We start from the raw sequence: 57,671 nt of genomic DNA, 5'->3' as shown, positions 1-57,671 counted from the left end.
GCTAGGTGTTATGAAATTAGAAGTTGCCAGTGTACCACTCTTTGTTTTATCAAGTATTGTGATTTCCTTTACGTTCATGACATTTATTCTTATGTTAGTAACAGTATTTGGTCTTGTTGGAAAGTTCTTAGCAGTAACGCTTCTTGTCTTGCAATTAGCGACGAGCGGAGGTACTTTCCCAGGAGAATTAAATATAGCTGTTCTTAGTAAAATTGGACAGTTTCTCCCAATGTCTCATTCTCTTAGAGGATTACAAGATGTTATCTCTTTAGGAGATTGGTCGCAATTAAAAATACAAATTTTAATATTGTTATGTTATCTCGTTGTTGCCGGTGGAATTGCTTGGATCACGAGCCATATACAGCATAGAGAAACGAATGTAGAACAAGTTTCTTAACAGGAAATAAGCTATCCGATTTTTTCGGATAGCTTATTTTTTATTTACGTTCCATTACTGCAAAGTAATTATTTTCATTATCAGCAAAGTTGAATGCTCTACCAGTAGGTAAATCTACAACCTGTCCAACTGTGACATTTTTCTCAGAAAGGTCTTTATATAGACGGTCTAAGTCATTTGAGAAGAACATAAGTGAAGGTGTATTAAGGTTTAGTTCAGGTTGCATCTTCGCGATTAACGCTTTATCGTGAAGGACGATGCTTGTTCCTGCTTCTTTCGCCGGTGCAATTTCAATCCAGCGGAATCCGTTTCCGTTATTTTCTTCCGCAATGATTTGGAACCCTACTTTTTCTGTCCAAAATTGCACTGTTTCGTCTTGGTTATTTACATATAGCATAATTTGTCCAACTTGATTAATCATAGGTGTCTCTCGCTTTCTTTTTATATGCGTATCATTATATCAAATATATGGCTTGAATAGTTTTTTATGTTTTTTTCGGAATACAACCTTCGTCCATTTCATCTTTGTTGTAGGAGAAGGACCTGTAATCCAAGTATGAAATGGTATTGTGCTACAAATGACCATTGTTGAAATAGAGATAATAGCCGTTAACACAAATAGTAATAGGCTATATAATATAGTATTTTCTTGTAGTGTGAATAAAGAAAGAAACTTTGTGCATAGTTGCAAGAAGAATAAGTGAGCTAAATAAGCACCATACGTGTAATTTCCAATGAAACGTAACGTTTTATATAAGAAACCACGACGCTGTACTATCATAATAGATAACACATACAGTATGATAATTTCGCATACGATATATAAAAACATAGATGGTTTTAAATAGGTAGAAACAGTTAAATGAATAGAGTTTGCTCCGTAAAAACTAAACAACTCATAATTGATGAATAAAAATAAGATGAAAAATAATATTGTTATAAGCGGGATATGTTTCATGACGAATAGACGCCAAGTTTTTAGTGCTACAGCGGCAATGCCACCCATAACGAAATAGAATGAGTAGAATAGAAATGATCGATCTGTATAATGTAAAATTGTTGAACTTGTTAATTTTTCTCCATTAAAAATATAGTGAGAAGAGAACCACATTAATAGAAAATATAGGCAAGCGAAAAAGGTCATATATTTATATATGTCTTTTTTATTTTCTGTTCGTTTTTGAAACCAATAAAAAAGTGTGCATAGTAAAGGGAACAATAAGTGAATTTGGAACATCATAATAACGTACCAAAGATGGGGCGCGGCTGTTCCGAGTAATAAAATTTTTATTCCGCCTTGTAATGTAATAAGATCATTTGTTGTTAATAAGTAAAGAATAGACCAAAAGAAATAAGGAATGAGTAAGTGTGTCGCTTTTTCAGAAATATATTCTTTATATACTAATTGCTTCGTATAGTGACGAATTAAGTGAAATCCAACGATAAATATGAATGCTGGTGCTGAGAATTTTGCAAGATTAAATAGCATGCCCATAATGAGGGATTGCTCAAGTAAGACATTTCCTTGATTCATTGTATATAATAAGGAACTTTGCAAAACGACAGCGAGAAATGCAATGCTTTGCAAAACTTTAAATTCAGGTGCGCTTTGTGTCATTATTTCCATCTCCTTTTCCATACATGATTATAGTACGGAGAATGGATAATGGATGTGGAATATTTGTGAAGATTTTAACAAATTTGTGGCGAGAGGAAATATCAACTTATCAACAAATAACGACAAAAAGAGGATGCTCGTTTAGAGCATCCTCTTTCTAGCTATTAAGCAAATTTGTTTTTGATCCAATTCTTACCTTCTACAAGGCGAGCTGTCATTACCGCACAAGCGTTATCTGCTGTTACGTTTAACATCGTTGCAGGTGGATCAATGATTGTACTAATTGCTGCGATAATTGGCAGTGCTTCTGGCGGGAAACCGTATAGAGATACGATTAACATTTCACCAATCATACCACCGCCTGGAATAGCACCCATTACTGTTCCTACTAATAAAGAAACAACAAGTGCGATTGCTAATGTTTTCGGTCCTTCGAATTCCATGTTGAAAATACCGAATAAGAAAGCAATTTTTAATACGCCACCTAAAACAGAGCCGTCTTTATGAAGTGTAGAACCAAGAAGGACAACTGTTTCACGAACGTCTGAAGAAATACCCATTTTCTTCGTTGCTTCTAAGTTCGCTGGAATACTTGCGGCACTACTACAAGTTGCAAGTGATGTAACTGTAGGAGAGACCATGTTCTTCCAAAATACTTGTACACCTTGCTTGCGACCTGCAAGGTATGCATAGAATGTGAAGAATACAAAGAAATAAATTAGAGAAGCTGGATAGTATACCATTGCCGCTCGGAAGTAAGTTCCAAGAAGTTGTGGTCCGAATTCACCAACTAATGCTGCGAAGTAAGCAGCAAGTCCGATTGGAGCGTAGTACATAATGAAAGATACAACCTTCATTGAAATCTCTGCACCAGCTTGTAGGAATGTAGCGAATGGTTTTCCTTTTTCGCCAACTGCTGAAGTTGCAATCCCCATTAAGATAGAGAAGAAAATAAGAGCTAACATATTTTCACGAGATAGTAACTTCGAGAAGTCAGATACTGTTAAAATACCGACGATTTGATCTGCAACACTAACAGCTTTGCCGGCTTTGTCAGGTTGTGTTAGTTCTAGTACAACACCTTGTGCTGGCGGGAATACTTTCACGACAATAATCATAAAAATAGCAGCCAAAATACTTGTAAATAAGAAAGTCCCAGCCATACTAGACATAATTTTACCGAAACGTTTTAATCCATCCATATTAGCAATAGACGATGCGATGCTAAAGAACACTAGAGGTACAACAATCGTAAACATTAAGTTTAAGAAAATGTCACCAAGCGGCTTTAAAGCAACTGCATCGGCACCCATGAAATAACCAATGAAACCACCAATTAGGATAGAAGATAATAAAATAAGCGGAAAGCGATATGCCTTCATAAATATATCCTCCTATCAATTAAAAAAATCATACTGAATCATTATAGCGAGTTAGAGTCCTCTTTACTAGGAGAATACGGATAAATGGAATAGCGTGAAAACCAAGAAATTTTTGTTTTTAAGCTCGGCATACAGCAGGAAATCTAGACATATATATTTGTAACCTAGTGGTGGCAAGGGATGCACCATAACTTAGGTTTAGAAAAAGGGGGAGGGAAGCGGAATGAATATTTTGCTTTGCTGTGCAGCGGGAATGTCTTCCAGTTTGATTGTTACAAAGATGGAGAAAGCAGCAGAGGCAAGAGGGATAGAAGTAAAAATCTGGGCAGTATCAGGTTCTGAAGTGAATAGTCATATTGATAAAGCTGATGTCCTTTTACTTGGACCGCAAGTACGTTATTTATTACCGAAAATGAAAGAATTATGTAAGGATAAAGGGATACCTGTTGATGTCATTCAATCCGTTCATTACGGACTTTGTAATGGAGAAGCTATCTTGCAAGCAGCTTTGTCAATGAAACCATGAGGAGAGTGGGATAGATGATACGGTTTTTAGAGAAGTACGTGATGCCGGTAGCAGGGAAGGTTGCAGAGCAGAGGCATTTGCAAGCAATTCGAGATGGAATTATTTTAACGATGCCTTTCTTAATTATTGGATCGTTTTTCCTCATTATTAGTGCACTGCCGATACCTGGATATAACGAGTTTATGGCAGGTTTGTTTGGTGAGAATTGGCAGAGAGCTTTAGGGTATCCAGTTAGTGCAACTTTTAATATAATGGCTTTAATAGCTGTTTTTGGAATCGCTTACAGGCTTGGAGAGTATTATAAAGTGGATGCTTTAGCATCCGGGGCATTGTCGCTTGTGACGTTTTTACTTGCGACTCCATTTCAAGTTGCATATATTATACCAAGTACAAAAGAGAGTGTACTTGTAGAAGGCGCTATCCCAGCAGCATTAATGGGAAGCCAAGGGTTATTTGTAGCAATGATTATCGCACTTATATCTACTGAACTTTATCGGTTTATTGTACAAAAAAAGATAATTATAAAGATGCCAGAGACAGTTCCACCAGCTGTCACGCGTTCATTTGCCGCACTTGTTCCAGGATTTATTGTTGTAACAGTTATTTGGATTTTACGCTTAATTATAGAAAATACTTCTTTTGGCAGTATCCATAATATCGTAGGACAAATTTTACAGGAACCACTTAGTGTACTTGGTGCTAGTCTTTGGGGCGCAATAATAGCAGTTATTCTTGTTCATGTTCTTTGGTCGTGTGGAATTCATGGTGCTACTATTGTTGGTGGTGTAATGAGCCCCGTTTGGTTGTCTTTAATGGATCAAAACCGAGTTGCTTTTCAAGCTGGGCAAGATGTACCAAATACAATTACGGCACAGTTTTTTGACTTATGGATTTATATGGGCGGTTCTGGTGCAACGCTTGCTCTAGTTGTCGGAATGTTACTATTTGCACGAAGTCAACAATTAAAAAGTTTAGGGAGATTGTCAATTGCACCTGGTATATTTAATATTAATGAGATGGTAACTTTTGGTATGCCGATTGTGATGAACCCACTTTTACTAATTCCATTTATATTAGTTCCAGTTGTGTTAACAATTGTTTCTTACTTTGCAATGGAATGGGGATGGGTCGCACGTCCGAGTGGGGCCGCTGTACCTTGGACGACACCTATTCTTTTTAGTGGATATTTAGGATCGGGCGGGAAAATTTCAGGTGTTATTTTGCAACTTGTTAACTTTGCGCTAGCATTCTTCATTTATTTACCGTTCTTAAAAATATGGGATAAACAAAAACTGGCGGAAGAAAAGGGGGAGTAAAGAACTAAAATGGATACGATAGAGACGAAAGCTTTTCATTTAATCTTGCATGGGGGAAACGCGAGAAGTTGTTCAATGGAAGCAATTGATTGTGCGAAGCGTGGGGAGTTTACAGAAGCTGAAGCTAAATTACAAGAAGCACTAGAGGAATTAAAAGAGGCGCACCGTGTACAAACGGAGCTTATCCAGAAAGAAGCTGGTGGCGAAAAGACCGAAGTTACTCTTTTAATGGTACACGCGCAAGATCATTTAATGAATGCAATTACGGTGAAAGAATTAGCAAGTGAGTTTGTAGAGTTATATAGGAAGATGTCGGTGGATGAATGAACCTTGCTTATGCAAGGTTTTTTTATCTCGAATTAACGGGCAGTAAAACTCTCACTAATTAAAATTTCATTTTATGTATGTGCCTGTACCATCAGTGGAATGTTCATCCCACTGATGGTATTTACAATCCTCCTTTTTTCGGATGAGTAAGAGTTATAATTAATCGGCAGTAACAATTTCTCCTATACCACGAATTAATCTTTTTATATGCATCCGTTCCGGTTTTAATATATTTACGATATAATCAATCGCTATTTGTGGTTCAACGGTTGTACCGCAAGTATAACAGTCAATAGCTGCAAAATTTTGTTCCGGGTAAGTGTGAATGGAAAGATGGCTTTCTGATAATAGCACTAATACAGTAACACCATATGGCTGGAACTCTTTTTTACTTACGTTTAAAACATGGGCACCAGAGCAATCTGCAGCGTTAACTAAATGGTATTCTAAAAAGTGAATATCATCTAATAGGGAAAAATCCACTCCCCATAAATCCACTATTATATGCTTGCCAAAGGTAGAGTATTCCATAGGGCAGCACTCCTTACTATTAATATCGTCAAAATTTCATTTCCTGTTTGTAGCATTGATGTAAGATAAGATTTGATTCTGAATTTAAAAGAGCGAGGTTACGTTGTTCTAGATGTTCTTCTTTAAATTGAAATAAAGGAAAAAGAAGAGCAGGCAATGTTCGAGGAGTTGGTACTACATATAATTGTTCAATTTGATCGAGTACATGTGCAGAATTAGTAGCAAGATGAAATCCCCAGTCAGTTCCGAAAGAAGGAACGATTGTATGATAGCTTTTTACAGTTAATCCAGCGTGTTCAATTGTATTACCGATACTCCAATATACTAGAGGTGCATCAGCAGGTGAATTAGATTGACAGACGAAAGCACCATCTTCTGTTAAGAATGTAGCTATACGAGCAAATAGTTCGCTTGTATATAAAGTACTTAACAACTCTGTCGCTGGGTCTGGAAAATCAATAATGATTACATCGTATAAAGATGAAGGTGAATTTAGAAATTCTTTTGCATCGCATACGTGCACGTTCACGCGATTATCAAAAAAAGCATTTTTGTTTAAAGATACTATTTCTGGAACATTACGTGCCATATTAATCATCGCCTCGTCTAAATCAACAAGGTCTACATGTAGCACAGTTTCATATTTCAAAACTTCTCGTAAGGCAAGACCATCGCCACCACCTAATATGAGAACACGTTTTGGATCGATTACTTTTGACATAATTGGATGTACAAGTGCTTCATGATAGATTTGCTCATCAACGGAACTAAATTGTAGTTGCTTGTCCAAGTATAAGCGAACATCGTTTACTTGGACTAAATTAATATTTTGATAATTACTTTTTTCTTCAAATAGGTTCGTATGTTCACCAGCTTGTATTTCTTTTAAAGAAATTTCATCCCACACATCTAAGCTGTGTGAATCTGTAGGTACTATAATTACATTTTCCGATTGTACTTGCTTATCTTGCTTATTCTGCTCATTCTGTTTGTCCTGTTTATCTTGTTTGTCTTGTGTATCATGCTTGTCCTGCTGTTCTAGTTCAAATTTGTCAGAGTCTAATTCAGAACGCTTGTCCTTTTTATAGCTTGTTATTCTATAAATCTTTATTTTGCTTTGTTTTCTATGTTTTGGCATAGGAATCCCCTTTCGAATTGTGTTATTTTATTCTATTTTATTTTATGTAATTTAGTAGAGTGTGCTTGGACAATAGAATAGATAGAAGACTGAGCTCAAGGAAATGTTGTTTTTTACTAGATTTCTACGATAAAAAATTTTTTTAGTGTTTTTTCATATTAAACATAACTAGACAACTAAACACTAATCTATTTTCATACAGTTATGTGTTAAAAGCGTGTTGTTTTATAACACACTGTGTGTTTTTTGGACGACACACTAATTGAAAGCGTTAACACACAAAGAAAATGCTCGAAAAAGCACTGATTTTAGTGGTTTTAAAAAGTTGGCACGATAATTGCATTAATAAATAGCGTAAAGAAAAATAAATAAACATAAATTTTTTATACTACACAAGGGGGATTTTCAAATGAATATTTTATTATGTTGCTCAGCAGGGATGTCTACAAGTTTACTAGTTACAAAAATGGAAGCGGCTGCAAAAGCTCGCGGTTTAGAAGGCAAGATTTGGGCTGTATCTGGGGATGCAGTAAAAACGAATATCGATCAAGCAGATGTATTATTACTAGGACCACAAGTTCGTTACATGCTCTCTTCAATGAAAACGCTTGCTGACGAGAGAAACGTTGGAATCGACGTTATCAATCCAATGCACTACGGCATGATGAATGGGGAAGCAGTTTTAGATCACGCATTAACACTTAAAAAATAATTAGGGGGGAAGCAAAATGCAAAAGTTTATTGCATTTATGGAGAAATATATTGTTCCTGTCGCTGGTAAAATCGGATCGCAACGTCACTTAGCTGCGATCCGTGACGGATTTATTGCAGTTATGCCACTTATTTTAGTTGGTGCACTGGCATCACTAATTAATGGTTTTCCGTCTGAAGCTTTCCAAGATTTCATGAAAGGTATGTTTGGTGAAACGTGGAAACAAGTCGGCGGTGGAATGTGGACTGGTTCTTTCGCGATTCTAGCACTAATCATAGCATTTACAACAAGTTATAACTTAGCAAAATCTTACGGCGTTGATGGTTTGTCAGCAGGTATTATTTCATTTGGTGCGTTAATTATTCTTACACCAACAACACCGAAAGAAGGCGGATTGAACTTAGCTTGGACAGGTGCACAAGGGTTATTTGTAGCAATTATCGTGGCACTCCTTGTTACTGAAGTATTCCGTTTCTTTGTACAAAGAAACATTACTTTTAAAATGCCTGATGGAGTACCACCAGCAGTTTTAAGATCTTTCGCAGCTATAGTTCCAGCATTTGTTATCTTAACAGTAGTTGCAGGTATTCAATTAGCAGTGAAATTAGCTGGTACAAGTGTTCATGAATTTATCTTTAATACGATTCAATCACCACTACAAAGTTTAGCAGGGACATTACCAAGTGCAATTGTCATTGTACTCCTTGTTCATCTTCTTTGGTTCTTCGGCTTACATGGTCCAAATATCGTTGGTGGTATTATTGAGCCATTATACTTACCGGCATTAGAGAAAAACATGAAGTTATTCCAAGGTGGTACATCTGCATTTGATGTTCCAAACATTATTACAAAACCATTCTTTGATACTTTCGTATATCTTGGTGGTTCTGGTGCAACATTAGCATTCTTGGTAGTGGTATTACTTGTAGCAAAAAGTGCACAGTTACGCGGTGTATCTCGCTTATCGATTGGACCAGGTGCATTCAATATTAATGAACCGGTAATATTTGGTACGCCAATTATTTTAAATCCAGTTTTATTCTTACCGTTTATCATAACGCCAATTGTATTAGTAATCACTTCTTATACAGCTATATCTATTGGCTGGGTACCAAAAACAGTTGCGATGATCCCATGGGCAACACCACCAATTATTAGTGGTTATCTTGTAACAGGTGGACATCTTTCAGGTGCAATTCTACAGTTATTCAACTTTGTAATTGCGATGGTAATCTATTATCCATTCGTTGTATTATGTGACCGTTCAGTTGTTCGTACTGAAAAAGAAGCAGCACAAGGTAATAGTAATTCTTTACCTATGTAACATAGTAATTGTTCTCATAGACAACGATACCTGTGAGAACAATTACCTTTATATCATGTTCAAAAAGATGAAAAACACCTATATGAACACTAAACTATCATTAATAAATTCATACTTTAATAGACATGTTCAAACTGAAGGGGTATTTAAATCGGTTGAACCTTATAGAGAGGGCGGTAATTATGATGACTACAGCAGAACAAATTCCATTCCAATTGATTTTAAATAGTGGTAACGCACGAAGCTTTGCGATGGAGGCACTTCAATTTGCCAAACAGGGGAAAATGGCAGAAGCAGATGAAGCGATGGTAAAGGCGAAAGAAGCGATTAATGAAGCGCATCATTTTCAAACAGAGCTCATACAATCAGAAGCAAGAGGAGAAAAAACAGAGATTAGTGTTCTTTTAATTCACGCACAAGATCATTTAATGAATGCGATTACAGTGAAAGAATTAGCAGCAGAGTTTATCGATCTTTATAAAAAGCTTGAAGCGAAAGGGGAATAAAGCATGACTGGAATTAAAATTGCTACAATCGGCGGTGGATCTAGTTATACACCAGAGTTAATTGAAGGATTTATTAAGCGTTATGATGAACTGCCTGTTCGTGAAATTTGGTTAGTAGATATTGAGGCAGGAAAAGAAAAGTTAGAAATCGTTGGTAACTTAGCGAAACGTATGGTGAAAAAATCAGGTTTACCAATCGAGGTACATTTAACACTTGATCGCCGTGAGGCATTAAAAGATGCTGACTTCGTAACAACACAACTTCGCGTTGGTTTATTAGAAGCACGTGCAAAAGATGAAGCAATCCCGTTAAAATATGATGTAATCGGTCAGGAAACGAATGGTCCTGGTGGTCTATTCAAAGCGTTGAGAACGATTCCTGTTATTTTAGATATTTGTAAAGATATGGAGGAGCTCTGTCCGAATGCATGGTTAATTAACTTTGCAAATCCAGCTGGTATGGTAACAGAAGCTGTCCTTCGTTATACAAATATTCAAAGAGTAGTTGGTCTATGTAACGTTCCAATCGGAATTCGTATGGGTCTTGCAAGATTACTGGAAGTAGATGCGAGTCGTGTTCACGTTGATTTCGCAGGTTTAAATCATATGGTATACGGACTAGACGTATATTTAGATGGCGTGAGTGTAATGGACCGCGTGTTAGAGCTTGTAACAGATCCAGAAAAGCAAATTACGATGGAAAATATCGCAGCGCTTAACTGGGAACCAGACTTTATTCGCGGACTTCGTGCAATTCCATGTCCATACCATCGTTACTACTACAAAACACGTGAAATGTTAGAAGAAGAGAAAGAAGCTTCTGTTGAAAAAGGTACACGTGCAGAAGTAGTAAAACAATTAGAAAATGATTTATTTGAGTTATATAAAGACCCGAACTTAGATATTAAACCACCACAATTAGAAAAACGTGGCGGAGCTTATTATAGTGATGCAGCATGTAGCTTAATTACGTCTATTTACAATAATAAAGGTGATATCCAGCCTGTTAATACACGAAACAACGGAACAATTGCAAGCTTACCACATGATTCTGCTGTTGAAGTGAACTGTATTATTACGAAAGAAGGTCCAAAACCAATTGCAGTGGGAGATCTTCCAGTACCAGTTCGCGGTTTAGTACAACAAATTAAATCATTCGAGCGCACAACAATTGAAGCTGCTGTTACAGGGGATTATCATAAGGCGCTGCTTGCTATGACAATCAATCCACTTGTACCATCAGATAAAGTTGCAAAACAAATTTTAGATGAAATGTTGGAAGCACATAAAGAATATCTTCCACAGTTCTTTAAAAAGGTAGAGAAGTAAAAGCGGCGCTATTTAGCCCGCTTTTTTTATTCTATTAGGAGGTATTAGGATGATTAAGTTAATTGTAAATGCAGATGATTTCGGTCTTACAGAGGGTACAAATTATGGCATTATTGATGGGCATATAAATGGACTTGTAAATTCAACGACAATGATGATGAATATGCCAGGAACAGAGCATGCGGTACGCTTAGCGAAAGAGTACAACCTACTCGGAGTAGGCGTACATCTCGTATTAACAGCAGGGGAACCACTTCTTGGAGACGTACCATCACTTGTAGGTAGCGACGGATCGTTTCATAAACAAAGTGTTGTAAGGGAAGGGAATATAAATCCAGAAGAAGTTGAGAGAGAATGGATTGCTCAAATTGAGAAGTTTTTATCTTACGGATTAACACCAACTCATTTAGATAGTCATCATCATGTGCATGGTTTACCGATTTTACATGATGTTCTAGAGAGATTAGCGGCTAAATATAATGTTCCGATTCGTCGTTGTGAGGAAGATAGAGCGGTGCATCCATTTTCTGATGTGTTTTACAGTGACTTTTATGCGGATGGTGTGACGGAAGATTACTTTGTGAAGTTAAAAGAAAGAGTACAAGGTGAACAAACGGTAGAAATTATGGTTCATCCAGCTTATATTGATCCAGAGCTTGTGAAGCGTTCTTCTTACGTAATGGATCGTGTGAAGGAATTGCGTATTTTAACAGAGAGTGAGTTGCCAGAAGGAATAGAGCTTGTGAGGTTCTAATAGAAAAAACGACGGCTACATCATGCCGTCGTTTTTTCTATTTATAAAATGGACAGAATATATCCGCCAAAGGCTCCGAGTATAACGATAACCCAAGGTGGTGTGTTCCAAAAAGCTAGTAAGCAAAAAAGAAGCGAAGCGAAAACGAAATCTGAAGCATTTATAATTGTACTCGTCCAAATGGGATCGTAAAAAGCGGCAATTAAAATACCGACAACAGCGGCATTGACTCCAAGTAGTGCGCCTTGTATGAATGATATTTTTCTTACACTGTTCCAAAATGGTAAAACACCAATAACGAGTAAGAAAGCAGGAAGGAAAATCGCAATTGTTGCGAGTGTTGCCCCAAGCGTCCCGTTTAACACTGCTCCTATATAAGAGGCGAATGTAAATAGTGGTCCTGGTACTGCTTGTGTTAATCCGTATCCAGCTAGGAACTGTTCTTTCGTCATCATTCCGTTTTGTACGAACTCACCTTCAAGAAGAGGCAGCACGACGTGTCCTCCTCCAAATACAAGTGCGCCAGAGCGATAGAAACTATCAAATAAAGCGATGTAATAAGAGAACGGTCTTAATATCGGTAGCAGTAGTAATAGTCCAAAGAATAAGACGAGACAAGAAACTGCTATCTTTTTTGAAATAGGTACTTTTATATGTTGAGATTGGCTAATTGGTTGGTTGCGATATAAAAACCAGCCGATAAAGCCACATATTATAATGAGGATGACTTGCGTCCAACTACTTGGCCATAATAAGGCGATTGCGGCAGTTACAATCGCAATCGTCGCACGGTTGCGATCTGGAGTTAACTTTTGCGCCATTCCCCATATGGCGTGAGCGACAATAGCGACTGCTACAAGTTTTAGTCCATGAATCCAGCCAGCACTCCCAAGATCGAACTGATTAAGGAATGAGGCGAAGAAAACTAAAACAAGGACAGACGGTAAAGTGAATCCAATCCATGAAATAATAGCTCCTAAAAGCCCGCCCCGTAATAATCCAACCCCCATACCGACTTGACTGCTGGCAGGACCAGGAAGGAATTGACATAACGCTACTAAATCTCCATAGCTTCGTTCATCCATCCATTTTCTTTTTTGCACGTATTCGTGGTGAAAATAGCCGAGATGAGCGACAGGACCGCCGAATGAAGTAAGTCCTAATTTAAATGAGACGAGAAAAATCTCTAATAATGTGTGAAAGGTGTGTTTGTTTTTTTTCAAAATAACCTCCTAGAATGTTTTTGCTATGTGCATTATACAAGAAGTGGTAAAGCAAAAGGAACAAATCTAATGTAAAGATTTTGTGAATCTTTTCTTTGTAATTAAAATTGAAAAAGTCATAAATGATTATGTCTAAACCATAAAGTAGTAGAAGTAGTGCTGGGAAATTTATATAAGGAGAATGCCTTATGACAACACATTTCTTTGCCAGGTTAACAGGTAAGAGGGAAGTGCCTCCTGTAAATACAGAAGCTTTTGGGGTAGCAGAGTTTATTTTTAGTGATGATTTAACGAAATTGCATTACAGAGTAATACTAAAAAATATAGAAAAGGTTACATCGTGTCAAATTCATTTAGGGAAGTCTACTCAAATTGGTCCTGTTGTTTTATATTTGTATGGTCCACTGGAGCAAGGGATTAGCTTGAACGAGGGAAGTATTACTGGTGTAGTGAATGTGGAGGATTTTGAGGGACCTTTACAAGGGAAATCATTTGTACATTTACTTCAAGAAATTATTCAAGCAAATGTATATGTTAATGTTCATACGAAATCACAAAAAAGAGGAGAAATAAGAGGGCGAGTTAGAAAAGTAAAGAAGTAGAGGAAAAGGCTGTCCATATGTTGGAACAGCCTTTTCTCATTATATAAGGTGCTAGTTTTAGCGATTATTGTCGGTAAATCGATATATTTTGAAAATCGCTGATATAATCTGAGTTGCGCCGATATATTTCAATAATCGCTGATATAACTCACGTTACGGTCGATATTTTTAAAAACTGCCTCGATTAATTTTTCACAGGTTGATTTTTAATAAAGAAGTCCATAACGTAAAATACTTCGTCATCTGGTATTTGTATTTCAAATGTATTTTCAATTGGTTGCAATGCTTTTTTTACTTTCATATACATCCAGTATTCATCTTGTCTTCTTTTCTCCTTATCAGGATGAGGGAGAAGGCTTTCTCCTTTTTGGAGACGGTCAACCATACAGCTCATATGCAGAATAACACCCATTAAGCTATCAGGAGTTAGCTGTAAGGAAATTAATTCTTGGATTGTATTTAATGCGTAACGAATTGTTTTGATCAGTAATGCCCCATCGTTACGTTGCATTTGTTGTTCAAGAATATCCGCCATTTTTGCATATGTTTCTTCATACGTAATTAATTCTTGAATGGGCTGAATCGCTGTGTAGTTTACGATGTCTTGGAAATGATATGTTAAGCATGGTACTTGCACATCGAAATTCGTGACGATACAAATGATGTTACGCTCTTTTTTTATGTTCTCGATCATTTTCGTTAAATCTTTTTCATGGACGATACTAATCGGAATAATTTCAATTAAGTCTTTATCAAATCGTAAATAGTTCTCTAACATTTTTTGAATAGCTAAAGCACTTCCTTCACCAGTTAAACAAGCTGTTAAAATAACAGATTTCATTGGAGAGAGAGGTTTTTTCTTTTCTTCTTGTACGTTTAAGTAAAATGGTGTTAAATTTTTTACTGTTTCATACAGCGCATCTAATGAATAACCGAGCTGAGCTTTTCGAGCTGCTTCTAGTGCATGTGGTGTGCTCGTCATCGAGAGAACACGTACAGGAATTTTGAATTCCGTTTCTAATATGTCGCCGATATAAGCAAGTGACCCCATATCAACAAGTAAAAGAAGCCCATTTACATTTTGGAGTGTTTTCATATAAACTTTCACACGCTCTAAGAAATCTTTCGGTGATTCGTGTAACGGCATATCAATACCGGTTACTTCCTCAATGCCGAGAAGTTCGTTTGCAACGTTTGCCATTTCAGTTGCGATGCCATTACCGTGTGCTAATATTAATACTTTTACTTCTGTTTGTGAGGCAGGAATTGGATCAACAACGAAGAACATTGTTAAAAAGCCAGCTTCATCAATAGGCATTGTTATTTGTAATTCTTCCTCCAGTAGTTGAATGCATTGCATGGCTACGGAAAAGGCTTCTTTATATTTCGTACGAATTTGATTTAATTGTGGGTGATGTATTTGTTTTCCGCTTTGTAAACGTTGTAGAGTTGTCTGTACATGTAAACTTAAAGCGAGAAATACTTTTTCATCAAACGTCTTAGATAAATGCTTTTCAGCAAGTTCCGCTATTTTTTCACATACGGAAACGATATTACGATCCACAATTTTAAAAACATTTTCATGGCTTGTTTTTTTTGATATTTGGTTAAAATATTGTACGAAAAAGCTTTGAACATCATTTTCTATTAGTAATTCTAATTCTTCCTCTTCAATACCACGTGCTTGAAGTTCTTCGTATTTATAGTCAATATAATCGTAAATAGAAGAGCGTTTTTCATCTTCTGTTTTATGATTACTCCAACCTTCCTCACCTGTAAATACAAATGTTTCATTTGGTATTTGGTATAAGTGACGGCTCTTCCTTTCAATGAACAACCCTTCTTTCATATACCAAGGTAAATCTGTACTTGAAACATAGACAGAATCACGTTTCTTTGTGACCAAATCAGAATAGGCTTTCGCACAGGCAATTTGAACATCTGTTTTTAATTGACCAATGTTATTGGGACAATTGTAAAAGACGAAAGCACGCATTGCATTTGGGCTAACGTGAATGTCTTTTCGCAGACGAATTGCTTCATTTGTGAAAAATAGCTGTAGTAAAGCAAAGCGCTCTTTATGTGTACGCTCACGAAGTGGTGGCAGCGTAACAGTCATCGGTATACGTCTTGTAAATGTTTTTAATAAAAAGGAATTTGGTTCTTCTGTTGTTGCAGTAATGATTAATACTTGTGCTTTACGTTCGTTCTCTGTTTCTCCAAGGCGGCGGTACACTCCGCGGTCAATAAAGGTGAAAAGCATTTCTTGTCCCTCTGGAGGTAGGCGATGTACTTCATCTAAGAAAAGAATTCCTTCATGTGCTTTTTCAATTAACCCTTTTTGATCACTTGCTCCTGTGTAAGCTCCTTTTTTAATCCCAAATAACTGTCCAAGTAGTAGTTGTGGATTGTTTGCGTAATCAGCACAGTTAAAGACGATAAATGGTGCATTTTTGGGAAGCTGTTCAACTTCAATTGCATATTCGTGCATTAAAGAAGCAAACATAGACTTTCCGACCCCTGTTTCTCCCAGTAGTAAAGTATGCATACCGTTTGGAGGGTAGAGAATAGAAGCTTTCGCTTTTTCAATTGCGATTTTAAGGCTCGTATTTTCAATTGCAAATGTATCTAATGAAGTTATGTCTTTTGAATGCGTTTCCAACGAAGTGTTCGTTTCTATGTAAAAACGAACAGGTCGCGTATTTGTTTTTAATAACCGTTTATCTTTTACAAGTTTGTTTAAGTCGCTACTTACATTGGCGCGATCTAGTTGTAGAAATGTAGCGAGTTCTGATGCGGTTACACCTTCTGTATAATTTCCTTCTTGTATTGCATTAAAAATGAGATCTATTCGTTTCATTTCCATTCACCTCGAAACTTCATCACTATTTAAAATTTTACACAAAAATGGGAAGGGTGGGAAGAGAAAAATAAAACAGCTTTAGTCTAGAAGTACTAAAGCTGTTACAATCTTGTGTCTTTCCAAAAATTTACCTCGAGATGAGAAGATGGATTATAGGGAAGAAGTTTGTATCCTTGTGACTGTAAATAATCAATTACTTTTGGCAGTATTTGTACGGTCACACTCGAATCATGCATTAAAATAACTTCGACTTGTTCATCACTTTGATTACGCACTCTTTCGAGTATGGCAGAAGGATTATCATAGCTTTTCCAGTCATAAGTATCAATCGTCCAATCCCACATTTTATACTGGGCTGATACAAGTGCGTCACGGTAATTCTTTTTTAAGTAAGGCATACTACCATATGGAACGCGAACGAGATGTGTATTTAATTTCGTAACTTGCTGGACAATACTTTGTGTTTGTTCCATTTCTGCAATTAAAGTGGAAGGGTCACCAGTGTAAAGGCGTTTTACATCATGTGACATGCTATGGAGCCCGATATAATGTCCTTCTTTAATTAATCGTTGCATCGTTTTTCTGTAATGCGGCACTTTTCCGCCAATAACAAAGAAAGTTGCTTTTCCGTTCTTTTCTTTTAAGATGTTTAAAATTTGCGTCGTATATTTGTTTGGTCCGTCATCAAATGTTAAGTACGCAATTTTTTGTGTAGGAGAAGTTGTTTCAGTATTTGGATGATGTTCAGCAGGAATAACGGTTGTTGCTTCAGTATTAGATGATGCGTACGTAGTAATTGTTAAGAATAAAATAATACATTGAAATACTCGCTTAATCATAACATTCACCCTCAGTTTGACAATCAAGATGTAAAAAAACTTGATACTTTTCTTATTATGTATATCTTTCTCCAATAGAGGAACTCTCAAACAATCTATATTTTGGAAATATAAAATAAGGAATAAAAAATAGCATCCTAAAGGATGCTATTTGAATATTTCATAATGGTAAAGGCTATACTACAATTAGTCTTCGCGTTTTTTCACTTTTTTATAAAAGGAAATAAGTGGTTTGTAACGTTCATGTACAAGCCCGATTATTTCAGCAATGATTTCTGTGAAGAAAATCAAAGCGAAAAGAAGAATAATGGATAACCATAACGTTGCACTAGTGAAAATAATGGCATTTACACTAAAGAAAATACCGAATGCGTATATAATTAGTACCGTTTTACGATGAGAGAATCCCATTGCAAGTAAGCGGTGATGTAAATGCGATTTATCTGGTGCTGAAATAGGTTTTTTATTTACGATACGACGGATGATTGCAAATATCGTATCAAATATAGGTACACCTAAAATGATAATTGGAACGATAAAACTGAATAACGTTACACTTTTGTATAATCCAAGTAACGATATAACAGAAATACAGTATCCTAAAAATAGTGCTCCTGTATCTCCCATGAAAATTTTTGCTGGATGGAAGTTGAAGAATAAAAATCCAATTGTACTTGCTAATATAATTAATGCGAGTGGCAAGATAATAGCTGTTCCAGTACCCCATGGGCTAGTGAAGGCCATATATGCTAGCGTTGCAAGTACGATAGATGAAATACCAGCAGATAATCCATCTAAGCCGTCAATTAAGTTGATTGCATTCGTAATACCTACAAGCCAAAATACTGTAATTGGATAAGCAAGCCATCCAAGTTCAGTATCCCCAAGGAATGGGATATATAATACTTGCACTAATAATCCACTTTTTACAATCATAATGGCAACTAACAGTTGTCCACCGAATTTTACTTTCGCAGATAACTCGTACATATCATCTAAAATTCCGATGATTACAATGATAATCGCACCTAGTGTTATCGATAACATTCTTTGCTCATATAAGCCGCCGACAACAAATCCTACAGCTACACCAATAAATATTGCTAACCCGCCAAGACGTGGCATAATCTTTTGGTGCACTTTACGTGCGTTTGGCTTATCTGTCGCTCCTATTTTAAAAGCTAATTTAATAACTAAAGGAGTAACGACGAGTACAGTGATGAAAGATGCCAAAATGGCATAAATCACTTGTGAGTCCATTAATACCCCACCCTTTATATTCTAACGTAATTTTTTTTTTTGAAAATATATTTATCTGAAAATTATGATGTTTATTTACAGGCTCATAACATATGGTATCACAAAAAGATTAGAATTCAATCTTTTTTTCTCTTTACGGTTAATGGAAGCGGATAGAATATATGACAATTGTATATAGAATGTTGCATCATATGAGAAGGTTAATCGTACTGGACTTTGGAATATGACATTTCCTTTTTTTCTTCGATAGTGAATACTTTTAGTTCAGTATTATAAGTGTTACACGTAGAAATGAGTAAGTTTCATGTTAAAATGTGGGAATTTATCTCGCGTCAACTAGTAGCCCCATTCCTACTAATTAAAGTTTCACTTTATCCCGCATTAACGGGCAGTAAGACCCCCTCCTCAAAATTCAGCGAAGCAAAGAAGTTAGGTGGGGATCAACTGCCCGTAAAAGCCCGACTGATTAAAGTTTCACTTTATATTATAGTGCATTTAATTTTACAAAAACTTTAAAAAGAATGAGGGAAGTAATTCATATAATGAAGAAGGAAAAGGGTTTTCTCATTTTTAATGTGAGAGGGGGAAGCACAGGGAGAATTCTGTATTTCATATCTTTTCTATTGTAAATTCCTGTGCGAAAAGGAAATGAAAATTACGATAATAGGTACTGGATATGTTGGATTGATTACAGGAGTTGGATTGGCAAAGTTGGGGCATTCAGTTACATGTTTTGATATAGATGATGAAAAAATTGAACGGATAAAACAAGGGGATTTACCTATTTATGAGGTTAGATTACATGAATTAATAAATTATGCATATGAGAATAATGCTTTAACTTTTACATCAAATAAAGAAGAGGCATTTGATGATGTAGAGTTTATATTTATTGCAGTTGGAACACCACCTTTATTAGATGGGACGGCGGATTTAACGTATATTCAGAGTGCTTGTAACGATATTGGATTATATGCGACAAACGATATTATTGTTGTTACGAAAAGTACAGTTCCAGTAGGTACAAATGATGTAATGAAGGAATGGATTGAGGGGAATTTAAAAGGGAGGCATACAGTACATATCGTATCGAATCCAGAGTTTTTGCGTGAAGGTTCAGGTATTTATGATTTCTTTCATGGAGATCGTATTGTAATTGGAGCGGATAGTGAGGAAGTAGCAAGAAGAGTAGAGAGTTTGTATAGCCAATTATGCTTAGAAACGTATGTTACAGATATTAAAAGTGCAGAGATGATTAAATACGCATCGAATGCCTTTTTAGCTACAAAGATTAGTTTCATTAATGAAATTTCAAATATATGTGAGAAGGTAGGCGCAAATGTATTGGATGTTGCCAAAGGGATGGGAATGGATAAGAGAATTGGTGCATCTTTTTTAAATGCGGGCATTGGATATGGGGGATCATGTTTCCCGAAAGATACGAAAGCACTGGTGCAAATTGCGGGAAATGTTGCTCATGATTTTCGTTTGTTAAAAGCGGTCATTGAAGTAAATAATAAGCAACAGCTGCTATTGATTGAAAAAGCGAAAAAAGTTATGAACATGAATAAAAAGCGGATTGCAGTTCTTGGCGCATCCTTTAAACCGAATACGGATGATATTAGAGAAGCATCATCTCTTATTATAATAGAAGCATTACTTAATATAGGTGCAGATATTGTTCTTTACGACCCAAAAGCAATTCAATATGTGAAAAATATATTTGGAGATGCTATACAATATAGTAGATGTATAGATGAATCGATTAGAGATGCGAGTGCGGTTTTTATCGTAACAGAATGGGAAGCTATTCGAGTGTACCCGTTAGAAAAGTACGTACAACTTATGAGAGAGCCTATTTTATTCGATGGGAGAAATTGTTATACTGATGAAGATGTTAAGAAACAAAAGATAGATTATTACTCGGTGGGCAGAAAAAGTATTTGTAATAGAAAAGTTTCTGTTATGCGTTAAAAAGGGATGTACTCATGCATATTTTTATATGTCATAATAGAAGCTGTAATTAGTGAAAGAAAAGAGGCAATCACATGACTGAACGTTTAAAAGTAATGACAATTTTCGGGACACGTCCAGAAGCAATTAAAATGGCACCTCTTGTATTAGAGTTGCAAAAACACCCAGAAAAAATTGAATCGATTGTGACTGTAACAGCACAGCATCGCCAAATGTTAGATCAAGTATTAAATATCTTTGGAATTACGCCAGATTTCGATTTAAATATCATGAAAGACCGCCAAACTTTAATTGATGTTACAACGCGCGGTTTAGAAGGTTTGGATAAAGTAATGAAAGAAGCGAAGCCGGATATTGTACTTGTACATGGTGATACAACAACAACATTTATTGCAAGCTTAGCTGCTTTTTATAATCAAATTCCAGTAGGTCATGTTGAGGCGGGCCTTCGTACGTGGGATAAGTATTCTCCATACCCAGAAGAGATGAATCGTCAATTAACAGGTGTAATGGCGGATCTTCATTTCTCACCAACAGCAAAATCAGCAACGAACTTACAGAAGGAAAATAAAGATGAGTCACGTATTTTCATCACAGGAAATACAGCGATTGACGCGCTGCAAACGACTGTAAAAGAAACATATAGTCATCCTGTACTAGAGAAACTTGGAAATGATCGTCTTGTACTTATGACAGCTCACCGTCGTGAAAACTTAGGTGAACCGATGCGTAATATGTTCCGTGCAATTAAGCGTCTTGTTGATAAGCATGAAGATGTACAAGTTGTGTACCCTGTTCATATGAACCCTGTTGTTCGTGAAATAGCAAATGAAATTTTAGGTGAACATAATCGTATTCATTTAATTGAGCCGCTAGATGTAATTGATTTCCACAATGTTGCAGCTCGTTCATACTTAATGTTAACGGATTCTGGCGGTGTACAAGAAGAAGCTCCATCACTTGGGGTACCAGTTCTTGTTCTTCGTGATACAACAGAGCGCCCTGAAGGTATTGAAGCAGGTACGCTGAAATTAGCAGGAACAGACGAAGAGACAATCTTTGGTCTTGCAGATGAGTTGTTATCAGATAAAGAGGCTCATGATAAGATGGCGAAAGCATCTAACCCTTACGGTGATGGTCGTGCATCAGAGCGCATTGTAGAAGCAATTTTACAACACTTTAATAAGTAAATAAAAAAGGCCCAATCGGATAGATTGGGCCTTTTTGTTACGGCTGATTGCGCATAATCCACTCTGCATGAGCATTTGTAGAAGGTGGCGGATCAGTTGGTGTTTTATTTTGGTTTGTTTCTTTTTTTGCTTGTTCGTTAGAATTAGAACTTGAATTTGAATCAGGATTTGAGTTGTTTTTTGTAGTTGGATTTTTTGCTTTTTCCCCTAATTCTTTTTCAATTTCGTTACGCACCGTTTCTACACTGATTGGATCTGGAAGGAAGTAATAAATACCGCCTATCTTTTTGTCTTCGCCTTCAAGCTTTAACGTTTGCATTGTAGAAGGATCAAATCCAGAAAGTTTATTGTAAAGAGCAAGTCCGTCTGAAATAGGAATGTCGGTTTTTATATATTTTCCAACGACAGCTGTTAAATCTTTAATTTTAAATACAGTAGAGGTGGAGTTTAGTTTATGAGCAACAGCGGCCAGTAATTGTCTTTGTCTAGCAGCTCGACCATAATCGCCATTTGGATCTTGCTTTCGCATACGGACGTAAGCAAGTGCTTCTTCACCGTTTAAGTTTTGCTGTCCTTGCTTAAATTGAATTTTTTTGTAGTAATCTACGTCAGAGCGCTCCCAGAAATCGAAGGGTACGTCAACCGTAACGCCGCCGACAGCATCAACGATACCTTTAAAGCCTTGGAAATCAATTTTAAGATAATGGTCTACAGGAACTTTTAGAAAGCCTTCGACAGTTTTGATTGCCATTTCTTCTCCGCCGTAAGCATGGGCAGCGTTAATTTTGTCTTCCTTATTTTTACCAACAATTTTAACTCGAGAATCACGAGGAATACTCATAAGTGAAATCTTTTGAGTTTTCGGATTGACTGTTGCAAACATTAATGAGTCTGTACGACCATTTTGACCGTCTGTCGCATAATCTTCTATACCCATAATGAGAATTGTAAAAGGTTCCTTTGTAATTTCTACATCTTTGTTTCTTAAATCCGATTTTTCACGAGTAAAACCACTATACATCCCCATAAGAGAAGAGTAAGAATTTAACACATAAACTCCTATGCTGCCAAATAAAAATGCGAAAATAAGGAAGAAGAAAAGTTTCCTTCTTCGCTTCTTTTTTATTCTGCTATTTTGGAGATGATAATAACGTTCTTCCATATATAATCTCCTTAGTTCGTTAGTTCATTTGTAGGGAAGTAATTCACTACATTAATCTTTGAAGGTGATAAAAGAGTTATGCTTAGATAACATCTTGTTCTAAGTACAACATATCTCCTTCTGTAATTGTACATTTCCCGTTTGTTAATTCAATCATCCAATTTGTAAATGCTTGTTTGCCGTCTTCTTCTACATAAGTATCAAATGTGACATTTTCTAGATAATGTATATCTTTAATGGCATATTTTGAATTACGTAATTCATTTTCTACTTTGCCAAGTAATGTGTAATCAATCTCGGTTTGCATCACACGCATTAGTTTTCGCTGGACAACACCGACATGATTAATGCCTTCGCTTGTACACTTTCCATATGCACGAATTAATCCACCTGCGCCAAGTTTAATGCCACCAAAATAGCGTGTTACGACAACGACGGTATCTTTTAGCCCACGTTTTTTTAGTACTTCTAGCATTGGTACGCCAGCTGTACCGCTAGGCTCGCCGTCATCATTTGCTTTTTGAATATGATCTTGTTCGCCAATTAAATAAGCGGAACAATTATGTGTTGCATTCCAATGCTGTTTTTTTATTTTTTGTATAAATTCTTGAGCCTCTTCCTCAGTCGTTGCTCGGCTAATATAACAAATAAATCTTGATTTTTGAATGACGATTTCGTGTTCGCCGTAGTCTTTGATTGTTAAATATTGTAATAGCACTTGTATACGCCCCTATCTATCAAAATGACTAGTACTTTCCATTTTAAAAGCGAGCCTTTTTATATTCAAACATTTTTTCTAAATAGGCTGAAGTTTTTGGTGAGTATTTTATCTTTTTGTTGTAATTTGTCGAGATGGTGAGTATAATTTCAACCGGCATTTCCCTGTATGGATGCACCATTTGTAGTTTTCGTGTAAAATTAGGAAATAAAACTTTTTATAAGGCAGGTACGAAAATGAAAATAGCTATTGTTACTGATAGTACAGCATATATACCGAAGCAAATCCGTGATGAACTCAATATATATATGATTCCATTAAACGTTGTGTTTGGAACAGAATCTTATCAAGAAGAAGCTGAAATTTCAGCAGATGATTTTTATGTGAAAGTACGTGAACAAGAGGAACTTCCAAAAACTTCTCAACCAGCAATCGGAAAGTTTGTTGAGCTATATGAAGAACTAGCTAAAGATTATGATGCAGTTATTAGTATTCACCTATCAAGTGGAATTAGTGGTACATATCAAACATCAACGACAGCTGGACAGATGGTAGAGGGTATTGATGTATACACGTATGACTCTGAAATTAGTTGTGAAGTACAAGGATTTTATGTGCGTGAAGGTGCAAGGTTAGCAAGTGAAGGAAAGAGTCCAAAAGAGATTATTGCTCGTTTTGATGAAATGAAGAAAACGATGGACGCCTATTTTGTAGTTGATGATTTACATCATTTACAACGTGGTGGTCGATTAAATAGCGCGCAAGCTTTCATCGGCAGTCTGTTACAAGTGAAGCCAGTTTTATATTTTAGAGATAAAATCATTATTCCGTTTGAAAAGATTCGTACACGTAAAAAAGCATTAAAACGTATCATTGAAATTTTTGATGAGCAAGCAAGTAAAGGTGTACCTATGGAAGCAGTTATCATTCATGCGCAACGTGAAGAGGAAGCGAATGAATGGAAGAAAGAATTAGAAGCAAAATATCCTCACGTCACAATTCGTACAGGTTATTTTGGAGCTGTAATTGGTACGCACTTAGGTGAAGGTGCATTAGGTCTTGGATGGTATACGAAGTAATAAAGATATAAAAAGCTCTCTTTTTAAGAGGGTTTTTTTACGGGTATGTTACGTTTAGTTGACAAGTTAATATTTGGAAATGGTAAAATGTACGTAAAATAAAATAATGAGGAAAGTTTTATAACTTACTTTTTACAAGAAACTATATTATAATAGAAGAGAGGTGAAACATATGGAGCATAATTCTTGTTTATGTCCAAAGTTTGAGTCAGCTTTTACTCTGCTTAGTAAGAAGTGGACTGGCTTAATTATTAAATCTTTGCTTGAAGAGTCGAAACGTTTTAGAGAAATCGCAGATATTATCCCAAATATGAGCGATCGTATGTTGTCAGAGCGTTTGAAGGAATTGGAAAGCGAGGGCATTGTAGTTCGTAATGTCTATCCAGAAGTACCAGTTCGAATCGAGTATGGCTTAACTGACAAGGGAAAAGCGTTAGAAAGTGTTATGGATGAGGTCCAAAATTGGGCTGAGAAATGGATGAAGTAGCATTTCATTTGTATTCGTATATTTAATAAAACGTAAGGGATTCCTTACGTTTTTTCTTTGTTTATAGAAGTAAGAAAAGTATGCAAATTTCTACACACACATACAAAAATATACGAATTTTGCGCTAGAGCTACATATAATATTACATTTGTTTTACAAAAACGTAACATTAGCAAAAAAAATCCCGAATTATGGTATAAATTTTATAGGTTATATACGGAAAAAGAAAAAAGAAAGCGGTGTAAAAAATAAAATGAAAAAGCTAAAAATGGCATCTTGCGCATTAGTTGCAGGGTTAATGTTTTCAGGGCTAACACCAAATGTATTTGCAGAAGATAAAATTTCTGACGTGAAATCACAAATTAATACACAAAATGACACTTTACATAAACAACAACAAGAACGTGATGAATTACAAAAACAAATGAATGACTTAAACAAAACAATTCAAGGTTTAGATAAGTCTGTTCAAGAGAATGCTGCAAAGCTTGATGAAACAACGAAAAAAGTTTCTGATACTGAGCAATTAATTGAAAAGAAAAATAAAGATATTGCAGAATTACAAACGAAGATTGCAAAACGTGAAGAGTTATTAAGAAAGCGTTTAGTTGCACTTCAAGAACAGCCAAATACGAACGTTGTAACAGAAGTTCTTGTAAACTCTAAAAACGTTGCAGATTTAGTTGATCGTTTAACTTCTGTTTCTAAAATTCTTGAGTCTGATGAAGATATCATGAAAACACAACAAGAAGACCAAGCTAGTGTGAAAAAAGATGTTGCAACGGTAAAAGAGAAACAAAAAGAATTAAAAGAAGCACAAGCTCAAATTGAAACTGCTAAGAAAGAACTTGACGCTGAAAAAGAGAAAAAAGCAACAGCGGTAAACGATTTAAGCGGTAAAATGGATACAGTTGTAACTTCAATGACAAGTACGGAAGGTCAATTGAAAGAGCTTGAGAAACAAGCGTTACAATTACAACGCATTGCAGAAGAAGAAGCACAAGCAAAAGCTGCACAAGAAGCTGCTGCTCAAAAACAAGCAGAGCAAGCTGCTAAAGCTGCGCAAGCTCAGCCAGCACAAGCACCTGCAGAGCAAGCTGCACCAGCAAACAATGGTGGACAAGCTCAAAAAGAAGAGCCTAAAAAAGAAGAACCTAAAAAAGAGGAACCAAAAAAAGAAGAGCCTAAGAAAGAAGCACCTAAACAAGAAGAGAAAAAGCCAGCTCCAAATGTGGGTGGCGTAATTGGTAAAGCGCAAAGCTACTTAGGTTTACCATATGTTTGGGGAAGTGCATCTCCATCAAACGGTGGTTTTGATTGTAGTGGATTCATTTCTTACATTTTTGGTGTAGGTCGTCAAGACGTTGCAGGTTACTGGAACTCAGTTTCTAAAGTAGGTAGCCCACAACCAGGAGACTTAGTATTCTTCCAAGGTACTTATAAAGCAGGTCCATCTCACATCGGTATTTACGTTGGTAATGGTCAAATGATTCATGCTAGTGATAAAGGAATTGCGTACGGTGATATTAACAGCTCATATAACCAAAAACATTTCTTAGGATACGGTCGATTCTAGGGTTTATAAAAGAATAAAAAACGTGTATAAAGTCGATAGCTTACTATTTTATAAGTAGGTTATCGGCTTTTTTGAGTTTTTACGAGATGATGAGAAAGGTTTATAGTAGTGCTGGAGGTGATTGTTGATGCTAGCGGGGAAACAGTTGCTATTAGACGAACTTTCTTCAGATTTACAGAGGGAATTAAACGATTTGAAAAAGAAGGGAGAGATCGTATGTGTACAAGGTGTAAAAAAGAAGAATTCTAAATATATGTGCCAACGCTGCGGAAATGTAGATCGGCGGCTATTTGCGTCGTTTTTATGTAAAAGGTGCAGTAAAGTGTGCGCATATTGCCGGAAGTGTATAACGATGGGGAGAGTAAGTGAATGTGCTGTACTTGTTCGCGGGATTGCTGAAAGAAAGAGAGAAAAGAATTCAAATTTGTTACAGTGGAACGGAACGTTGTCTACTGGTCAGAATTTGGCGGCGCAAGGAGTTATAGAGGCTATTAAGCGAAAAGAATCATTTTTTATTTGGGCTGTATGCGGGGCTGGGAAAACAGAGATGTTGTTTTACGGTATTAACGAAGCGCTTCAAAAAGGAGAAAGAGTTTGTATCGCAACGCCGAGAACGGATGTTGTTCTGGAATTAGCACCGAGATTACAAGAAGTATTTCCATATATAAAGGTAGCGGCTTTATATGGAGGGAGTGTGGATAAAGAAAAAGATGCAGTACTAGTCGTTGCAACCACGCATCAATTATTGCGTTATTATAGGGCGTTTCATGTCATGGTTGTAGATGAGATAGATGCTTTTCCATATTGTGCAGATCAAATGTTACAGTACGCGGTAAAACAAGCGATGAAAGAAAGAGCGGCGCGTATTTATTTAACTGCGACTCCAGATGAAACGTGGAAGCGAAAATTTAGAAGAGGTGAACAAAAAGGTGTTATTGTTTCTGGACGATATCACCGTCATCCTTTGCCAGTTCCTTTATTTTGTTGGTGCGGGAATTGGAAAAAAAGCCTCATTCATAAAAGAATTCCTCGAGTTTTACTACAGTGGTTACAAACGTACTTAAATAAAAAATATCCTATTTTTTTATTTGTTCCCCATGTGCGATATATAGAAGAGATAAGCCTGTTGTTAAAGTCATTAAACAAGCGAATTGAAGGTGTACATGCAGAAGATCCGGGTAGAAAAGAAAAAGTAGCGGCTTTCAGAAAAGGAGAAATCCCATTATTAGTTACAACGACAATTTTAGAGCGAGGCGTAACAGTAAAAAATTTGCAAGTAGCGGTTTTAGGGGCGGAAGAAGAAATATTCTCAGAAAGTGCACTCGTACAAATTGCGGGCCGAGCAGGGCGGAGCTTTGAAGCACCGCATGGAGAGGTCGTTTATTTTCACTATGGTAAGACAGAGGCGATGGTGCGCGCGAAAAAACATATTCAAGGTATGAATAAAAATGCGAAAGAACAAGGATTGATCGATTAATGCATTGTTTACTTTGTGATGAGTGTTTTGTAGAAACGGTTAGTTGGTACAATTTTTTTGTAAAGTGTCATAGAAAATATATATGTGATAGATGTGAGCAGAAACTTTCCTATATTATAGGAGAAATTTGCATGGAGTGTGGGCGGCCTTTAGAATATGTTCCTGCCTCATTTCAAGAAGACGGTATTTGTATAGATTGTCTAAGGTGGATGAAAGAGGCGAAGTATCGTTCTTTTAAAAACCGTTCGTTATATATGTATGATGATGAGATGAAAGAAATAGTAGCGCAGTTTAAGTTTCGGGGGGATGCAGAGTTAGTGCGCATTTTTTATCGTCCTTTTCGAAGTTTATTTCAAAAGTATTTTGCTAATGTTTCAACCGTTATCGCTGTTCCGCTTAGTAAGGAAAGGGAAGTTGAACGTGGTTTTAATCAAGCTGAGTTATTAGCAACTTGTTTACCTGTCAAAATTTCTTATCCATCATTAAGAAGAAGGGAAACAGAAAAGCAAAGTAAGAAGACACGTAAAGAAAGGGTGTCAGGAAGCAATCCTTTTTATTTTCAGGGAGAAGAGATGTTTTCTGGGCAACATATTTTACTCGTTGATGATGTGTATACGACTGGAATTACAGTTAGGCAAATCGGAAGTTTGTTATATGAAAGAGGGGCAAGGGAAGTATCTAGTTTGACACTTTGTAGAAGTTAATATGGCAGTGTCGAAAGGGATAATAAAAAGGCGATAAGTCTTCTTTGACTTCATATGTTGTCATTCGTTATAGTCAAAATATGGGGCGAATGCCCTGATTTTTAGAGTGAAGGGAATGGAATGAACATGCAAGGAAGAGTGAAATGGTTCAATGCAGAAAAGGGATTTGGGTTTATTGAGCGTGAAGATGGTGACGATGTATTTGTCCATTTTTCTGCTATTCAACAAGATGGGTATAAGTCATTAGAAGAAGGGCAACAAGTAGAGTTTGACATTGTAGATGGAGCACGTGGACCACAAGCAGCTAATGTTGTGAAACTGTAGGGGATATTGTTTTGGGAAGAGAAAGCTGCGTTTGTGGCAACGTTATATATATGTAGTAGAACCTCTTGTTTTTCGCAAGGGGTTTTTTGTTATAGGGTAAGTTGTCAAAAAGTTGTTGCTTTTCTGTAACGAATTGTCCACAGTTATATTCGTTATTCACGATGTTAATAGGATAAAATAAAGATAGAAACGATGCATCTTTTCATTTCAACAAAAAACGATAAAAAAATCGCAATTCCACTAATTTTTTTAAAAAAGTTAGAAGGAGTTTTTAAGCCAGTGTCGAAATTATAGTACATAGGCTTGAAAGGAGGAATTCATCTATGAAATTCAACATTCGTGGTGAAAATATTGAAGTAACTCCAGCATTAAAGGAATATGTAGAGAAAAAACTAAGTAAGTTAGAGCGTTATTTTGATACATTCCCAGAGATTAAAGTTAATTTAAAAGTATACTCTGACAAGCAACGTGTCGAGGTAACAATACCATTTACTGATTTATTACTTCGTGCAGAAGAAACTAATAGCGATATGTACGCTGCTATCGATTTAGTAGTTGATAAACTTGAGCGACAAATTCGTAAACATAAAACAAAGGTAAATCGTAAGTTACGTGAGAAAGGTTCTGTGAAAACGAACTTTATCCTTCCGGAAGCAGTAGCTGTTCTGGATGCGGTAGAAGAGGATGAATTAGAACTTGTACGTACAAAACGATTCGATTTAAAACCGATGGACGTTGAAGAAGCGATCCTACAAATGGATATGCTAGGACATAATTTCTTCGTCTTCACAAATGCTGATACAAATGAAACTAATGTTGTATATGGCCGTAAAGATGGGAAATACGGTTTAATCGAAACTAAATAATAATTCAAAAGCGCAGCCGAAATGGCTGCGCTTTTTTTGCTGAAAATAGATTTTTAAAAAACTTTTCTTAATTTAGAACGAGACATTCGGCCGATTGTTGTCATAGTTATAAGACAAGTGTTACAATTATCATTAGGTATATACATTTTAGTTTTTTTAATTAGGAGAAAAATTGGCATAACATACATTTGATTTTTACAACGACTGATTGTAATAGAGAAAAAGAAAAACAATCGGAAGTTTTATTTTAATAAAAGAGGAGCGTATTTCCTATGATCGGTATTTTAAAAAAGGTGTTTGATGTAAACCAACGCCAAATTAAACGTATGCAAAAGACAGTTGAGCAAATTGATGCATTAGAGTCATCTATTAAGCCACTAACTGATGAACAATTAAAAGGAAAGACGCTTGAATTTAAAGAACGTCTAACAAAAGGTGAAACAGTAGATGATCTACTACCTGAAGCTTTTGCAGTTGTTCGCGAAGCGGCAACTCGTGTTCTTGGAATGCGTCCATATGGCGTACAGTTAATGGGTGGTATTGCCTTACATGAAGGGAATATTTCTGAGATGAAAACGGGTGAAGGTAAAACGTTAACATCTACATTACCTGTATATTTAAATGCTTTAACAGGAAAAGGTGTTCACGTTGTTACAGTCAATGAATACTTAGCACAACGTGATGCGAACGAAATGGGACAACTTCATGAGTTCCTTGGCTTAACGGTAGGAATTAACTTAAATAGTATGTCACGCGAAGAGAAACAAGAGGCTTATGCTGCTGATATTACGTATAGCACAAATAATGAGCTTGGATTCGATTACTTACGTGACAACATGGTTTTATATAAAGAGCAGTGCGTTCAACGTCCACTTCACTTTGCTATTATCGATGAAGTCGATTCTATTTTAGTCGATGAAGCACGTACGCCGCTTATTATTTCAGGACAAGCTCAAAAATCAACAGAGCTATACATGTTTGCAAATGCATTCGTTCGTACGTTAGAAAATGAAAAAGAGTATTCATTTGATGTGAAAACGAAAAATGTAATGTTAACTGAAGATGGTATTACGAAAGCAGAGAAAGCTTTCCATATTGAAAACTTATTCGATTTAAAACATGTAGCACTTCTTCACCATATTAATCAGGCGCTTCGTGCACACGTTGTTATGCATCGTGATACAGATTATGTTGTACAAGAGGGCGAAATCGTAATTGTAGACCAATTCACTGGTCGTCTTATGAAAGGTCGTCGCTATAGCGAAGGTTTGCACCAAGCGATTGAAGCAAAAGAAGGTGTAGAAATTCAAAATGAAAGTATGACGCTTGCAACAATTACGTTCCAGAACTATTTCCGTATGTATGAAAAGTTATCTGGTATGACTGGTACAGCGAAAACGGAAGAAGAAGAATTCCGTAGTATTTACAATATGAATGTTATCGTAATTCCAACAAACAAACCGATTATTCGTGATGATCGTGCCGATTTAATCTTTAAATCAATGGAAGGTAAGTTCAATGCAGTTGTTGAGGATATTGTGAATCGTCATAAACAAGGGCAACCTATTCTTGTAGGTACAGTTGCAATTGAAACTTCAGAGCTTATTTCAAAAATGTTAACACGTAAAGGTGTACGTCATAACATTTTAAATGCGAAAAACCATGCGCGTGAAGCAGATATCATTGCAGAAGCTGGTATGAAAGGTGCTGTAACGATCGCAACGAATATGGCTGGTCGTGGTACAGATATCAAGCTTGGAGACGATGTGAAAATCTTCGGTCTAGCAGTTATCGGTACAGAACGTCATGAAAGCCGTCGTATTGATAATCAGTTACGTGGTCGTGCTGGTCGTCAAGGGGACCCTGGTGTGACGCAGTTCTACTTATCAATGGAAGATGAATTAATGCGCCGATTTGGTTCAGATAATATGAAAGCAATGATGGATCGTCTTGGTATGGATGATTCTCAGCCAATTGAAAGTAAAATGGTTTCTCGTGCGGTAGAGTCTGCACAAAAACGTGTTGAAGGAAATAACTATGATGCACGTAAGCAGTTATTACAATACGATGATGTACTTCGTCAGCAACGTGAAGTTATTTATAAGCAACGTCAAGAAGTAATGGAATCGGAAAACTTACGTGGCATTATTGAAGGTATGATGAAATCTACAGTAGAACGTGCTGTTGCGCTTCATACACAAGAGGAAATTGAAGAGGATTGGAACATTAAAGGTCTTGTTGACTACTTAAATACAAACCTTCTTCAAGAAGGAGACATAAAAGAAGAAGAATTACGTCGCCTTGCTCCTGAGGAAATGAGCGAACCGATTATCGCGAAATTAATAGAGCGTTATAATGACAAAGAAAAGCTTATGCCAGAAGAGCAAATGCGTGAGTTTGAGAAGGTTGTTGTATTCCGCGTTGTAGATACGAAATGGACAGAGCATATTGATGCGATGGATCACCTTCGTGAAGGTATTCATTTACGTGCTTACGGTCAAATTGATCCACTTCGTGAGTACCAAATGGAAGGATTCGCGATGTTCGAGTCAATGGTTGCTTCTATTGAAGAGGAAATTTCTCGTTACATTATGAAAGCTGAAATTGAACAAAACTTAGAACGTCAAGAAGTTGTTCAAGGTGAAGCTGTTCATCCATCTAGAGATGGCGAAGAAGCGAAGAAAAAGCCAGTTGTAAAAGGTGACCAAGTGGGCCGCAACGATTTATGTAAATGTGGTAGCGGTAAAAAATATAAAAACTGCTGTGGTATTGTTCAGTAATATAGGGCGGTAGCTTTGGCTGCTTTGCAAACTTTTATATCAAAAATGTATAATTAAGAAGAATTAAACTCTCTCCGTAATAAGTGGAGAGAGTTTCCCTTGTTTTCATACGAAAGTAACAGCAATTACATAGAGGTGAAGGAAATGGAATTAGTAGAAATTAGACAGGAATTAGAGAAAATGGCTAAGCGATTAGCGGCTTTTAGGGGGTCTCTTTGACCTCCCTACTAAGGAGAACCAAATTGCAGAATTAGAAGAAAAAATGATGGGCGCAGGATTTTGGGATGACCAACAAGGCGCACAAGTTGTAATTAATGAAGCGAATGCGTTAAAAGATATGGTTGGAAGTTTCCGTCAGTTAGATGAGACGTTCGAAAATTTAGAAGTAACGCATGAGCTTTTAAAAGAAGAATATGATGAAGATTTACATGAGGAATTAGAATCAGAAGTAAAAGGCTTAATTCAAGAAATGAATGAGTATGAGCTTCAGTTACTATTAAGTGATCCTTATGATAAAAATAATGCGATTTTAGAATTACATCCAGGTGCAGGTGGAACTGAGTCACAAGACTGGGGTTCTATGTTATTACGTATGTATACACGTTGGGCTGAAAAACGTGGTTTTAAAGTAGAAACGGTTGACTATTTACCAGGTGATGAAGCTGGTATTAAGAGTGTAACTTTATTAATTAAAGGTCATAACGCTTACGGTTACTTAAAAGCAGAGAAAGGTGTACATCGTCTTGTACGTATTTCACCATTCGATTCTTCAGGTCGTCGTCATACATCGTTTGTATCTTGTGAAGTTGTACCAGAGTTCAATGATGAAGTTGAAATCGAAGTACGTACAGAAGATTTAAAAATTGATACGTACCGCGCAAGTGGAGCGGGTGGGCAGCACGTAAATACGACAGATTCAGCAGTTCGTATTACACATACACCGACAAATACAGTTGTAACGTGTCAGTCAGAGCGTTCACAAATTAAAAACCGTGAGCATGCGATGAAGATGTTAAAAGCGAAATTATATCAAAAGAAACTAGAAGAGCAACAGGCACAATTAGATGAAATCCGTGGGGAACAAAAAGAAATCGGATGGGGTAGCCAAATCCGTTCTTACGTATTCCACCCGTATTCTCTTGTAAAAGACCACCGTACAAATACGGAGGTTGGTAACGTACAAGCAGTTATGGATGGAGAGATTGATCCATTTATTGATGCTTACTTACGTTCTCGCATCTAATAAGCGAAAAAAAGCCAACAAAATTGTTGGCGCATGCTGAGGATATAGAGGATATAAGGCATTTGATTTTATTTTTATAGATGAAGTAAAGAGGAAGAGAAGTTGGAAACGACAACTTCTCTTTTTGATGGGATTATATGTAGATTACAATGCTGTATATTGTTTTGTAAAAAGTAGAGAATAGTAAAATAGAGCGGTAATAGGGTGAAGATTTATATAGAACTTTTCTAATTTTCCTTTTAAAAAGGATTCTTTATAGAAGTTTTTTAAGTTGTTCACAGAATTGAAACAACTTATGAAAGCTTTATTTTATCAAGGTTCTCACTGTATTTTTGAGGAATATGAAATACACCTTAGTTTTTCTATATAAAGATAATGCTTATAATGAAAATGAGTGTGTTAGGAATAAAAAGAATATCAACAATGGGGAGCGATAGAAGTGAAAAAGAAATTGTTGGCTATTGCGCTAGGGACATCGGTTGTTTTTACTTTAGGAGCATGCGGAAATAAAGAAGAGAGTAAGTCTTCGAAACAGTCTGCAAGCACAGACAGCGCAGAACAAATTTTCCAAAGAAGTTGTGCTGGATGTCACGCAACAGATTTATCAGGGGCAACTGGACCTGATTTAAGAAAAGTGGGCGGTAAGTACGACGCCGCAGATATCGAAGAGATTATTAAAAAAGGCCGCGGTTCAATGTCACCAGGACTTATTCAAGGTGAAGATGCGAAAAAAGTATCTGAATGGTTAGCAGAACATAAATAAAAAAGGTGAAATGGACGAGTTGATAATATATTCAACTCGTTTTCCTTTTTCTGGAATGTAACATAACTGTAACAAAAATGTATCCAAATTGGAAACCGTTTGATGTTACAATGGGGTTTGTAGAATTTTGCTGAAATATATTACATAGAGTGGTATTGCTTATGAGAAAGCATAAGTAAACTACCTTCAACAAGGATGAATAAGTGAAAATGAAGGATGTCTTTTATTTTCAGATGTACAGAAAAGTATTTCGAAAAAAATCATTAAGTATTGGGTGATAAATAATGATAAAAATGACGAATGTTTATAAGGAGTACCCGAATGGTATGAAAGCCATTGCTGGTCTTACAGTTAACATTAAACAAGGTGAATTCGTATACGTAGTTGGACCGAGTGGAGCCGGAAAATCTACATTTATTAAAATGATGTATCGTGAAGAGAAACCATCTACAGGATCTATTAATGTAAATGGACTTACTATCGAAACATTGGCAGAAAGAGACGTTCCGTATTTTCGTCGTCAATTAGGCGTAATTTTCCAAGATTTTAAATTGCTACCTAAATTAACGGTATATGAGAATGTTGCGTTTGCTTTAGAAGTAATTGAAGAAGAACCGGATGCAATTCGTGAGCGTGTAACAGAAGTTCTAGGTCTTGTAGGCCTTGAAGATCGTGCAGACGCACTTCCAAGTGAGCTTTCGGGCGGGGAGCAACAACGTGTGGCTATTGCAAGAGCAATTGTAAATAGACCAAAGGTTGTAATTGCCGATGAGCCAACAGGTAACTTAGATATTGAAACAGCTCTTGATATTATGAATATTTTTACTCGCATTAATGAGCGCGGCACAACGATCGTTATGGCGACGCATAATGCAGATATCGTAAATACAATCCGTCATCGTGTAATCGCGATTGAAGGCGGAAAAATTGTTCGAGATGAGATTGAGGGAGGATACGGATATGAAGGCTAAGACCCTTAGTCGACATTTGCGAGAAGGTGTAAAGAATCTATCACGTAACGGATGGATGACATTTGCTTCTGTTAGTGCAGTAACAGTTACATTATTACTTGTAGGTGTCTTTTTAACAGCGATTATGAATATGAACCATTTTGCGACGAAAGTAGAGCAAGATGTAGAGATTCGTGTACACATTGATCCAGCTGCAAAAGAAGCGGATCAAAAGAAATTAGAAGAAGATATGAGTAAGATTGCAAAAGTAGATTCTATTAAATATTCTTCTAAAGAAGAAGAGTTAAAACGTTTAATTAAAAGCTTAGGTGATAGTGGAAAAACGTTTGAGTTATTTGAACAAGATAACCCACTTAAAAACGTATTCGTTGTAAAAGCAAAAGAACCAACAGATACAGCGACAATCGCGAAGAAAGTTGAAAAAATGCAGTTTGTCAGTAATGTTCAGTACGGAAAAGGGCAAGTTGAACGATTATTTGATACTGTAAAAACTGGTCGTAACATTGGGATTGCGTTAATTGCTGGTCTTTTATTCACAGCGATGTTCTTAATCTCTAATACAATTAAAATTACAATTTATGCTCGTAGTACAGAAATTGAAATTATGAAACTTGTTGGTGCAACAAACTGGTTTATTCGTTGGCCATTCTTGCTAGAGGGATTATTCTTAGGAGTATTAGGATCAATTATTCCAATTGGCCTAATTCTAGTTACGTATAATTCGTTGCAAGGTGTGTTTAACGAAAAACTTGGCGGAACAATTTTCGAGCTTCTACCATACAGTCCTTTCGTATTCCAATTAGCTGGTTTACTAGTGTTAATCGGTGCTTTAATCGGTATGTGGGGAAGTGTAATGTCAATTCGTCGCTTCTTAAAAGTATAAAAAGTTGCAAACATAATTCGTACAAGCTTATCATATAGTAGAAATAGGTAAAGGCATCACACACTGTGTGATGCCTTTTGCTACACCACCTGTGTGTTTTGGAAAGGGGAATTCCGCATTGAAACGTAGAGTTGCAATTATTGGAATGGTTGTTGCATTTTTAATTGGTGCTGGCGGAATGTTTGCAGGCATGTCTGTATTTGGGGTTACCCCAGCAGAAGTAACGCAAACAATTTCGAGTGGGAATGCTAGCACTGCGCAAGGGAATTTGGCAAAAATTAATGAGGCGTATGCACTAATTGATTCACGTTATGTGGAAGACGTGAAAGATGAAAAGTTAGTTGAAGGTGCAATACAAGGTATGTTGTCTACGCTGAAGGACCCTTATTCCACGTATATGGATAAAGAAACAGCCAAACAGTTTAGTGAATCGCTTGATCCTGAATTAGAGGGGATTGGGGCTGAGGTGAACAAGACGGACGATAAGCTTATTATCGTATCGCCAATTAAAGGTTCACCAGCAGAAAAGATAGGAATTAAACCGAATGACCAAATTTTATCTGTAGATGGAAACAGTGTGAAAGACTTATCACGTGAAGAAGCGGTATTAAAAATTCGTGGTAAAAAGGGAACGACTGTCGCAATTGAAATTAAACGTGCGGGAGTAACTGATCCGATTGTATTTAAAATTAAGCGTGAAAAGATTCCAATCTTTACAGTGTTTAGTTCTGTGAAGCAAGAGAGTGGAAAAGATATCGGTTATATGCAAATCACTTCTTTTGCTGAAAATACAGCGAAGGAATTTAAGGATCAGTTAAAAGAGTTAGAGAAGAAAAATATAAAAGGCTTAGTTATTGACGTGCGTGGTAATCCTGGTGGCTATTTAAATAGTGTAGAAGATATACTAGGGGAAATTATGACGAATAAAAAGCCAATGCTACAAGTAGAGCAGCGAAATGGTGAGAAGAAGAAATTCTCTACGGAACTGAAAGAGAGAAAACCATATCCAATTTCAGTATTAATTGATAATGGAAGTGCTTCTGCTTCAGAGATTTTAGCGGGTGCGCTGAAAGAAGGAGAAGGATACGATTTAATTGGTGAAAAAACATTTGGTAAAGGTACTGTCCAGCAAGCTGTTCCATTTAAAGACGGCAGCAACATTAAATTAACGATGTTTAAATGGTTAACACCGGATGGGAACTGGATTCATAAAAAAGGAATCGCACCAACAGTAGAAGTGAAGCAACCAAATTATTATCATGCGACACCAATTCAAATTGAAAAAACACTTTCATACAATTCAAATGATGTACAAGTAAAACATGCTCAAGAAATGCTTAAGAGCTTAGGGTATGTACCAGGTCGTGAAGATGGATACTTTAGTAAAGAGACAGAATCGGCGCTGAAAGCATTCCAAAATGCGAATGAGATGGAAGCGACAGGACAGCTTGATAAAAAGACAGCTGAAGCGATTCAAACTAAAATTATCGAAAAAATCCGTTCTGGAGAAAATGATTTACAATTACAGTCAGCATTAAAGTTAATGGCAAAATAAGAAGAAATACAGGCAGTTTGCTGCCTGTATTTTTTTGTGTTAAACAAACGTTTGTTTAGTTGTGATAATATAAAAAGAAAGAATGATATAAATGGTGGTGAATGAGTTCGTGGAGGCGTGGATTTTTGAAATAATGCGGGCAGTTGGACGTTTTTTCTTACACCCTGCTGTCTATATATTTGTAATAAGTAGTATCTTCGTTGGATACTTACGTATGTTAAGAGAACGAAAAGATTTTTCTTTTAAAGTTTATGATATTTGGTTTGAACTGCGAACCTCTCTATTTGCAGGGATTGGATACGGATTAGTAGTATCTATTATTACGATTGGGCTTGGACTTGTTGTTTCTAAAGCAAGCTTATGGGCCATTTTAATTTGGACATTACTATTTGGATTAACGGCTATGTATCGATATTTATCGGCGGCTTATACATTTAGCATTGCGATTGTATGTGTTCTATTATCTTCTAAGCTACCAGTTTCCTTCTTACAGCTTCGAGAAGGTGAAGAGAGTACCATTGTATCCCTTGCTATTTTACTAGGCGTTATGCTTATTGTAGAAGGCTTATTGATTTCTAAAAACGCGGTAGGATACTCTACACCGAAGATTAGGAAGGGGAAGCGTGGATTAAAGATTGGTTTACACGAATCAAAGCGTTTATGGATCGTTCCTATTTTTATTCTTGTACCGGGTGATGCGGTAACGCAGTTTATTTCATGGTGGCCTGTCGTTTCAATAGGTTCAAATACATATTCTCTATTCCTCGTTCCATTTTTAATTGGGTTTATGAGAAAGATTAAAAGTTATGAGCCGACGGAAGCTTTATTATTTACAGGAAGACGTGTTTATGGATTAGCAGGACTTGTGCTCGTTTTAGGAATCGCAAGTTACTGGTGGCACGTACTTGCAATTATCGCGATGGGAGTCGCGATGCTTGGGCGTTTCACAATTTCGATGCAAGAGAAAATTGCCGATGAAACAAGACCAGCGTATTTTGCTGCACGCAATGATGGGCTCATTGTACTAGATACAATTCCAAATACAATTGGAGCAGAGCTGAAATTACTGCCTGGAGAAATTATTACGAAAGTAAATGGAGTCATTCCAAAAAGCGCCGAGGAATTTTATGATGCGCTTCAAACGAAGACGACAGGAGCATTTTGTAAATTAGAAGTATTAGATACAAATGGTGAGCTTCGTCTTGCACAAACTGCATTATATGCTGGTGGACATCACGAATTAGGTATTGTATTCGTTGAACAGGAGCATGAGTGGGATTCAGAAGCGATGTAATAGAAGGAATGGTATCACCTTGTGGTGGTACCTTTTTTTGTTTTTTGGGGGGAGGGTAGTTAGTAAATGAAATTTATATCGGCGATTTTGCAAATATATCAGCGTAACTCGAAATATATCGGCGATTATTCGAATATATCGACTTTCCGGCCAAAAACGACAGCTATCGCAAAGCTTATTTTCAGTTTCATAGACGGATAACTTGAATAATTATTTGATAATGGTTATCATTTAGGGAGTCTTTTTAATTTTGGAAAATGGAGGTAAGATATGCTGCGTAAATTTTTCTCGTACTATAAACCGTATAAAGGTTTATTTATACTCGACTTTTCTTGTGCGGTTGTCGCAGGATTATTAGAACTCGGCTTCCCGCTTATCGTAAATCAATTTATTGATAAGTTATTGCCAGGGCAAAACTGGACGCTTATTTTATGGGCTTGTTTCGGTTTACTCGCAGTTTATATGTTAAATGCAGGCTTACAATATGTCGTTACATATTGGGGACATATGCTTGGTGTTAACATTGAAACAGATATGAGGCAGAAATTATTTGATCATATTCAAAAGCTATCATTCAGATTTTTTGATAATAATAAAACAGGTCATTTAATTTCGCGCCTGACAAACGATTTAATGGAAATTGGGGAAATTGCTCACCATGGACCAGAAGATTTATTTATCGCCGTAATGACTTTAGTTGGGGCATTCTCATTTATGATGATGATCAACTGGAAGTTAGCGTTATTAACGTTCTTCGTCATTCCATTCCTATTATGGTTAGCACTTTACTTCAATAAAAAAATGACAGGTACATTTAGACGTTTATTCTCAGACGTTGCTGATTTCAATGCATGTATTGAGAACAACGTTGGTGGTATTCGCGTTGTACAAGCATTCGGAAATGAAAAGTTTGAGAAAGAGCAATTCGCTGTGAACAACGCTCGTTTCCGTACAACGAAATTAATGGCGTATAAAATTATGGCTTTAAATTCATCGATTAGTTATATGCTCATGCGTCTCGTAACGCTCTTCGTATTAATATGCGGTACATGGTTTGTTCTGCAAGGAGAATTAACATACGGTGGATTTATCGGATTCGTTCTATTAACGAATATTTTCTTCCGTCCAATTGAAAAAATTAACGCGGTAATCGAAAGCTATCCGAAAGGAATCGCTGGTTTTAAAAGGTATGTAGAGCTTCTTGAAACAGAGCCTGACATTGTAGACTCTAAAGATGCAATGGAAGTTAAACAAGTACATGGTGATATTCAATATAACAACATTACGTTCGGATATGAAAATAAAGAACCGATTTTAAATGATATTAGTTTGAACATACATGCAGGTGAAACGGTTGCGTTCGTTGGACCATCAGGAGCAGGGAAAACGACGTTATGTAGCCTATTACCACGTTTTTATGAGCAATCATCTGGATCAATTCAAATTGATGGTATTGATACGAAAGATATGACATTATCTTCACTTCGTAAGCAAATTGGAATTGTGCAGCAAGATGTGTTCTTATTCTCAGGAACAATTCGTGAAAATATTGCTTACGGGAACTTAAAGGCGTCAGAAGCTGAAATTTGGCAGGCAGTAAAACGTGCGCAGTTAGAAGATTTAATTTACTCACAACCAGACGGTTTAGATACTGTTATCGGTGAGCGTGGTGTAAAACTTTCTGGTGGACAGAAGCAGCGTCTAGCAATTGCTCGTATGTTCTTGAAAAACCCGCCAATTTTAATACTAGATGAAGCTACTTCCGCACTAGATACTGAGACGGAACTTGCAATTCAAAAATCACTTGCTGAATTAGCAGCTGGTCGTACAACGTTAGTTATCGCTCACAGACTTGCAACGATTAAAAATGCAGATCGAATCGTCGTTGTAAATAAAGACGGTATTGCAGAACAAGGTTCACATGATGAATTAATTGAGCGTGGCGGAGGATACAGTAGGTTATACGAAGCTCAGTTTAGTTCGTAAATATAATTTGTACTGAATTAGTGCACCATAAGTAGGTAAAAATCTCATATGGGAGGAAATAAAGTATGATTGTAACAACAACGTCTACAATTCAAGGAAAAGAAATTATTGAGTATATCGATATCGTCAATGGAGAAGCGATTATGGGCGCGAATATCGTTCGTGACCTTTTTGCCTCTGTCCGTGACGTTGTCGGCGGTCGTGCTGGCGCTTATGAAAGTAAATTAAAAGAAGCGCGTGACATCGCAATGGAAGAGATGAAAACTTTCGCAAGACAAAAAAATGCAAATGCAATTGTCGGTATCGACGTGGATTATGAAGTAGTTCGCGAAGGGATGCTAATGGTTGCAGTGAGCGGGACTGCTGTTCGTATTTAAAGTAAAAAGCCGTGCTAATGTGAACTGCACCCCAATTGTTAGACACAGTCTAACAATTGGAGGTGCAGTTTTTTGTATGACAAAATTTACGAAGGATTTAAAGTTAACGCTCGTTCAAGGATTTAATCCGAAAATAATTTCTCAAGCAGAATATGCAAAACAGATGCATATTACAAAGGCACAATTTCAATACTGGTTACGCTTATACGAACTCCATGGAGAAGAAGGTTTACACGAGGTCTATACAAATTACACCGCAGAGTTTAAACTAGACGTACTAAATTTTATGGCTCAATCGGGTATATCGTTAATGGATACAGCGGCTATCTTCATGATTCCTTCTTTTACAACGGTTTATCAATGGAAGAAGCAATTTGAAGTAGGTGGCTTAGATGCCCTTGAACCAAAGAAAAAGGGGCGTCCATCCATGAAAAATAAAAACACAAAACATGATACTAAAAAGATTCCGGCAGAAGGTTCAGTTGAAGCGTTACAAGCTGAATTAGAACGCTTACGTATGGAAAATGCGTATTTAAAAAAGTTGAATGCCTTAGTTCAAAACAAGGAAAAATCACCAAACAAGACAAGGCACAAGTAGTCTATGAATTAAGGCATGAGTTTCAAGTGAAAGAATTAGTAAAGTTAGCGGATATCCCTCGAAGCACCTATTATTTTTATGTAAAACAAATGGATAGAATCGATCCAGATGCCGATTTAAAAGTAGAAATTAAAGCGATTTATGATGAACACGAAGGTCGTTATGGATATCGTCGTATTCGTGATGAGTTAGCCAATCGTAATCAAATAGTGAATCATAAAAAAGTGCAACGAATTATGAAAGAGTTAGGTTTAAAATGTCTTGTACGTATGAAAAAATATAAATCTTATAAAGGAACAGTCGGTAAAATTGCATCTCATATTTTAGAGCGTAAATTTACGGCAGATACGCCAAATGAAAAATGGGTAACCGATATTACAGAATTTAAATTATTCGGTGAGAAACTTTATTTATCACCTGTATTAGACTTGTATAATGGTGAAATCATTACCTATACAATTGGCTCTAGACCGACGTATTCACTTGTTTCAGAAATGTTAGAGACAGCATTAGAAGGTTTACCTGAAAATCACCAACTAATGATGCATTCAGATCAAGGGTGGCATTATCAAATGAAACAGTACCGTCACGCATTACAAAAAAGAGGTATCGTACAAAGTATGTCTCGTAAAGGCAACTGTTATGACAACGCAGTAATGGAGAATTTCTTTGGAATCATGAAGTCTGAGTTTCTCTACATAAAAGAGTTTGAAAGTGTAGAGCACTTCAAAATAGAATTAGAAAAATATATAGATTATTACAATACAAAACGGATAAAAGCAAAATTAAAAATGAGCCCGGTGCAATACCGGACTCATTTTTATCAAGCTGCCTAATGAAATAACCGTGTCTAACTTTTAGGGGTCACTTCAATGCACGGCTTTTTATATTCTATGTCGAAGTTTCAATATTTCTTGGGAAATGCGGAAGGCCTTGTCGATATATAGGGAAGACATTAGAGCGCTTCCTTACATTTCCGGATTTGAGCTAATAATGTTTCGTATTCTTGGTTGAGAGATGTGATGTCATCGTGATGATTTTGTATGGAAACTCGGCCAATGATTTCTGTTAGTTTTGTTTGTAATCGTAATAGTTCTTGTTCAGTAACGTTTACAGAATCCCCCGTTGTTCTTTTTGTGTATTGTTCGTAATTACCGTGGAATACCCTTGGTTCACTCTCGTCTACTTGTAGAATATGGTCTGCAACAGAGCGAATAAAGGCACGATCATGGCTAATGAAAAGTATTGTACCAGGGTATTCTTGTAACATGATTTCTAATTCTTCTTGCGTCGCTAAGTCTAAATAGTTTGTCAAACTTATTTCAGCTTGTGATTTTTGAATTCGTTATTATAAACTTGTGCCTTAGCTATCGCCTCAGCATCATTTTGAATTTCATCTAACCCATTCGCATCTCCAATAACATAACCTTCAAATGAAGAACCAACAAAATCAAAGATATATTGGAATTGAGCAATAAGCGGTAATGCTTTTAGCTTTGGATTATCCCCGCCAACGATGACAACATACATCTTTTTATCTTTCATTTTCTCTTTGAAATGAAGAGATGTATCGCGCAAGCTTTGTGACCAGCGATCAACAAAGTTTTTCATATGTCCACTCATTCCGTACCAATATAATGGTGTAGCAAAGATAATCGTGTCGTGCTCTAACATGCGTTTCGTTAACTGCTCGTAGTCATCATTTACAGGTTGGAATCCTTCTGCATCATGACGCTTATCTGTAATAGGATAGACTGTGTGATCACGTAAATAAATTTGTTCTGTTTCAATTCCATCAATCATCATATGTGTTAAAGCTTCCGTATTTCCGTTTTGTCTTGAACTGCCATGTATAACAAACATGTAATCATCCCTTTTCTTTTGCTTGTTTTAGGAGTGAAACGTGTTTTTGCAAATTCGTTTGGATGTTGGAAAGTAATGTGATTTGCTTTGTTACTTCATTGAGTTTATCTTCGTAAAGCGTAAGGATACTGCTGCACGGATTGTCGTACAGGTGCGGTTCAATTTCAAGGCAGCGCAGCATCCTTGCTGTCTCTTCTAAATTTAAGCCAATTTGTAAGTACATTTGAATAAGCTCCACTTTTTCGACGGCACTTTCATCAAAATCACGGTAGCCATTTGCGAGGCGCTTAGAAGGGAGTAATCCCTTTTCTTCGTAATGTCTTAGTGATCTTTCACTAACGCCAGTTTCTTTTGATAATTCTCCAATTCGCAATGTGTTTCACTCCTTTTACATGTATTGTAAACCTTCACACTAATGTGAAGGTCAACTCTGTTTTTTCGCAAAAGAATTTACATAATTTAAGAACACTTGAATGGCTTTAGATGGAATGAAATATTTGCCGCGAACGATAGAGAACGGACGGATTAGTTGTTCATTTGGAACTTCGACGTGGAATAGTTCTTTTGCTAGTAGCTCTTTCCGTACAGTCCAATCAGAAAGTATAGCGATGCCAAGACCGGCACTAACAGCTTCCTTTACGCTTTGGATACTACTGAATGTAAAGAATCGTTTCATTTTTAAATGGTGTTGATGAATAAAGCGGTCACTATAAGCACGTGTACCAGAACCACTTTCTCTTAGTACCCATACTTGATCTTGGAGTGTGCTTTCATTTATTTCATTTGTGCGGAGCAATGGATGATTTGGCGGAACGACGAGCTTCATTTCATCTTGCATAAACGTTTCAACGTCAACGTCAGCGTATACGACTTGTCCTTCCACTAAGCCGATATCAATTTGATTAGAGCGAAGGCTTTGCAAAACGTCTTCTGTATTTGAGATAAAAGTATGAACTTCGACGTGTGGATTTTCATTCGCATAGTTAGCCAGTATTTTTGGAAGTAAGTATTCGCCAATTGTAAAACTAGCACCAATGCGAAGTGTTCCTGTTACAACGTTATGTAGTTCATTAATCTCTTGCTTAGCATCTTCGTAAAGAGAGAGCATTTGCTTTGCATGTATATATAATATGTTTCCAGCTTCCGTAACTTGGACGTGCTTCGGGGAGCGTTGAATAAGTGTAGTGCCAAATTCGTTTTCTAAGTTGCGTATATGCATACTTACTCCGGGCTGTGAAAGGTTTAATAATTCTGCTGCACGGGAGAAATGTTTCTGTTCAACGACAGTAACAAAAATTTTTAAAATGTCTACGTTCATTTGCAAAGCTCCTTTCGTTTTTCTTTCATTTTATCATAAGTATTTCTGATGATAGAGATTTGGTATTGGTATTAAACTTATTATAGAAACTCTCTTATAATGTAAGTAGAAAGAACATGCATGTTCCAATACGATTATTGGGGTGGTACAAGGTGGAACAAACACTTGTTATACAAAAGAAGAAGGGCTTTGGATTTTCGCAAGGAATTGGGATTACATTATTAATCGCAATTGCCGCGAAATATTTAGCGGAGCTTCCATTTTTAAATATTATGGGACAATTAGTAATTGCTATTCTAATTGGGATGGTTTGGCGCGCTGCAATTGGAGTTCCTCATGATGCGATTGCAGGAACGAACTTTGCGAGTAAGAAGTTACTGCGCTTTGGGATCATCTTACTTGGAATGCGATTAAATCTTGTTGATATTGCGAAGGCGGGGCCGAAAGTATTGGTCATCGCGGCGGTTGTTATTACATTTACTATTTTTGTTGTGTACGGACTAACGAAAGTATTTAAAGTAGAAAAGAAACTTGGGATTTTAACAGCATGCGGTACGGCAATTTGCGGCGCGGCCGCGGTCGTGGCAATTGCACCGCAAGTGAAAGCAAAAGATGACGAAACAGCAGTTGGAGCGGCGATCATTGCAATTTTAGGTACAATATTTACGCTTATTTATACGTTATTATATCCAGTGCTTGGCCTATCTCCATACGGATATGGAGTGTTCTCAGGGGCGACACTGCATGAAATTGCTCACGTAATTGCGGCTGCGGCGCCAGGAGGAAGCACGGCTGTAGATATCGCAGTTATCGTGAAACTAACGCGCGTTGCAATGCTTGTACCAGTAGCGATTTTAATCGGATTATGGTTTGGTAAGAGCGAGGGAAGCAAAGAAAAAAAATCGTGGCGTGACCTTCCAATTCCTTGGTTCATCTTCGGATTTTTAGCAATGAGTGCAGTGCATTCGCTTGGGATTATTCCAGAAGTTGTTGCGGGATACATTGTTGTCATTGCTTATATGCTAATCGCAATGGCGATGGCGGGGCTCGGTTTAAATGTAGAGTTTAAAACGTTCCGTAAATTAGGAAGTAAAGCATTCGTGGCGGGGCTGATTGGCTCGGTTTGCTTATCAGTTCTTGGATACGTTCTTGTATGGGGATTAGGATTTATGTAAGTAGGACGAAGAAGCTGTTCCAAAAGATATTTTGGGGCAGCTTCTTTCTTATGCTTATGGTGCTACTGATTTCGATATTTGTCGGTAAGTCGATATATTTGGGAAATCGCCGATATATTTTAAGGTGCGCTGATATATTTAAAAAATCGCTGATATAAATTGAATTACTCTTGTACTTTGTTAGGGTAGATGTTCAATGAAACGTTTTTCTAAAATTTGTAAAGATATCTTTACTTATAACTGGAAAATATTTATAATTTAAGTAAAGATATCTTTACTTATAACTGGAAAATATTTATAATTTAAGTAAAGATATCTTTACTTTTGAAGGTGGATCCTATGGGTGTGAAAAATAAAATAAAAGAGTTAAGAAAGCAAAATCATATAACGCAAGTTGAAATGGCAAAGGCGATGCAGGTGACGCGGCAGACAATTGTGGCGATTGAAAATCATCATTACAATCCGAGTCTAGAGTTATCCTTAAAAATCGCCAAGTATTTTGGAGTGAAGGTGGAGGAAATCTTTACGCTGAAGTAAGGGGAAAGAAAATAAAGGATAAGCTTGAGAGATTTCAATTAGATTAAACGTTTAAATATATAAGGATTGGTTTTGGTTTATTAATTAGTACGGCATCAACGAGCGTGTTAGCAACAAAGAATAATAGATAGAAAAAGGGGAACTGGGATGGGATTACCGGTGTTATGTGTCGCTACAGCTATATTTGCGCTTCTTTGGGGAATGCAAAATTTTTCTCGTAATCCAGTGCCGAGTATTTGTATTATGATTGGTACTGTAGGTTTATCGTATTATTTATTATTATTAGCCCATTATCATAAAACGGCAACGAGTGTTGTTGTTGGAGCACTTATTTTATTTTGTGGGCGCGCCATACAAAAGGGGTTATTTCCATAAAAGCTGTTTATACACTTTGTATAAACAGCTTTTTGTATTTTTTTTACAAAATACTTGAAAGTTACGTAACGTCATCTTCTATAATGAGGGGGAAGAGGTGATGGTAGTGATTTCAATACAAGAATTGACGAGAGAAACAGGGGTTACAGTACGTACACTACGTTATTATGATCAAATAGATTTATTAAAGCCGAGCGGAAAAACAGAGGGTGGGCATCGGTTATATAGTGAAAATGACGTTATTCGTTTGCAACAAATTTTATTTTTAAAAGAAATGGGATTTTCATTAAAAGAAGTTGCGAATATGTTAGTAAAAGGTGAGCTGGATTTGAAAAAATCACTTGAAAACCAACTTCGATTTGTACAAGAAGAGCAAAAGAAGTTCAATCGAATGGAGCGTGTTTTACAAGCGGTTGTTTATTCGGTAGATGTAGAGGGAGAACTTGATTGGAAAGTTATGTTTGAACTTATTCAGCTTTCAAAACAGTCTCCTCGTATACGTGAAATATTTCAAAATGAAGTATTTTCAAAGGAAGAACAAAAGTTGCTTCATAATTTGCCAAATATGAGTGAGGAAGATCCGAATGTTTTAGAATGGGTAGATTTATTAAAGCAATTACGTATTTTTATGAAAGAGGGTAAAGAAGCCACTAGTGATGAAGTACAAAGGGCAATGAAGAGATTAATGCAGAAGTGTTTAGAAATGGCTAATGGTGACGAAGCGTTTTTAGATAAGTTATGGGAAGTTAGAAAATCAAAGGAAGATTCACAGAAAATGAGCATGTATCCAATTGAAGAAGAGTTTTTATTATATATGGATGAAGCTTTTCGTATTTATGATGAAAGGGAGAAGGATAAATGAGCATACTCGCAGAATATCGTTGGTATTTTTTAATTGGAGCAGAGATTGTATTTTGGTTATCGGCTATCGGTTTCTTTTTACTCCGTTACGGATTCCGTTTGAAGAAGGCGAGCTTTATTATGGGGATTGTACTCCTCGTAAATGAAGTGTTTATTTTAACATTAGGGGCAGTGGACTATTATCAAACAGGAAAGTTCTCTAATTTTCAAATCATTACTGTAATTATTTTACTGTATGCAGTTTTCTACGGGAAAAAGGATTTGAAGAAGCTTGATATATTTGCGCAAAAGCTAGTTGCGAAATGGCGTAATGAACCGGCGCCTATTATTGAAGAACAGGTAGAATTAACAGGTATGGCCTATGCAAAGCAGGAAATGAAAAATTGGGTATTACATCTTGTTTTATTCGTTGGTGTGCACATATTCTTTTTCTTCGCGTATGGATTTATTCCATTTGAACAATGGGGTAATTGGTTAGAATCGGGAATCGTTTTAAATAAAGCTGCAAGTCGCGTGAGCCAAGTTTGGGTGATTATACTTTTAGTGGATGTAGCTATTTCATTTTCATATGTTCTTTTTCCGAAGAAGGAGAAAGGGAACAAGAAGCTACTTTCTTAGGGGAAAGTAGCTTTTGCGGTATACAAATAATTTTTATAGGAGAGGATGACAATAGGAAAAAGAACCAGTTTTATATGGATATTTCTCTTTAGTTTAGTAGCATGCTCACCATCTAACACTACAATTGATAACAAGAATGATGTCATTGTAAAGGGAGCAGGAATTCTCAATCTAGATAAATTTGAAAAGTTCGTTTTGAATGTCGAGCAAAGGGAAGTTGATAAAATAAGAATTGTACAGTATACCCTTGAAGGGGACCCGATTTTTCAAACGTTAGAGTATAGTGGGAACGATATATTTTATGTGTCAGATAATAGAAAAGACAAATTTGCTGGGAAGGATAAAGGGTTACATAAAGATAGTTGTAAAAGTATTGTTAAAGAGCAGCGCGAATCAGAAAGTACTTATCGGTTAATAGATTGTATGAATGAAGCTGGGCGCAATGGATATGACTTAGTATATGTACCTAAAAAATAGAATTAGTAGAGGAAGGAAGTATTTACTCCTTCCTTTTTCTATGTGTATATTGTCGAAAATTTTACCGAATATCTGTTCGTTTTTTTAGGTTTTTTATAGGTATTCGTGGTAAAATAATAATACAGATTTTTATGAGGAGGTCGGATTTTCTTGGAACGTCAATTTGAAATTGTCTCAGCGTATTCCCCGCAAGGTGATCAGCCGGTAGCTATAGAGAAGCTTGTAGAGGGAATTAATAGTGGAAAGAAAAAGCAAGTGTTGCTTGGAGCGACAGGAACGGGTAAGACATTTACGATTTCAAATGTCATTAAAGAAGTGCAAAAGCCAACACTTGTTATGGCTCACAATAAAACGTTAGCAGGACAGTTATATAGTGAGTTGAAAGACTTTTTTCCGAATAATGCAGTTGAATATTTTGTTAGTTATTACGATTATTATCAGCCAGAAGCGTATGTACCACAAACAGATACGTTTATTGAAAAGGACGCGCAGATTAATGATGAAATTGATAAATTGCGTCACTCGGCAACGTCTGCATTATTTGAACGGGACGATGTAATTATCGTTGCGAGTGTATCGTGTATATATGGTTTAGGTTCTCCTGAAGAATATCGCGAGTTAGTTGTATCACTTCGAGTTGGTATGGAGAAGGACCGCAATCAATTGCTTCGTGAACTTGTTGATGTACAGTATGGACGTAATGATATTGATTTCAAGCGTGGTACATTCCGTGTGCGCGGAGATGTAGTTGAAATCTTCCCAGCATCACTTGATGAGCATTGTATTCGAATTGAATTTTTCGGCGATGAAATTGATCGTATTCGTGAAGTAAATGCGTTAACAGGTGAAGTATTAGCAGAACGTGATCATGTAGCAATCTTCCCAGCATCTCACTTCGTTACACGTGAAGAGAAAATGAAGGTCGCTATTGAAAATATTGAAAAAGAATTAGAAGAGCGTTTAAAGGATTTAAATGATAACGGTAAGTTGCTAGAAGCACAGCGTATAGAGCAACGTACACGTTATGATTTAGAAATGATGCGCGAGATGGGCTTTTGTTCAGGTATTGAAAACTATTCCCGTCATTTAACACTTCGTCCAGCGGGTGCAACACCGTATACGTTATTGGACTATTTCCCGGAAGATTTCTTAATTGTTATGGATGAGTCGCACGTATCAGTGCCACAAGTAAGAGCGATGTATAACGGGGACCAAGCACGTAAGCAAGTGCTTGTGGATCATGGATTCCGTCTGCCATCAGCTTTAGATAATAGACCGCTCATGTTTGATGAGTTTGAGGAGAAAACAAATCAAGTTATTTACGTTTCGGCGACTCCAGGACCGTACGAGTTAGAGCAGTCACCAGAAGTAATAGAACAAATTATTCGTCCAACAGGGCTTTTAGATCCACCAATCGATATACGACCTATTGAAGGGCAAATTGACGATTTATTAGGAGAGATTCAAGATCGTATTGCAAAAAATGGACGTGTATTAATTACGACTTTAACGAAGAAAATGTCAGAGGATTTAACGGACTACTTAAAAGATGTAGGAATTAAAGTTAACTATCTTCACTCTGAAATTAAAACGTTAGAACGTATTGAAATTATCCGCGATCTTCGCCTCGGTAAGTTTGATGTACTGGTCGGTATTAACTTATTACGAGAAGGATTAGATATTCCAGAAGTATCACTTGTAGCGATTTTAGATGCTGATAAGGAAGGGTTCTTACGTTCAGAGCGCTCATTAATTCAAACAATTGGTCGTGCCGCGCGTAATGAAAACGGCCGCGTTATTATGTACGCAGATCGTATAACAAGATCAATGGGAATTGCAATTGAAGAAACGCAGCGTCGTCGTACTATACAAGAAGCCTACAATAAAGAGCATGGTATTACGCCGAAAACGATTCAAAAAGGCGTACGTGATGTAATCCGTGCAACGACAACTGCTGAAGAGACAGAAACATACGAAGCAACTCCTGCTAAGAAAATGACGAAAAAAGAGCGTGAAAAGACAATTGCGAAGATGGAAGCAGAGATGAAAGAAGCAGCAAAAGCGTTAGACTTCGAGCGTGCAGCTGAACTAAGAGATTTACTATTAGAATTAAAAGCGGAAGGGTGAAAAGAGTGAGTAAGAGCAAGGATTTTATCGTTGTAAAAGGTGCTAGAGCACATAACTTAAAAAATATTGATGTAACCATTCCGAGAAATCAGCTTGTCGTTGTAACGGGATTGTCTGGTTCGGGGAAATCATCATTAGCATTTGATACGATTTATGCAGAAGGGCAGCGCAGATACGTAGAATCGTTATCTGCGTATGCGCGCCAGTTTTTAGGACAAATGGATAAGCCGGATGTAGATACGATTGAAGGATTGTCACCAGCGATTTCAATCGATCAAAAAACGACGAGTCGTAATCCACGTTCAACTGTCGGAACGGTAACGGAGATTTATGATTATTTACGTTTATTATTTGCGCGAATTGGTACGCCAATTTGTCCAAATCATGGGATTGAAATTACATCACAAACAGTAGAGCAGATGGTAGACCGTGTTCTTGAATATCCTGAACGTACGAAATTACAAGTGTTAGCTCCTATCGTTTCTGGGCGTAAAGGTGCACATGTGAAAGTACTTGAAGATATTAAGAAGCAAGGATATGTTCGTGTACGTGTTGATGGTGAAATGCTTGATGTGTCTGAAGAGATTACGTTAGATAAAAATAAGAAGCATTCTATTGAAGTTGTAATTGACCGTATTGTTGTAAAAGAAGGAATCGCAAGCCGTCTTGCTGATTCACTTGAAAGTGCATTAAAGCTTGGCGGAGGCCGAGTGTTAATCGATGTAATGGGAGAAGAGGAACTTCTATTTAGTGAACATCATGCTTGTCCGCATTGTGGTTTTTCAATCGGAGAATTAGAGCCGCGTATGTTCTCATTCAACAGTCCGTTTGGAGCATGTCCTTCTTGTGATGGACTTGGTTCAAAGCTAGAGGTAGATTTAGAGCTTGTTATCCCGAACTGGGATTTATCATTAAATGAACATGCGATTGCACCTTGGGAACCGACAAGTTCACAATACTATCCACAACTTTTACAATCTGTATGTAATCACTACGGCGTTGATATGGATATGCCTGTGAAAGATATACCGAAAGATTTATTTGATAAAGTGTTGTACGGAAGCGGGGAAGAGAAGGTTTATTTCCGCTATGTAAATGAATTCGGTCAAGTAAAGGAAAATGAGATTTTATTTGAAGGTGTTATTCCAAACATTGAACGTCGTTATCGTGAAACGAGTTCTGATTACATTCGTGAGCAAATGGAAAAGTATATGGCAGAACAAGCTTGTCCGAAGTGTAAAGGCGGCCGCTTAAAGCCTGAAAGCTTAGCTGTTTTTGTTGGTGATAAAACGATTGCTGACGTAACGAAGTATTCAGTTCAAGAAGTACAAGAATTTTTCTCGAATGTAGAGCTAACGGAGAAGCAACAAAAAATAGCTCATTTAATTTTAAGAGAAATTCAGGAGCGCGTTGGATTCTTAGTGAACGTTGGTTTAGATTATTTAACGCTAAGTCGTGCGGCTGGTACGTTATCAGGTGGTGAGGCGCAGCGTATTCGCTTAGCGACGCAAATTGGTTCTCGTCTAACTGGCGTACTTTATATTCTTGATGAGCCTTCAATTGGTTTACACCAGCGCGATAACGATCGTCTTATTCGTACATTGCAAGAAATGCGCGATTTAGGTAATACATTAATCGTTGTTGAGCATGATGAAGATACGATGATGGCTGCTGATTATTTACTTGATATCGGACCAGGTGCAGGTATTCACGGTGGGCAAGTTGTATCGGCAGGGACACCAGCTGAAGTGATGCAAGATGATAATTCGTTAACAGGAAAATATTTAAGCGGTAAAGAGTTTATTCCGGTTCCACTTGAAAGACGTAAAGGTGACGGACGAAAAGTGGAAATTGTCGGTGCAAAAGAGAATAATTTAAAGAACGCGAAAATGTCATTCCCGCTCGGTACGTTTGTAGCGGTAACAGGTGTATCTGGATCAGGTAAAAGTACGATGATTAATGAAGTACTATATAAATCGTTAGCGCAAAAGTTATATAAAGCGAAAGCGAAGCCAGGTACTCATAAAGAGATTAAAGGTCTTGAACATTTAGATAAAGTAATTGATATTGATCAATCACCAATTGGGCGTACACCACGTTCTAATCCAGCGACGTACACAGGTGTATTCGATGATATTCGTGATGTGTTTGCACAAACGAATGAAGCGAAAGTGCGCGGATATCAAAAAGGACGTTTCAGCTTTAACGTAAAAGGTGGCCGTTGTGAAGCGTGCCGTGGTGATGGAATTATTAAAATCGAAATGCATTTCTTACCAGATGTGTATGTTCCGTGTGAAGTTTGTCACGGTAAACGATATAATCGTGAAACGTTAGAAGTGAAATATAAAGATAAGAATATTTCTGAAGTGTTAGGGATGACAATTGAAGATGGAGTAGAATTCTTCGCCAATATTCCTAAAATTAAGCGTAAACTTCAAACGCTTGTAGATGTTGGGCTTGGTTATATGAAATTAGGTCAACCAGCAACAACATTATCTGGTGGGGAAGCACAGCGTGTGAAATTAGCTTCTGAATTACACCGTCGTTCTACAGGTCGTACGTTATATATTTTAGATGAGCCAACGACTGGGTTGCATGCGCATGATATTGCACGTCTTCTAGAAGTGCTGCAACGTCTTGTTGAGAGTGGTGAGACGGTACTTGTAATTGAACATAATTTAGATGTGATTAAAACAGCTGATTATATTGTTGATCTTGGACCAGAAGGCGGGGACAAAGGTGGACAAATCGTCGCTTCGGGAACGCCAGAGCAAGTAGTAAAAGAAGAGCGCTCGTATACTGGTAAGTATTTAAAAGAGATTTTAAATCGTGATAAAGCAAGAATGAAAGAGAAAATAAAAGAAGTAGAGTTATCGCAATAAGTTTATTGATGAAAACCGAGTGGAAATGACGCTCGGTTTTTATTGTATAGGGGGAGAAGATGGAGTTTTTAGATGTGTTGCGAAAGAAAAATATGAAGATAAGAGAGTTTCAAAATTGGGGTGTATATTTTCGGAAGTGCTGGGAGGATCATTTTGCAAATCATTTAAGTGATGAAGAAAAAGAAGATATTTTTCTTTATGGAGATAAGTATGCATGTGGTTATCTATGGCACATATTTAGTTATGAGAAAAAGAAGTGTTTAGAGGGTAAAGAAGCGGAAAACGCGTTTCATAATGAAGTGAAAAAGGATTGCTACATTTTCTACCAACACTGTGATGAGGTACTGTTAATAAAGGATGCGAGTTTGTTACATATGGATGATATATTGTGTGAGACAGAAGATGCGTATAAAGGTGATATCTATATCGTAGATAAAGATTTCACTTGGACCTTTGTAAAAACTCATGAACATAGGTGGTGTGGTCCTTATTTTGCGAGGAAGTGTTAGTAGGTATACAAGCATGAAAGATAGAATAAGTTGATATAAGTGTTTGTATCATACTTGCGTTTATTATCTATTAGCGTATGATGAAATATATATGTTTAAAAGGATGTGTAACGAAATGAGATGGATTGTATCACTTCTTGTAAATAGCGTTGTGTTAATCGCTGTATCGGGGCTTTTAAAAGGGATTGCACCAGATGCATTTTACGTAGCAAATATACAAACTGCAATTATTGCGAGTATTATATTGGCGGTTTTAAATGTGTTCGTAAAGCCGTTTTTAATTTTAATTACGCTACCAATTACTGTTGTAACTTTCGGCTTCTTCTTAATTGTTATTAATGCGATTACGTTAAAAATAGCAGATTCATTATTAGGAGATGCTTTTAATATATCAGGATTTGGTGTAGCGATTGTTGCGGCAATTTGTATTTCAATTTTTAATATGATTATTGAGAAGGCAATTGTGGAACCTCTATATGAAAAAAAGAGAAAATGACAAAAAGAAAAACATTTCATTATTCGTATGAAATGTTTTTTTCTATTTATTAGAAACCGTATTTCTTGTTTCCAGAAAAAAATGGTACAATATCCGGTAGAATGGAATTTTACATCAAACGAGACTGAACCCGCAGCGGAGTGGAGGTTTATACATATGCCAAAAGTAAGGACAAAAGATTTAATTGAACAATTTCAATTGGAGTTAATAAGTGGTGAGGAAGGAATTCATCGTCCGATTGATACCAGTGATTTATCACGACCTGGAATTGAAATGGCAGGATTCTTTACATATTATCCAGCTGATCGCGTGCAGCTTCTTGGAAAAACGGAGCTCACGTTCTTTGATACGTTAACAACAGAGCAAAAACAAGAGAGAATGAAAGCGCTTTGTACCGAGGAGACGCCATGTATTATTATAACTCGTAATCAAGATGTACCAGATGAGTTATTACAAGCATCACGTGAATCAGGCATGCCTTTATTACGTTCTTCTCAAACGACAACGAGATTATCAAGTCGTTTAACTAATTATTTAGAAGGTAAGCTAGCACCAACAACTGCTGTTCATGGTGTATTAGTAGATATTTACGGTGTTGGTGTTTTAATTACAGGTCAAAGTGGTGTTGGTAAAAGTGAGACAGCTCTTGAACTTGTGAAGCGTGGTCACCGCCTTGTTGCGGATGATAGTGTAGAAATTCGCCAAGAAGATGAAGACACATTAGTAGGAAGCTCACCAGATTTAATTGAGCATTTATTAGAAATTCGTGGTCTAGGTATCATTAACGTTATGACGTTATTCGGTGCAGGGGCAGTGCGAAATTATAAGCGTATTACACTTGTTATTAATCTTGAAATTTGGGATCAAAAGAAAAACTATGATCGCTTAGGTCTTGATGAAGAGAAGATGAAAATTATTGATACAGAACTTACGAAGATTACACTTCCAGTTCGTCCTGGTCGAAACTTGGCTGTTATTATTGAAGTAGCAGCGATGAACTTCCGTTTAAAGCGTATGGGAGTCAATGCAGCACAGCAGTTCTCAGAACGATTAATGAGTGCGATTGAGTTAGGGAATCAGGAGTAAACATTGGAGAGGGAGGTCATACATATGCTGTTAGGTTCTGTACCGCAGCTTGACCGCGTAGCTGTCCAACTTGGGCCGTTTCCTGTTTATTGGTACGGGATTATTATCGGTACAGGTGTGCTATTAGGTCTTTGGCTAGCAACTCGCGAGGGAGAAAGGCTAGGTATTCCAAAAGATACATTTGTTGACCTTGTATTAATTGCAGTACCGATCGCTATTCTATTTGCGAGAATGTACTATGTTATTTTTGAATGGGAATATTACGCGCAAAACCCGAGTCAAATTATTAATATTCGTCAAGGTGGCTTGGCGATTCATGGTGGTTTAATCGGAGCGGTTATTACAGGGATTCTTTTTGCAAAGCGACGCGGGGTTTCATTCTGGAAGTTGGCGGATATTGCTGCACCAAGTATTTTATTAGGACAAGCAATTGGCCGATGGGGAAACTTTATGAACCAAGAGGCGCATGGTGATGAAGTAACGAGACAGTTTTTAGAAGGTCTTCATTTACCAGATTTCATTATTAATCAAATGTATATTGAGGGTGTGTACTATCATCCGACGTTTTTATATGAATCATTATGGAATTTTGCAGGTGTAATTTTACTACTTGCATTAAGAAAAGTGAATTTACGCCGCGGGGAATTATTCTTCACATATTTAATTTGGTATTCAGTAGGACGCTTCTTCGTA

General features: G+C 36.8%; 56 protein-coding genes (2 of these 56 cut by a window edge). 41 read left to right on the top strand and 15 right to left on the bottom strand.

Translation table 11 applies throughout. From position 1 onward, the window contains the following. Window positions 1–397 carry the end of a YhgE/Pip domain-containing protein gene (locus tag N2V79_RS25565; RefSeq protein WP_340720298.1) on the top strand. Its footprint begins 1,604 nt before the window's first position, so 397 of the gene's 2,001 nt are visible here — the last part of the coding sequence; its start codon lies beyond the left edge, outside the window; the stop codon is at window positions 395–397. Window positions 398–437: 40 nt separating this feature from the next. On the opposite strand, the gene N2V79_RS25560 is transcribed toward N2V79_RS25565, so the two are convergent. The 3 genes from N2V79_RS25560 to N2V79_RS25550 all read right to left on the bottom strand — a co-directional run bounded on the left by N2V79_RS25560 (window position 438) and on the right by N2V79_RS25550 (window position 3,397). Next, window positions 438–818 carry a VOC family protein gene (locus tag N2V79_RS25560; protein ID WP_000610162.1) on the bottom strand — a complete coding sequence of 127 codons (381 nt, stop codon included), beginning with the start codon at window positions 816–818 and terminating at the stop codon, window positions 438–440. 39 nt (window positions 819–857) lie between these two features. Then, window positions 858–2,015, bottom strand: a complete 1,158-nt coding sequence (locus N2V79_RS25555; protein WP_340720297.1) for an acyltransferase — start codon at window positions 2,013–2,015, stop codon at window positions 858–860. A gap of 164 nt (window positions 2,016–2,179) precedes the next feature. Beyond that, window positions 2,180–3,397 (bottom strand): dicarboxylate/amino acid:cation symporter, encoded by a 1,218-nt coding sequence (locus tag N2V79_RS25550; RefSeq protein ID WP_000649376.1) that lies wholly within the window; start codon window positions 3,395–3,397, stop codon window positions 2,180–2,182. A gap of 223 nt (window positions 3,398–3,620) precedes the next feature. On the opposite strand from N2V79_RS25550, the gene N2V79_RS25545 reads away from it, so the two are divergent. The 3 genes from N2V79_RS25545 to N2V79_RS25535 are packed head-to-tail and all read left to right on the top strand — an operon-like array spanning window position 3,621 to window position 5,566. Beyond that, window positions 3,621–3,923 carry a PTS sugar transporter subunit IIB gene (locus N2V79_RS25545; RefSeq protein ID WP_001023543.1) on the top strand — a complete coding sequence of 101 codons (303 nt, stop codon included), beginning with the start codon at window positions 3,621–3,623 and terminating at the stop codon, window positions 3,921–3,923. Between the two features lie 14 nt (window positions 3,924–3,937). Further along, complete coding sequence (celB, locus tag N2V79_RS25540) at window positions 3,938–5,239, top strand: PTS cellobiose transporter subunit IIC (RefSeq protein ID WP_000617789.1); 1,302 nt, start codon at window positions 3,938–3,940, stop codon at window positions 5,237–5,239. Window positions 5,240–5,248: 9 nt separating this feature from the next. Next, window positions 5,249–5,566 (top strand): PTS lactose/cellobiose transporter subunit IIA, encoded by a 318-nt coding sequence (locus tag N2V79_RS25535; protein ID WP_000379645.1) that lies wholly within the window; start codon window positions 5,249–5,251, stop codon window positions 5,564–5,566. Window positions 5,567–5,725: 159 nt separating this feature from the next. Here N2V79_RS25535 and speD read toward each other — a convergent pair whose 3' ends face one another. After that, entirely contained in the window at window positions 5,726–6,097 is a 372-nt protein-coding gene (gene speD, locus N2V79_RS25530; RefSeq protein ID WP_000456814.1) for an adenosylmethionine decarboxylase, read from the bottom strand. A gap of 28 nt (window positions 6,098–6,125) precedes the next feature. Further along, window positions 6,126–7,235, bottom strand: coding sequence for a polyamine aminopropyltransferase (locus N2V79_RS25525; protein WP_340720296.1), 1,110 nt, complete (start codon window positions 7,233–7,235; stop codon window positions 6,126–6,128). Window positions 7,236–7,644: 409 nt separating this feature from the next. Between N2V79_RS25525 and N2V79_RS25520 the strand changes: the two genes are divergently transcribed. The 5 genes from N2V79_RS25520 to chbG all read left to right on the top strand — a co-directional run bounded on the left by N2V79_RS25520 (window position 7,645) and on the right by chbG (window position 11,860). Further along, window positions 7,645–7,947, top strand: coding sequence for a PTS sugar transporter subunit IIB (locus N2V79_RS25520; RefSeq protein WP_001023569.1), 303 nt, complete (start codon window positions 7,645–7,647; stop codon window positions 7,945–7,947). Between the two features lie 16 nt (window positions 7,948–7,963). Next, window positions 7,964–9,271, top strand: a complete 1,308-nt coding sequence (gene celB, locus N2V79_RS25515; protein WP_053563357.1) for a PTS cellobiose transporter subunit IIC — start codon at window positions 7,964–7,966, stop codon at window positions 9,269–9,271. A 182-nt stretch (window positions 9,272–9,453) separates the two neighbouring features. Beyond that, entirely contained in the window at window positions 9,454–9,777 is a 324-nt protein-coding gene (locus N2V79_RS25510) for a PTS lactose/cellobiose transporter subunit IIA (RefSeq protein WP_000989050.1), read from the top strand. A 3-nt stretch (window positions 9,778–9,780) separates the two neighbouring features. Further along, window positions 9,781–11,106 carry a 6-phospho-beta-glucosidase gene (celF, locus tag N2V79_RS25505; protein ID WP_000145762.1) on the top strand — a complete coding sequence of 442 codons (1,326 nt, stop codon included), beginning with the start codon at window positions 9,781–9,783 and terminating at the stop codon, window positions 11,104–11,106. Between the two features lie 49 nt (window positions 11,107–11,155). After that, a complete protein-coding gene (gene chbG / locus N2V79_RS25500; protein WP_000593486.1) occupies window positions 11,156–11,860 on the top strand; it encodes a chitin disaccharide deacetylase in 705 nt (234 codons plus the stop codon). Between the two features lie 41 nt (window positions 11,861–11,901). Here the strand turns inward: chbG and N2V79_RS25495 are convergent, their stop codons facing one another. Further along, a complete protein-coding gene (locus N2V79_RS25495; protein WP_053563358.1) occupies window positions 11,902–13,083 on the bottom strand; it encodes a chromate transporter in 1,182 nt (393 codons plus the stop codon). A gap of 188 nt (window positions 13,084–13,271) precedes the next feature. Here N2V79_RS25495 and exsM point away from each other — a divergent pair, with 188 nt between their 5' ends. Continuing rightward, window positions 13,272–13,685, top strand: a complete 414-nt coding sequence (exsM, locus tag N2V79_RS25490; RefSeq protein WP_000207046.1) for an exosporium regulatory protein ExsM — start codon at window positions 13,272–13,274, stop codon at window positions 13,683–13,685. A gap of 184 nt (window positions 13,686–13,869) precedes the next feature. Here exsM and N2V79_RS25485 read toward each other — a convergent pair whose 3' ends face one another. The 3 genes from N2V79_RS25485 to N2V79_RS25475 form a co-directional block, all read right to left on the bottom strand. After that, a complete protein-coding gene (locus N2V79_RS25485) occupies window positions 13,870–16,545 on the bottom strand; it encodes a PRD domain-containing protein (protein ID WP_000820950.1) in 2,676 nt (891 codons plus the stop codon). 104 nt (window positions 16,546–16,649) lie between these two features. Next, window positions 16,650–17,387: a polysaccharide deacetylase family protein gene (locus tag N2V79_RS25480; protein ID WP_000597153.1), complete on the bottom strand. Its 738-nt coding sequence runs from the start codon at window positions 17,385–17,387 to the stop codon at window positions 16,650–16,652. A 186-nt stretch (window positions 17,388–17,573) separates the two neighbouring features. After that, the gene (locus N2V79_RS25475; protein ID WP_000378306.1) at window positions 17,574–18,647 is read right to left on the bottom strand and encodes a glycosyltransferase family 4 protein; all 1,074 of its coding nucleotides are present in this window, start codon (window positions 18,645–18,647) and stop codon (window positions 17,574–17,576) included. Window positions 18,648–19,295: 648 nt separating this feature from the next. On the opposite strand from N2V79_RS25475, the gene N2V79_RS25470 reads away from it, so the two are divergent. Together N2V79_RS25470 and wecB are read left to right on the top strand one after the other, a co-directional pair. Continuing rightward, the gene (locus N2V79_RS25470; RefSeq protein ID WP_340720295.1) at window positions 19,296–20,621 is read left to right on the top strand and encodes a UDP-glucose dehydrogenase family protein; all 1,326 of its coding nucleotides are present in this window, start codon (window positions 19,296–19,298) and stop codon (window positions 20,619–20,621) included. 74 nt (window positions 20,622–20,695) lie between these two features. Continuing rightward, the gene (wecB, locus tag N2V79_RS25465) at window positions 20,696–21,811 is read left to right on the top strand and encodes a non-hydrolyzing UDP-N-acetylglucosamine 2-epimerase (RefSeq protein ID WP_000140121.1); all 1,116 of its coding nucleotides are present in this window, start codon (window positions 20,696–20,698) and stop codon (window positions 21,809–21,811) included. A 37-nt stretch (window positions 21,812–21,848) separates the two neighbouring features. On the opposite strand, the gene N2V79_RS25460 is transcribed toward wecB, so the two are convergent. Together N2V79_RS25460 and N2V79_RS25455 are read right to left on the bottom strand one after the other, a co-directional pair. After that, window positions 21,849–22,973, bottom strand: coding sequence for an LCP family protein (locus N2V79_RS25460; protein WP_069356509.1), 1,125 nt, complete (start codon window positions 22,971–22,973; stop codon window positions 21,849–21,851). Between the two features lie 82 nt (window positions 22,974–23,055). Continuing rightward, complete coding sequence (locus tag N2V79_RS25455) at window positions 23,056–23,691, bottom strand: YigZ family protein (RefSeq protein ID WP_000926670.1); 636 nt, start codon at window positions 23,689–23,691, stop codon at window positions 23,056–23,058. Window positions 23,692–23,927: 236 nt separating this feature from the next. Here N2V79_RS25455 and N2V79_RS25450 point away from each other — a divergent pair, with 236 nt between their 5' ends. The 17 genes from N2V79_RS25450 to N2V79_RS25370 all read left to right on the top strand — a co-directional run bounded on the left by N2V79_RS25450 (window position 23,928) and on the right by N2V79_RS25370 (window position 43,490). Next, the gene (locus N2V79_RS25450; RefSeq protein WP_000684727.1) at window positions 23,928–24,770 is read left to right on the top strand and encodes a DegV family protein; all 843 of its coding nucleotides are present in this window, start codon (window positions 23,928–23,930) and stop codon (window positions 24,768–24,770) included. Window positions 24,771–24,942: 172 nt separating this feature from the next. After that, on the top strand, window positions 24,943–25,257 hold the full coding sequence (locus N2V79_RS25445) for a winged helix-turn-helix transcriptional regulator (protein WP_000400857.1): 315 nt from the start codon (window positions 24,943–24,945) through the stop codon (window positions 25,255–25,257). 148 nt (window positions 25,258–25,405) lie between these two features. Continuing rightward, window positions 25,406–26,833: a C40 family peptidase gene (locus tag N2V79_RS25440; RefSeq protein WP_000499486.1), complete on the top strand. Its 1,428-nt coding sequence runs from the start codon at window positions 25,406–25,408 to the stop codon at window positions 26,831–26,833. Between the two features lie 127 nt (window positions 26,834–26,960). Beyond that, window positions 26,961–28,310, top strand: a complete 1,350-nt coding sequence (gene comFA / locus N2V79_RS25435; protein WP_340720294.1) for an ATP-dependent helicase ComFA — start codon at window positions 26,961–26,963, stop codon at window positions 28,308–28,310. Beyond that, window positions 28,310–29,014: a ComF family protein gene (locus tag N2V79_RS25430; protein ID WP_071713846.1), complete on the top strand. Its 705-nt coding sequence runs from the start codon at window positions 28,310–28,312 to the stop codon at window positions 29,012–29,014. The genes comFA and N2V79_RS25430 overlap by 1 nt, the downstream gene beginning before the upstream one ends. Window positions 29,015–29,140: 126 nt before the next feature. Beyond that, a complete protein-coding gene (cspC, locus tag N2V79_RS25425) occupies window positions 29,141–29,338 on the top strand; it encodes a cold shock protein CspC (protein ID WP_001990088.1) in 198 nt (65 codons plus the stop codon). Between the two features lie 323 nt (window positions 29,339–29,661). Continuing rightward, window positions 29,662–30,204, top strand: coding sequence for a ribosome hibernation-promoting factor, HPF/YfiA family (gene hpf, locus N2V79_RS25420; protein ID WP_000671193.1), 543 nt, complete (start codon window positions 29,662–29,664; stop codon window positions 30,202–30,204). A gap of 272 nt (window positions 30,205–30,476) precedes the next feature. Then, entirely contained in the window at window positions 30,477–32,984 is a 2,508-nt protein-coding gene (gene secA / locus N2V79_RS25415; protein WP_340720293.1) for a preprotein translocase subunit SecA, read from the top strand. A gap of 144 nt (window positions 32,985–33,128) precedes the next feature. Next, a protein-coding gene (prfB, locus tag N2V79_RS25410; protein ID WP_096001455.1) for a peptide chain release factor 2 occupies window positions 33,129–34,227 on the top strand; the annotation gives its coding sequence in 2 pieces (ribosomal slippage) (window positions 33,129–33,200 and window positions 33,202–34,227; 1,098 coding nt in all). 439 nt (window positions 34,228–34,666) lie between these two features. After that, window positions 34,667–34,990, top strand: coding sequence for a cytochrome c551 (gene cccB, locus N2V79_RS25405; protein WP_000727975.1), 324 nt, complete (start codon window positions 34,667–34,669; stop codon window positions 34,988–34,990). A 284-nt stretch (window positions 34,991–35,274) separates the two neighbouring features. Continuing rightward, window positions 35,275–35,961 carry a cell division ATP-binding protein FtsE gene (ftsE, locus tag N2V79_RS25400; RefSeq protein WP_000594319.1) on the top strand — a complete coding sequence of 229 codons (687 nt, stop codon included), beginning with the start codon at window positions 35,275–35,277 and terminating at the stop codon, window positions 35,959–35,961. Continuing rightward, complete coding sequence (ftsX, locus tag N2V79_RS25395; protein ID WP_000645028.1) at window positions 35,951–36,844, top strand: permease-like cell division protein FtsX; 894 nt, start codon at window positions 35,951–35,953, stop codon at window positions 36,842–36,844. The genes ftsE and ftsX overlap by 11 nt, the downstream gene beginning before the upstream one ends. Window positions 36,845–36,962: 118 nt before the next feature. Further along, the gene (locus N2V79_RS25390; RefSeq protein ID WP_000830318.1) at window positions 36,963–38,399 is read left to right on the top strand and encodes a S41 family peptidase; all 1,437 of its coding nucleotides are present in this window, start codon (window positions 36,963–36,965) and stop codon (window positions 38,397–38,399) included. A gap of 91 nt (window positions 38,400–38,490) precedes the next feature. Then, window positions 38,491–39,693: a PDZ domain-containing protein gene (locus tag N2V79_RS25385; RefSeq protein ID WP_053563366.1), complete on the top strand. Its 1,203-nt coding sequence runs from the start codon at window positions 38,491–38,493 to the stop codon at window positions 39,691–39,693. A gap of 270 nt (window positions 39,694–39,963) precedes the next feature. Next, the gene (locus tag N2V79_RS25380; RefSeq protein WP_000944629.1) at window positions 39,964–41,679 is read left to right on the top strand and encodes an ABC transporter ATP-binding protein; all 1,716 of its coding nucleotides are present in this window, start codon (window positions 39,964–39,966) and stop codon (window positions 41,677–41,679) included. 65 nt (window positions 41,680–41,744) lie between these two features. Continuing rightward, a complete protein-coding gene (locus N2V79_RS25375) occupies window positions 41,745–42,056 on the top strand; it encodes a heavy metal-binding domain-containing protein (protein ID WP_000637523.1) in 312 nt (103 codons plus the stop codon). Between the two features lie 76 nt (window positions 42,057–42,132). Beyond that, a protein-coding gene (locus tag N2V79_RS25370; RefSeq protein WP_284558962.1) for an IS3-like element ISBce18 family transposase occupies window positions 42,133–43,490 on the top strand; the annotation gives its coding sequence in 2 pieces (ribosomal slippage) (window positions 42,133–42,589 and window positions 42,589–43,490; 1,359 coding nt in all). 119 nt (window positions 43,491–43,609) lie between these two features. Here N2V79_RS25370 and N2V79_RS25365 read toward each other — a convergent pair. From N2V79_RS25365 to N2V79_RS25350, 4 genes are read right to left on the bottom strand one after another with little or no spacing between them, the layout of a single operon-like run. Continuing rightward, window positions 43,610–43,969, bottom strand: coding sequence for a macrolide transporter (locus N2V79_RS25365; protein ID WP_017656400.1), 360 nt, complete (start codon window positions 43,967–43,969; stop codon window positions 43,610–43,612). Window positions 43,970–43,971: 2 nt separating this feature from the next. Then, entirely contained in the window at window positions 43,972–44,517 is a 546-nt protein-coding gene (locus N2V79_RS25360) for a flavodoxin family protein (protein WP_053563368.1), read from the bottom strand. 4 nt (window positions 44,518–44,521) lie between these two features. Continuing rightward, a complete protein-coding gene (locus N2V79_RS25355; protein WP_001219212.1) occupies window positions 44,522–44,890 on the bottom strand; it encodes a MerR family transcriptional regulator in 369 nt (122 codons plus the stop codon). Window positions 44,891–44,941: 51 nt separating this feature from the next. Beyond that, window positions 44,942–45,835 (bottom strand): LysR family transcriptional regulator, encoded by an 894-nt coding sequence (locus N2V79_RS25350; RefSeq protein ID WP_075717071.1) that lies wholly within the window; start codon window positions 45,833–45,835, stop codon window positions 44,942–44,944. Window positions 45,836–45,987: 152 nt separating this feature from the next. Here N2V79_RS25350 and N2V79_RS25345 point away from each other — a divergent pair, with 152 nt between their 5' ends. The 12 genes from N2V79_RS25345 to lgt form a co-directional block, all read left to right on the top strand. Next, window positions 45,988–47,010 (top strand): YeiH family protein, encoded by a 1,023-nt coding sequence (locus N2V79_RS25345; RefSeq protein WP_043935810.1) that lies wholly within the window; start codon window positions 45,988–45,990, stop codon window positions 47,008–47,010. A 339-nt stretch (window positions 47,011–47,349) separates the two neighbouring features. Further along, the gene (locus N2V79_RS25340) at window positions 47,350–47,547 is read left to right on the top strand and encodes a helix-turn-helix transcriptional regulator (RefSeq protein ID WP_071731503.1); all 198 of its coding nucleotides are present in this window, start codon (window positions 47,350–47,352) and stop codon (window positions 47,545–47,547) included. Window positions 47,548–47,694: 147 nt separating this feature from the next. Beyond that, window positions 47,695–47,922, top strand: a complete 228-nt coding sequence (locus N2V79_RS25335) for a hypothetical protein (RefSeq protein WP_000524131.1) — start codon at window positions 47,695–47,697, stop codon at window positions 47,920–47,922. A gap of 100 nt (window positions 47,923–48,022) precedes the next feature. Next, complete coding sequence (locus N2V79_RS25330) at window positions 48,023–48,784, top strand: MerR family transcriptional regulator (RefSeq protein WP_139213317.1); 762 nt, start codon at window positions 48,023–48,025, stop codon at window positions 48,782–48,784. Then, entirely contained in the window at window positions 48,781–49,401 is a 621-nt protein-coding gene (locus N2V79_RS25325; protein ID WP_340720291.1) for a hypothetical protein, read from the top strand. Before N2V79_RS25330 ends, N2V79_RS25325 begins: the two co-directional genes overlap by 4 nt. A gap of 45 nt (window positions 49,402–49,446) precedes the next feature. Further along, window positions 49,447–49,878 (top strand): DUF4362 domain-containing protein, encoded by a 432-nt coding sequence (locus N2V79_RS25320; protein WP_069356498.1) that lies wholly within the window; start codon window positions 49,447–49,449, stop codon window positions 49,876–49,878. Window positions 49,879–50,028: 150 nt separating this feature from the next. Beyond that, the gene (gene uvrB, locus N2V79_RS25315) at window positions 50,029–52,005 is read left to right on the top strand and encodes an excinuclease ABC subunit B (RefSeq protein WP_340720290.1); all 1,977 of its coding nucleotides are present in this window, start codon (window positions 50,029–50,031) and stop codon (window positions 52,003–52,005) included. 5 nt (window positions 52,006–52,010) lie between these two features. Then, window positions 52,011–54,887, top strand: a complete 2,877-nt coding sequence (uvrA, locus tag N2V79_RS25310; protein ID WP_000045587.1) for an excinuclease ABC subunit UvrA — start codon at window positions 52,011–52,013, stop codon at window positions 54,885–54,887. 59 nt (window positions 54,888–54,946) lie between these two features. Then, window positions 54,947–55,396, top strand: coding sequence for a DUF4275 family protein (locus N2V79_RS25305; RefSeq protein WP_340720289.1), 450 nt, complete (start codon window positions 54,947–54,949; stop codon window positions 55,394–55,396). Between the two features lie 115 nt (window positions 55,397–55,511). Next, on the top strand, window positions 55,512–55,892 hold the full coding sequence (locus N2V79_RS25300; RefSeq protein ID WP_001267308.1) for a phage holin family protein: 381 nt from the start codon (window positions 55,512–55,514) through the stop codon (window positions 55,890–55,892). Between the two features lie 156 nt (window positions 55,893–56,048). Then, complete coding sequence (gene hprK / locus N2V79_RS25295; protein ID WP_001127251.1) at window positions 56,049–56,978, top strand: HPr(Ser) kinase/phosphatase; 930 nt, start codon at window positions 56,049–56,051, stop codon at window positions 56,976–56,978. Window positions 56,979–57,002: 24 nt separating this feature from the next. Next, window positions 57,003–57,671 carry the 5' portion of a prolipoprotein diacylglyceryl transferase gene (gene lgt, locus N2V79_RS25290; protein WP_000924240.1) on the top strand. It continues 144 nt past the right edge of the window, so the window shows 669 of its 813 coding nt (coding positions 1–669); it begins with the start codon at window positions 57,003–57,005; the stop codon falls past the right edge of the window.

It is taken from the genome of Bacillus sp. CH_70, from assembly GCF_038007045.1.
GTDB classification, from domain to species: Bacteria; Bacillota; Bacilli; order Bacillales; family Bacillaceae_G; genus Bacillus_A; species Bacillus_A cereus.
The sequence above is the reverse complement of the archived record's forward strand: the minus strand, read 5'-3'. Positions and strand labels throughout refer to the sequence as shown.

Coding starts and splice junctions, on each gene's coding strand:
- N2V79_RS25560 (WP_000610162.1), bottom strand. CDS start 818: ATGATTAATCAAGTTGGACAAATTATGCTATATGTAAATAACCAAGAC.
- N2V79_RS25555 (WP_340720297.1), bottom strand. CDS start 2,015: ATGACACAAAGCGCACCTGAATTTAAAGTTTTGCAAAGCATTGCATTT.
- N2V79_RS25550 (WP_000649376.1), bottom strand. CDS start 3,397: ATGAAGGCATATCGCTTTCCGCTTATTTTATTATCTTCTATCCTAATT.
- N2V79_RS25545 (WP_001023543.1), top strand. CDS start 3,621: ATGAATATTTTGCTTTGCTGTGCAGCGGGAATGTCTTCCAGTTTGATT.
- celB (WP_000617789.1), top strand. CDS start 3,938: ATGATACGGTTTTTAGAGAAGTACGTGATGCCGGTAGCAGGGAAGGTT.
- N2V79_RS25535 (WP_000379645.1), top strand. CDS start 5,249: ATGGATACGATAGAGACGAAAGCTTTTCATTTAATCTTGCATGGGGGA.
- speD (WP_000456814.1), bottom strand. CDS start 6,097: ATGGAATACTCTACCTTTGGCAAGCATATAATAGTGGATTTATGGGGA.
- N2V79_RS25525 (WP_340720296.1), bottom strand. CDS start 7,235: ATGCCAAAACATAGAAAACAAAGCAAAATAAAGATTTATAGAATAACA.
- N2V79_RS25520 (WP_001023569.1), top strand. CDS start 7,645: ATGAATATTTTATTATGTTGCTCAGCAGGGATGTCTACAAGTTTACTA.
- celB (WP_053563357.1), top strand. CDS start 7,964: ATGCAAAAGTTTATTGCATTTATGGAGAAATATATTGTTCCTGTCGCT.
- N2V79_RS25510 (WP_000989050.1), top strand. CDS start 9,454: ATGATGACTACAGCAGAACAAATTCCATTCCAATTGATTTTAAATAGT.
- celF (WP_000145762.1), top strand. CDS start 9,781: ATGACTGGAATTAAAATTGCTACAATCGGCGGTGGATCTAGTTATACA.
- chbG (WP_000593486.1), top strand. CDS start 11,156: ATGATTAAGTTAATTGTAAATGCAGATGATTTCGGTCTTACAGAGGGT.
- exsM (WP_000207046.1), top strand. CDS start 13,272: ATGACAACACATTTCTTTGCCAGGTTAACAGGTAAGAGGGAAGTGCCT.
- N2V79_RS25485 (WP_000820950.1), bottom strand. CDS start 16,545: ATGAAACGAATAGATCTCATTTTTAATGCAATACAAGAAGGAAATTAT.
- N2V79_RS25480 (WP_000597153.1), bottom strand. CDS start 17,387: ATGATTAAGCGAGTATTTCAATGTATTATTTTATTCTTAACAATTACT.
- N2V79_RS25475 (WP_000378306.1), bottom strand. CDS start 18,647: ATGGACTCACAAGTGATTTATGCCATTTTGGCATCTTTCATCACTGTA.
- N2V79_RS25470 (WP_340720295.1), top strand. CDS start 19,296: ATGAAAATTACGATAATAGGTACTGGATATGTTGGATTGATTACAGGA.
- wecB (WP_000140121.1), top strand. CDS start 20,696: ATGACTGAACGTTTAAAAGTAATGACAATTTTCGGGACACGTCCAGAA.
- N2V79_RS25460 (WP_069356509.1), bottom strand. CDS start 22,973: ATGGAAGAACGTTATTATCATCTCCAAAATAGCAGAATAAAAAAGAAG.
- N2V79_RS25450 (WP_000684727.1), top strand. CDS start 23,928: ATGAAAATAGCTATTGTTACTGATAGTACAGCATATATACCGAAGCAA.
- N2V79_RS25445 (WP_000400857.1), top strand. CDS start 24,943: ATGGAGCATAATTCTTGTTTATGTCCAAAGTTTGAGTCAGCTTTTACT.
- comFA (WP_340720294.1), top strand. CDS start 26,961: ATGCTAGCGGGGAAACAGTTGCTATTAGACGAACTTTCTTCAGATTTA.
- N2V79_RS25430 (WP_071713846.1), top strand. CDS start 28,310: ATGCATTGTTTACTTTGTGATGAGTGTTTTGTAGAAACGGTTAGTTGG.
- cspC (WP_001990088.1), top strand. CDS start 29,141: ATGCAAGGAAGAGTGAAATGGTTCAATGCAGAAAAGGGATTTGGGTTT.
- hpf (WP_000671193.1), top strand. CDS start 29,662: ATGAAATTCAACATTCGTGGTGAAAATATTGAAGTAACTCCAGCATTA.
- secA (WP_340720293.1), top strand. CDS start 30,477: ATGATCGGTATTTTAAAAAAGGTGTTTGATGTAAACCAACGCCAAATT.
- ftsE (WP_000594319.1), top strand. CDS start 35,275: ATGATAAAAATGACGAATGTTTATAAGGAGTACCCGAATGGTATGAAA.
- ftsX (WP_000645028.1), top strand. CDS start 35,951: ATGAAGGCTAAGACCCTTAGTCGACATTTGCGAGAAGGTGTAAAGAAT.
- N2V79_RS25385 (WP_053563366.1), top strand. CDS start 38,491: ATGGTGGTGAATGAGTTCGTGGAGGCGTGGATTTTTGAAATAATGCGG.
- N2V79_RS25380 (WP_000944629.1), top strand. CDS start 39,964: ATGCTGCGTAAATTTTTCTCGTACTATAAACCGTATAAAGGTTTATTT.
- N2V79_RS25375 (WP_000637523.1), top strand. CDS start 41,745: ATGATTGTAACAACAACGTCTACAATTCAAGGAAAAGAAATTATTGAG.
- N2V79_RS25360 (WP_053563368.1), bottom strand. CDS start 44,517: ATGTTTGTTATACATGGCAGTTCAAGACAAAACGGAAATACGGAAGCT.
- N2V79_RS25350 (WP_075717071.1), bottom strand. CDS start 45,835: ATGAACGTAGACATTTTAAAAATTTTTGTTACTGTCGTTGAACAGAAA.
- N2V79_RS25340 (WP_071731503.1), top strand. CDS start 47,350: ATGGGTGTGAAAAATAAAATAAAAGAGTTAAGAAAGCAAAATCATATA.
- N2V79_RS25335 (WP_000524131.1), top strand. CDS start 47,695: ATGGGATTACCGGTGTTATGTGTCGCTACAGCTATATTTGCGCTTCTT.
- N2V79_RS25330 (WP_139213317.1), top strand. CDS start 48,023: ATGGTAGTGATTTCAATACAAGAATTGACGAGAGAAACAGGGGTTACA.
- N2V79_RS25325 (WP_340720291.1), top strand. CDS start 48,781: ATGAGCATACTCGCAGAATATCGTTGGTATTTTTTAATTGGAGCAGAG.
- N2V79_RS25320 (WP_069356498.1), top strand. CDS start 49,447: ATGACAATAGGAAAAAGAACCAGTTTTATATGGATATTTCTCTTTAGT.
- N2V79_RS25305 (WP_340720289.1), top strand. CDS start 54,947: ATGGAGTTTTTAGATGTGTTGCGAAAGAAAAATATGAAGATAAGAGAG.
- N2V79_RS25300 (WP_001267308.1), top strand. CDS start 55,512: ATGAGATGGATTGTATCACTTCTTGTAAATAGCGTTGTGTTAATCGCT.
- hprK (WP_001127251.1), top strand. CDS start 56,049: ATGCCAAAAGTAAGGACAAAAGATTTAATTGAACAATTTCAATTGGAG.